The organism is Gemmatimonadota bacterium (genome assembly GCA_022560615.1).
Classification (GTDB): domain Bacteria; phylum Gemmatimonadota; class Gemmatimonadetes; order Longimicrobiales; family Gaopeijiaceae; genus UBA1138.
Genome location: JADFSR010000005.1, coordinates 1 through 57,671, shown reverse-complemented (window position 1 = coordinate 57,671; position 57,671 = coordinate 1). Strand labels below are relative to the sequence as shown.

Sequence of the window (57,671 nt, the reverse complement as noted above, 5' to 3'; positions counted from 1 at the left end):
AGAAGCTGCAGGACTATCAGGAGGGCGACGCGAATCTGCTCGACAAGACAATGGTCATGTACGGCTCCGCGATGGCCGACAGCAATCTTCACAATCACATCCGCTGTCCGCTCTTCCTGGTGGGCGGCGCGAACGGTTTGCTGAAGGGCGGCGAGCACTTGCGCGCGCCCATTGGCACCCCGATGGCCAACGTCTTCCTCGACCTCCTGCACGGGATGGGCCTGGACGACCTGGACTCCTTCGGCAACAGCACGGGCACATTCTCGGTCTGAGCACCGATCCCGAGCGGGAGCGCGATATGTCGGCAGCACGAATGAAGGTCGGTTTCCACATGGGATCGATTGTAGCCTTGAGCCTACTGCTCGTGGCGGGCACACCGGCTGACTCGCCGGTTGCGGACGCCGCCGAGCGCGGCGATCTCGAGGCCGTTCGCACACTCCTGCGTGACGGTGCGGACGCCAACGGTGCGCAGGCGGATGGCACGACAGCGTTGCACTGGGCTGCGATGAACGACGACGTACAGATCGTCGAAGTGCTCCTGTATGCCGGCGCGACCGTGAAGCCGACCACCCGACTCGGTGGCTATACGCCGCTGCACCTGGCCAGCCGGAACGGGCACGGCGACGTTGTACGCGCACTGTTGGAAGGAGGGGCTGACGCCAACGGCTTCACAAACACTGGAGTCAGCCCGCTTCACTTTGCAGCTCAAGCCAACTCGGCCGAGGCCATCCGAGTCCTCGTTGAGCACGGCGCGGAGGTCGACTCGCGCGATTCCCGCTCGAGCCGCACGCCTCTGATGTTCGCCGCCGTTGGAAACTCGACCGCCGCGATGCAGGCGCTCATCGACGCCGGCGCGGATCTGTCCGCGGCGACCGACGTCAAGGACTACGAGGAGATCTCGAACGCCAACAACGAGGACCGCGCCCGGCGCACCCGTGTGCGCGACGCCGAGCTGCCGCCCGATCAGCGTCCTGAGGCCCGAGGTGGGCGTGGTGGACCGCCGCAACGTGCGCAAGCCGCAGCGGCGACGCCCGACCCGGACGAGACGCCTGACCCGGACGAGACAGCCGATCCGGACGAGACAGCCGACCCGGACGAGACAGCCGACCCGGACGAGACAGCCGACCCGGACGAGACAGCCGATCCGGACGAGACAGCCGACCCGGACGAGACAGACGAGCCGCCCATACGCGCGCTCTCGTCCATCGAGCAGATCGGGAAGCAGGGTGGCTTCACCGCGCTGCACTACGCGGCACGCGAGGGCCACGTTAATGCTGCCCAGCTCCTCGTCGCTGCCGGGGCGGACATCGACCAGGTCACCGGCGGTGACGAGTCGAGCCCGCTTCTGGTCGCCGTGATCAACGGACACTACGACTTGGCCGAGGAGTTCGTTGAGCACGGCGCGGATCCGAACTTGGTCAGCGACGATGGAGCGGGTCCGCTTTTCGCGACGCTGAACATCGAGTGGTCGCTGCGCACGTGGTATCCGCAGCCGGGAGCGTTTCGCGGGCAGTCCACGTCGTATCTGGACCTCACTCGAGCTCTGCTCGAGGCCGGCGCCGATCCGAACCAGCGCACCACAACGCATATCTGGTACGCAGCGTACAACGCAGGGCGCATGGGTGTGGACTTCACGGGCGCAACGCCATTTTGGCGCGCAGCCTACGCCACCGACGTGAACGCGATGAAGCTGCTCGTGGCGTACGGTGCCGACCCCGACGTCTGGACGATCAAGCTTCCCGCCCGCCGGCGCTTCAACCGGGATCCTGACATTCCGAACAACCCGGTGAACGACGAGCCGGAGCCTGTCGATCCTTCCGGACTGGCACCGATTCCCGTTGGAGGGCTCGGGATCCATCCGATGCACGCGGCGGCGGGCGTCGGCTTCGGCACGTCCCGCGTTGCGCAGCAGCACCGCAGCGTGCCCGACGGGTGGCTGCCTTCGATGAAGTACTTCATTGAAGAGTTGGGCGTCGATCCCAACCTGCGCGACCAAGACGGTTTCACCGCGCTGCACCACTCTGCGGCGCGCGGTGACAGCGAGACGATTCTCTACCTGGTCAGTCAGGGCGCTGACGTCACGCTGATCAGCCGGCGCGGACAAACCACCGCGGACATGGCGAACAGCCCCGAGCAGCGCGCGCAGCCGCATCCTGCGACCGTCGCGCTGCTCGAGAAGCTCGGTTCGAAAAACAACCACGAGTGCAGGTCGTGCGGAGAGGGTCGCGGGAACTGAGACCCGTACCGCACGCAGTCGGAGCGAACATGAAACGGTACCTGTCCGCGCTCGCCGCGCTGACGGTTCTTACGATCCCCGTGGGCCTGGAAGCTCAGGACACGGAATGGAACCGGTACACCTTGGAGGGCCTCGGCGGTGTATTCGTCCGGGCCGAGGCCGACGGGGCGTGTGAGAGCGCCGGTGTGACGGCCTCCTCGCTCCTGGCCGAGTCCGCGCTGAAGCTCATCGAGGCTAGCGTCGATGTGCTCACCGAGGAGCAAATGCTCGAGAATGCGGGGCTGCCGGAGTTCCGGATCACCGTCGAGTGCGTGACGGGGGCGGGCGAGGGAACCGCGGGGATGCTCGCGTACGGGGTGTCGGTGCGCGTGCAACAGTCCGCGCAGATGATTCGGGACACCCAGGTCACGCTCCCGGAAGCGGTCACCTGGTACGCCACCGAGATCGGTATCGCGAGTTTCGACGACGCGGCCGCCGCGCTCGAGGGCGCGATCGACGGCAAGATCGCGGAATTCGCGGCCGCGTACGTCGCCGCGAATACGGAAGAGACCGGAAACTAGAACTCCGACCCTAGTTCATCGTGCTTGGCCCGGGAGGGTCGTGCCTACGACACGCTTGAGGCGCGTGCCCGCAGGCACTACGACGTCCGGCGCTAGACGATTCAACCTCGCGAGCTCCTCGACGGAGACCGGACCGGGATTCCGGCCGTGGAAGTCTCGAAGCGACATATCCTCGGGCAGCGCCACCACTTCCAGCCTCCACGGCTGCACCTCGAGCGTCCGTCGGTCCGTGAGTCGAGTAAAGCTCGAGAGAGATGTCGCCACCACGCCCGAGTACTGCCGCCAGGTGACTTCGTCTGCGAACCCCAAGAGTTGATATACGCGCCCGTCGAGACCGATGAACGCCGCTTCGCCTCGCAGCGTGCCGTCGCCGGAGTCGGCGGTGAAAGTAGCGCGGCTGACCGAGATCCCGTCGCTGTCATCGTTGCGCACGCCGCGGCCGAAGACGCCGTCTTGGGCGAGAAAGGAGCGCAGCGCGGCGCGCGGATCGGTGGCGTCCTCCGCGAGCCGTAGGATCATCACTGCGTCCTCCGCGGGACTCGACGCCGCCACGTAAGAGCGTTCGTTCACCCCTGCCCAGCCCTCCGGAAACGTCACGTCGAACTCGAGGTCAGGGTGCACGAAACGGTCGCCGATGAAGTACCCCTCCCGCGGGTTCGACCCGTAGACGAGACCGCCGATACGATCCAGGTACTCACCTCGGGCCACCGTGCCCCCGGCCGCACTCCCCGATGCGGCGATCAACTCACGAATGTCGGTCTCGCGGTTCTCGGGGTAGGGGTGCGTGAGCTGCCACTGCGGAATCCGTTCCCCCTCGCCACCGGACACCGTTGCGAGCATCTGGAAGACTCCGATCATCGACTCGGGGTCGTAGGCGGTCCGGGTCATGTAGCGCACGCCCAGTTCATCGGACTCGGACTCGTTCCCCCGTGAGTAACGGAGGTTCATGAGTTGGAGGCCCACGCCCAGGACGTCACCGAAGCGACGGACCCTGGACGAGAAGACCATACCGACACCCAGCCCGATCTGTTGGAGCTGCTGCCGACTCATCTGGGATACCGAGTGTTTCGCGGTAACGTGACCGATCTCGTGCCCGAGTACGCCTGCCAGCTCCGCCTCTGACTCGAAGTTGGCGAGGATGCCGCGCGTCACGAAGATGAATCCGCCGGGCAGCGCGAACGCGTTGACGAGTGGATCGTCTACGACCTTGAAAGACCACGGGAGGTGCGGGCGCTCGGAGACCGCGGCCAGACGGTGCCCGATGTCGGAGACGTAGCTCTGGAGCGCGGGGTCATCGACCAGTCCGAGCGAGGCGGAGATGTCCGCATCCGCCTCTCGTCCCATCTCGATTTCCCGACTCTCGCTGATGAGGGAGAACTCCCGACGACCGGTGGCCGGGTTCACGGCACACCCAGCGAAGATCATGACGAGCGACATGCGCAGGAGAGTGGTCATGTGCTGAGGACCTTGATGGGGTCGATCCTTGTGGCTCGCACCGCGGGCACGAGGTTCGCGAGTACGGCGGCTCCGTTGCCCATGAGCGCCAAGCCGAGCGCCCGGCGCATCACGAGTCCACGGATGGAGCTGCTCTCCGCGCCGAACGCGATACGCACGCCCATCATCGCGAAGCGTGTGAGAAGGGCGGTCGAAGAGCGATCGGTCGCGAATGCGTCGAACACGAGATCCTCCATTGGTTGGAGCAGCGCCACCGCGATCGTCGCGTCGACCTCAGCGATTTCCTTACGGACTGCGCTCGCAACGGTCAGCGGATCGCCCGCGGTACGAACGACCGTAAACATGAAGGCAGATGAGATCTGGTTGAAGGGGACGTACATTGCGTTCCGGTCGCCTGCGCGGAGCCCGAAGTTCTTGATGTCCCGCACCACCCCGACGATCGGACGCCAGACAGCGTTCTCGGGCGAGTTCACGTTGAGGCGCTGGCCGACCGCCTCCGTCGCGCTCCCGAAGTACCGGTTGGCGAGCGTCTCGTTGATGATGATGACCTGCGTTTCGTCGTGCTTGTCGTTGGCGTCGAACGCGCGTCCGGCCACGAGTCGTATCTGCATCGCGTCAAAGCAGCCGACGGTCGCCACGGAGCCAGACGATTTGCTCACCAGGCTCCGGAGGCGCTTCGCCCTCGATGGTGAAGGTGACGTCCCCATCGAAGGATGCGAGCGGAAGGGAGTTCACCGAACCGACGCTCTCGACCCCCGGAATCCTCGCCAGACGAGACTCGGCATCCGCCATGAACGCCCTGCGGGCGACCGCGTCGGGGTAGCGTGCGGGGGACATGAAAATCTGCATGCTGAGCACGTTGTCCGGGTCGAAGCTCAGGTCGACGGCCTTCAGATTCTCGAAGCTGCGAACGAGCAGCCCGGGGTTTCGACGAGTCCTGACAACCGACTGGAGCCGCCTAGATCTGGAGATCGGCGATCAATCTCTCCTCGTTGATTGCGCGGGCGCCCTCGAGGGGGACACGCCGCCGCCGATGAGATTCCGCTCGCGCTTTGCCGCTGCCCGGCGGGGTGATCGCTCGCTTCTTCGGATCGAGGGGCATTGGCAGCTGTCGAGACCGCAGGGCAGACGTGGACCCTTCTCCGGGTGCGGCTCCATCGGAAGGCTGCGGAGGCGTTCTGGGACGGCCTCCGTAGCGGCGCGGCGCGGCTGGAGCCGGTGGGGCTTGCCGACCTGCAGGCCGCTTGGACGACGGGCCTGGACTTCCCGGATCAAGATTTCTCACTCGTCGATCGAACCAGCTTCGCGGTCATGGAACGGCTGGGCGTGCACCGCGTGGCCTCCTTCGACAACGACTTCGCCGTGTACCGGTTCGGTCCACGGCGCTCTAGAGCCTTCGAAGTCCTGCGGTAGGGCTCGAGACACACGGTCCTCGCCGGTATGGGCTTCCTCGCCCGCTGGCTCTCCGCACGGTCGGGGACTCTGGGTTGGCCGGGCTGACGCCGGGCAGCATCGATTGCGTGAATCCGACTATCATCCTGCGCCGGACGCCCTGCGCTCCGTGCCTGGGAGACCTGACTCAAGTACAGCGTGGACGAACATGGTTGACCCACAGTATCACGGAAGTCGGTAAAGCGAACTGAACCAACGTGCCGACGTATCCGTATAGGTAGGTGGATAGTGTGGGGTGGTGAGGTTGAACGATAGATCGTGGGGGATGATGAGAACGACACTTCTGGCGGCAATGGCGCTCGCAATAGCGCTTCCTGCCTCCGCGCAGCAGGTCGGGCCCGCGCTGCTCTTTGCGTCGGACGAAGCGATCCAGCTCACGCTCACCGCGGACTTTTCGCTGCTGAAGGACGACCGGCGCGCATCACCGGAGCGTCCGGCCACCGTCACGGTGACCACCGAAGCCGGCGAAGACGTCACGATCGAGGCACAGCTCCGTACGCGCGGTCGCTTCCGCCTCGAGAAACGGAACTGCACCTTCCCGCCGCTCAGGCTCAACCTCAAGAAGAAGCAGACCGAGGGCACCGAGTTCGAGGGGCAGGACAAGCTCAAAATCGTGAGCCCGTGCCGTCCGAACCGGGACTCGTACGAACAGTTGGTTCTGAACGAGTACCTCGTGTACCGCGCATTCAGCATGGTGACACCGACGTCGTTCGACGTGCGTCTCGCGCGCATCACGTACGTCGACGAGAGCGGTGCCGATGACCCGTTCACGCGCCTCGCTTTCTTCATCGAGGACGACGACGCGCTCGCCGCGCGTGTCGGTATGGGTTCCGAGGTCTTCGACATTCCGGAGGGCAAAAACCTCCCACACGGCATCTTCGAGCCGGTCACCAGCCAGACCATGGCGATCTTCCAGTACATGATCGGGAACACGGACTGGTCCGACGTGGCCGGGCACAACACCGAGGTGCTGGGCATCGGTGGCATCGTGTTGCCCGTACCGTACGACTTCGACTTCTCGGGTATCGTCGACGCGCCGTACGCGACCCCTGATCCGACGCTCGGCATCAAGAGAGTTCAGGATCGCATGTACCGGGGGTGGTGTCGCAGCAACCTCGATCCGGAGCCGATCCTGGAGCGGTTTCGCGCGGCCGAGACCGACATCATGGCCCTTTACCGCGACTTCCCGTACCTGGAAGACGGTGAAAGGAACCGTAGCGTGCGCTACCTGAAGGCCTTCTTCGAGGACATCGCGACAGCGAAACGCGCCGATCGCCAATTCCTGAGGCACTGCCGGCAGGTGCCCGTGTAAGTGTGCCCCTTGCGAGGCGTAGCTCTCCAGGGGGTAGCGGCTCAGCAGAAGTGCGTAGTCGGTAGCGTCGTGAGTTGACGACCCTCCCCCCAACTGCCATGATGTCGAATGCGACGTGCGCTATCCGGTAGACTCGTTTCAGGTACTCTGATCCTCGTCCTTGGGACGTTGAGCACGGGTCTCCCGTCGCATGATCACGGCGCCGCCTTGCGTGATGTCGCCGAGTTCACGGCCCTTGATCACCACGACCACGGGGTGATCCTCACAGAGCAAGCGAGCCGCCTTCCGTCTGCGCTTGCCTATTTGGCTATGCCGGTCCTCAGGGTTGCGCTGCGAAGTGCTCCCATTGTCGCTGTGCCTGAGGCGCGACCGCTGGACCACGCGCTGCCTCACGAGCGACCTCCGCCTTCGACTTCTCCACGAGCTCCGCCGGTCCCCTCCTGATTCTCTGAGCGCTTCTCGGCGTTCGGACCCCAACCCCACATATAGGAACGAAGACGCTAGGAGGCCTGCCGAACCCGGCAGTGCCGGCCCGTCGTCGCATATACAGGAGCCATGACCGTGAATCGCACGACCAGAATCCTCGTGCTAGCTGTCGCCCTCGGGCTTTGGGCCACAGCCTTGGTGGCCCAAAGTCCAAGCCGGCGCGTGACTGTCGATGAGGCGCTTCGCCTCTTCGCAGCCAACAACCTCGACCTCCGCGTCGCGAGGCTCCAGCTGGCGGAATCGCGCGGGGTTGCCCGACAGGCGGGAGCCTTCCCCAACCCGACGGCGAGTGTCACGCACGAGCCACTGTCTGGGGGCACAGTCGACTATTTGGAATCGTATTTCACCCTCAGCCAACGCCTCGAACTTCCAGGCCAGCGGAGCGCCCGGACTGAAGGGGCGGCATGGGCGGTGCGGGCGGCCCAGGCGCGATTACGCGCCGACAGCGCCCGCCTCGCGTTCGATGTGAAGCGGACCTACGTGGAGGCGGTGCTCGCGGAGGAGGTGCTGGCCGTGACCGAGCGGGTCGCCGGAGTTTTTCGCGAGGCTGCCCGGAGCGCGGTGGTCCGGGAGGCTCAAGGGGACATCTCTCGCTACGCCCTCAGGCGAATCGTCGTCGAGCGTGCGCGCTACGAAAATCTATTGGCGGGCGCCGAGATCCGCGGCTCCTCGGCGCGCCGAAGCCTTGCGCTCCTCATTCTGCCGGAATCAGATGTCGTCGAGGTGTCACCGATGGGGCTCGACGGTGACACTCCGCCGGAGCCGATTCTCGAACCAGTCACGGGAGAACTGACTTCTCGCCGGCAGGAGATCGCTTCCGCCCAGGCGGAGCTAGAGGAGGCGGTGGCGGCCGTACGGCTCAGGCGCGCCGAGCGGCTACCCGACGTCACGGCCACAGGGGGCTACAAGCGTCAGTCCGACGGGCTGAGAGGTGCCTTCTTGGGCTTATCGATCCCGATTCCGCTATTCGACCGAAACGCCGGGGCCGTGGAGAGCGCCGAGGCACGCGTCGGCACCTTCCGGACGCGTCTCGGTCTGACCCAGCGGCAGGTGGAAAACGACCTTCGTCGAGCGATGGAATCGTACGAGAGCCTGAAGCGTCGGGCCGACCTGCTGGCAGACGATGGGCTGGATGCGTCTTCCGATCTCCTTCAGATCGCGCAGGTGGCGTACGACCTCGGAGAGATGGGCCTCCTGGACATCTTGGATGCCGCCGAAGCGCTTTGGGGCGCTCGGAACGCTCGCGCCCAACTCAAGGCTGATCTTTGGACGGCCTATTACGACCTGGAGCGTGCGATCGGTGGATTCGATGCCGCTTCGCGACCCGCGACGACTGACCTGGAGACGCGACGATGACGTGCGATCGACTCAACACACAGCTAATGACAGTGCTGAGGACTGCTACCGGTTTGTCGTTGATCCTACCGATCACGGCCTGCGGTGCCATCGAGAACGCCCCAGAGGTGCCGGAGCTCGGCGCGGTCGTCGTGACGCAATGGGTCGACGGTACCGAGCTCTTCCTCGAATACCCGTTTCTCGTTGCTGGGCAACGGACCGGAAACTGGGCGATTCACCTCACGGATCGAGATGACTTTCAGCCGATCCGTGCTGGGACGCTCACGGTGCGCTTCATGATGGACGGAGTCGCCGCGGAAACCTTCACCGTGGATGCCCCGCTCCGCGACGGGATATTTCTGCTGGATCCCGTGATTCAGCGAGCGGGGACCTACGTGGTGGAGCTGATCCTGGCGAGTCATCAGGTAGACGGTCGACATGTCGTTTCAGACGTCGTGGTCCACGTCAGCGAGGAGGAAGCACTCGCTCACGAGGCGGCCGAAGAGCTGTCTGGGATCTCGTTCCTGAAAGAGCAACAGTGGGTGATCCCGTTCGCGGTTCACCCGGCTGCGGAACACGCGGTTCAACGCACTATTCTGGCCCCGGGTGAGATCGTTCCTCCCGATGGCTCACTAGTTCAGTTGAGTGCGCCGGCTGACGGGATCGCCCCGGCGGTGGCCAACCGGGACGCACCGTCTGTAGGAGACCGGGTCAGTCAGGGACAAGTCCTTGCTGTCCTGGTTCCCACCAGCCAGGACGACGGCTTCGCCCGATCACGCGGGCGGGTGGAGCGACTGAGGCGTGAAGTGGAAAGAGATGGGAGACTCTTCGAGGCTGGAGCGATCCCGGGCAGACGCCTCGAGGAGGCTCGCCACGACCTCGAGATCGCGGAAGCTGAGCTGGAGGCGATGGGAGGCGGGACGGACGGTGCCTATGAACTCACTCTCCGCGCTCCGATGTCGGGTGTGATCGCGGAGCGAACCTTCGTGCCCGGTGGACGCGTGGAAGCGGGCGAGTCGCTGTTTACCATAGTCGACCCATCCAGGGCGTGGCTCCGGGTGCAGGTGCCGGCATCGACAGCGAACAACCTGCGTGCAGGTGCGGACGCGCTATTCACTGTGGACGACTCTCAGGATGTTTTCGACGCTCGGCTGCGTTCGGTGGGGAGCGTGATCAGTCCCACGACGCGGACCGTTCCCGTGGTCTTCGAGGTCGCGGCTGGGCAGGGGCGCCTTACGTTCGGGCAGTTCGCCCAGGCTGTCGTACCGACAGGTGGATTGGTAAACGGAATCGCGATCCCCAATGACGCGATTCTGGATGACAACGGCACGCCGGTGGCGTACGTGCAATCCGGAGGCGAAACCTTTGAGCGGCGGGTTCTCACGCTCGGCGTCACCGACGGCAGGCGAACCCACATCGTCACGGGGCTCAGACTAGGGGACATGGTGGTCACGGTTGGTGCGTATCAGGTGCGACTCGCTTCCCTCTCCGGCGGCGACTTCGCCGGCGGCCACGCCCACTAGGAGGGTCCGATGCTAGACCGTGTCATTCGGTGGTCCATCGACAACCGCTTCCTCGTGGCGGTTGCAGCAGGAGTGCTTCTCATTAGCGGAACCATCACGGCTCTTCGCATGCCGGTGGATGTGTTCCCTGACCTCACAGCACCCACCGTGACCGTCTTGACCGAGGCTCATGGGATGGCCCCCGAAGAGGTCGAGGCTCTGGTCACGTTCCGGATCGAGACGGCCGTGAACGGGGCGACGGGCGTACGCCGGGTTCGCTCCTCCACCTCGCAGGGCATCAGTATCGTGTGGGTGGAGTTCGATTGGGGCACGGACATCTTCCGGGCGCGTCAGATCGTGAACGAGAAGCTCCAACTGGTGGCTGCGGGTTTGCCTGGAGGAGTGGGGATGCCGAGCCTCGCTCCCATTTCGTCCATCATGGGCGAGATCATGTTGATCGCGGTTACCGGAAGCGGGTCCGTGACGCCGATGGAGATGCGCACCGTGGCCGACTGGACCCTGCGCAGGCGCCTGCTCGCGATCCCAGGCGTCGCTCAAGTGATTCCACTCGGCGGCGAGGTACGAGAGTATCAGATCCTCGTGGATCCAAATCGGTTGGCGGCGTTCGACGTGACGCTCGAGGAGGTAGTTCGAGCGGCTGAGGGCTCGAATGTGAATGCGTCCGGCGGCGTGTTCATGGACCGCGGACAAGAGTACTTGATCCGGGCCACAGGACGAGTTCAGGCGCTCGAAGACGTCGCTCTCACCGTTGTGGCCGCTCGGAACGGGACACCGATTACCATCGGGGACGTCTCGGAGGTACGTATCGGGGCCGCCACTCGTCTGGGTGAGGGATCGGCGAACGCCGCGAGGGCGGTCATCCTCACCGTCCTGAAGCAGCCCGGCACGAACACGCTCGAGTTGACCGATCGGATCGATCGAGAGATCACGAACATCGAGGCGACCCTGCCCGATGGAATGGAAATCAACCGCGGCATCTTCCGGCAAGCGGACTTCATCCGAACCGCCGTGAACAACGTCTTGGTAGCGCTCCGTGACGGCGCCATCCTCGTGATCGTGATCCTCTTCTTGTTCCTCTGGAGCGTCCGTACCACTTCCATCTCGGTGCTTGCGATTCCCCTTGCGCTCATCACCGCCATCCTCGCGCTGAAGCTCCTGGATATCACGATCAACACCATGACGCTGGGAGGGATGGCGATCGCGATCGGCGCGCTCGTGGACGATGCGGTGATTGTCGTGGAGAACGTCTTTCGGCGCCTTCGCGAGAATCAGCGACGGCCTCAGGACGTACGCAAGCCGGCATCCCACGTTGTATTCGACGCTTCCAAGGAGATCCTTAGGAGCATCGTGATAGCGACGCTGATCATCATCGTGGTGTTCATACCGCTCCTCTTCCTCTCGGGAGTCGAGGGGCGCATGCTCCGGCCTCTGGGGTTCGCCTACATCGTCTCGATCCTGGCCTCGCTGGTCGTCGCGGTGACGGTTACACCGGCGCTATCGGCCTACCTACTGCCGGGCTCAAAGGCGGTGGAGACGGAAAGAGAGAGTTGGGTCGTACGGAATCTCAAACGGGTCTACGGGGCGATGCTTGTACCGGTGCTCAGGCGTCCGTCACGTGTGATGGCGGGTACCGCGGCACTCGTGGTCGCATCACTGGTGACTTTCCCTTTCCTGGGCCGCTCGTTTCTGCCGGAATTCCAAGAGGGGTCGTTAGTGATCAGTGCGCTCACGGTACCGGGTACATCGTTGGACGAGTCGGACGCGCTGGGCCGCCGAATCGAGCAGATCCTTCTGGACCACCCGGCGGTGCTCGAAACGGCCCGCCGTACCGGCAGAGCCGAGCTCGACGAGCACGCTCAGGGAGTCAACGCGGCCGAGATCGACGTGCGCCTCGACATCGACGCCTATGACTACGACGTGGTGCTCGAGGAGTTGCGGGCGAACCTCGCGGCCGTGCCAGGGACGCAGATCACCATCGGGCAGCCTATCGGTCATAGGATCGACCACATGCTTTCCGGAACGCGTGCCAGTATCGCGGTGAAGATCTTTGGGCCCGACCTGTATCAACTGCGCCAGATCGCCAGGGAGATCGAGTCGGTCGCGCAGGGCGTGGCTGGCACAGTGGATGTGGCGATGGAGCAGCAGGCGGACGTGCCCCAGATCCGAATAGACATGAACCGGAGAGCGATGGCTCGCTACGGCGTGACGCCGAAGCACCTAGCCCAGGCCGTTGATGTAGCTCTCGCAGGCGAAGTCGTGTCCCAGATACTGGAGGAACAGAGGGCCATCGATCTCGTGGTCAGATTCTCCGCCGAGCACCGAAAGAGCTTGGAGACGGTGCGCAACGCACGCGTCAACACGCCGGTCGGTTCACAGGTCACGATCGGGATGCTCGCCGACGTGCGATTCGACATGGGCCCGAACTCGATATCGAGGGAGGACGTCCAGAGAAAGATCGTGGTGCAGGCGAACGTGGCGGGCCGTGACGTCGGCAGCGTGGTGGAGGACCTCCGCCAGCAAGTGCAGGAAGTGGTCGATCTGCCCGCAGGCTATTACGTGGAGTACGGAGGCCAGTTCGAGTCTGCTGGGGAGGCTTCGCGCACCATCGGGCTCATGAGCCTACTCTCTCTGGCGGCCGTTTTCCTGCTGCTATTGGTCGAGTTCAGCTCCGTTCGGCAAGCCCTCCTCGTGATGGTCAACCTGCCTCTGGCGCTGGTCGGGGGGGTCTTCGCGGTATGGCTCACCGGGGGAGTGTTGAACATCGCGACGCTCGTGGGATTCATCACGCTGTTCGGGATCGCGATCCGTAACGGCATCCTCATGGTGAGTCATTTCAACCATCTGCGGGCCGAAGGCGTGGAGCTCTACGACGCCGTCGTCAGGGGATCGATGGAGCGGCTGAGCCCGATCATGATGACGGCGCTGACCGCAGGGCTCGCTCTGTTGCCGCTTGCCCTGTCGGGTGGGGAGCCGGGAAACGAAATCCAGAGCCCGATGGCCGTCGTCGTGCTGGGCGGACTCCTCACATCACTGGCGCTGAACATGGTTGTGGTGCCGGTGCTGTACCTCCGTCACGGGGGAGCCCGGTAGCCCGACAACGATGGACGAGCTCCTGGTTCGTGTGGCCGAGCCAGACCGGCGGAAGTATGATCAACGCCGGGTGATCGGCATCGTACGGGATTCCTCGCATGCATGACATCGGCTTCGATCTGCTGATCCTACTGGCCGGCATCTGGCTGGTCGCGGTCACGCTGCGCCCGTTGGGACTGCCCACGATCATGGGCGAACTCATCGTCGGCGTGCTCGTGGGACCGGCTGTCTTCGGCCTCATCGAGCCCAGTGAGGCGATCGCGCTCCTGGCCGACATCGGGATCTTCTTCCTCATGTTCCACGCCGGGGTGGAGACCCAGCCCCGAGAATTCTTCGATGCGCTGAAGCGCTCGCTCGGGGTTGCCTTGGTGGGTGCGATCGTGCCGTTCGCGGTCAGTTTCGGCGTGGCGACGGCGTTCGGATTGGATCCGGTAGCTGCCGTGTTCGTCGGTCTCACCATGACCGCCACCGCGGTGGTGGTCACGTTGAAGACGCTCAAGGATCTGGGGCTGGCGGATACGCGCCTGGCCCGCGTCATCGTCGCGAGCTGCGTGATCGACGACCTGCTGACCCTCGTGGTCTTCGGCCTCGTGGTCGGGGTGCTGTCGGGCGGGTCGTTCGAGCCCATGAACGTCGTCGTCACGCTGGCGAAGGTAGTGGCCTTCTTCGGCCTGGCCGTGCTGCTCGGTCGGTTCGCGTATCCGCGCTTCACGCTGCCCTTCCGAAGCAAAGGAGGCAAAGGCTTCACCTTCGTGCTGCTCGTGGCTATCGCCGCGGGCCTCTTCGCCGAGGCCATCGGGCTTCACATGATCCTGGGGGCCTATCTGGCCGGCTTGTTCTTCGAGGAGAAGGTGGCGCACCCGAATCTGGTCCGGGTCGTGGCGGATCGCTCCTACGGGATCGCCTACTCGTTCCTCGGACCGATCTTCTTCATGTCGCTGGGCTTCTCCATCACCTTCGACATCAGCCCTTCGGGCGTGGCGTTCGTGGTCTTGCTGACCACGGCGGTGATCGTGGGTCAGATCGTGAGCGCGGGGGGCATGGCGCTGCGCATAGGGCTGTCGGCGCGGGAAGCCCTGACCGTGGGTGTGGGCATGTGTGGGCGTGCCGAGTTGGCGTTCATCCTCGCCGCGCTGGCTCTAGCCCAGGGCGCCATCGACTCGTCCATCTTCTCGGTGTTGATCTTCACCGCGTTCGTCCTGAACCTGTTCACGCCGCTCGCGCTGAAGGGGTGCTCCGTGCTACTCGAGGGCAGGGCGGCACGCATCGAAGGGGGCGCCGTCGGCGTCCTGCTTCCGGACAAGTTCGGCACCGCTCCGCTGGTGGAGCGCTTCGAGGGACGGCTGCCCCTCGCGCTACCCAACGTGGACGGTGGTGTGGTGGTCTATGGATACGGCCCGGAGGTGGATTCGCTACTCAGTGAGCTCGAGCGCCGGGACATGGCTTCCGTGGTGATCGAGGAGGACGAAGCGGTCGCGCGCCGCCTCCACGAACGCGGGCAGCAGGTGGTGCTCGCCACCTTGGCGGAGCAGGAGCTGGACCTCCGGCCACTGACCCGTGCCCATGCCCTGGTCCTGAATGGTGGGGACGGTGCCAACGCGCTGCTCGCGCTCAGCGCCCGTGACGTGGGGTACGAAGGTCCCATCATCGCGATGATCGAGGACCCCCGCCGGCGCTCCCCGATGCTGTTGGCCGGGGCGAGCGCGACCTTCGCGCCCACCCACGTGCTTGCCGCCGTTCTGTGCTCCAGGGCCAGCGCCAGGATCAGTCCGCGGGTCACGGGAATCCGGCCCCTGAGTCGGCTCCTCGAGGTGGCAGAGCTACGAGTCCACGACGGCAGCCCACTGGCCAATAGCACGCTTGCCCAAGTCCGGATCCGCTCCCTCACCGGTTGCAACATCGTCGGTCAATGGCGGGATGCGTCGCTGCACTCGCCCCCGGCCGCGGATGAGACCATCCGCCCTGGCACGATCCTGGTCGCCGTGGGCACTCCGGAGAGCATCGAGAAGCTCAGCGAGATGGCCCGGCCCATCACCCAGGAGGGGACGATCGTTGTGATCGGCTTCGGGGCCGTCGGGCAGAAGCTCGCGGAGATTCTCACCGCCGTGGAAGAGGAAGTGTGCGTGGTCGATCCGGTGGAGCGTCCGGGTGTCCATGTCGTCGGTGACATCATCGACCGGGACGTGCTCGAGCGTGTGCCCCTCGCCGGGGCCCGGGTCGTCGTCCTCGCGCTCGAATCGGACAGCGCAACGGTCTTCGCCGCCACAGTTCTCCGCGACTACGCTCCGGACCTCCCGATCATCGCTAGCGTCTCGCTGGTCGAGAATGTGGCGCGTGTCCAGCGTGCCGGCGTGGACTTCGCGATCTCTGTGAGCCAGGTCGCGGGGCAACTCCTCGCCCGCCAGGTCCTGGGGCAGACCGTTTCTCTACAGCCCCATATCAAGCTCGTGCGGGTCGGCGCAGGGAGGCTCGCCGGCAAGAACCCGGTGGCGGAGCGGATTCGGGAGCGCACAGCCTGCACGGTCGTCGCAGTGGAGCGGGACGGCCGCGTTGGCATGGACTTCCCGGCTTCCTTCCGGCTCCTGGCCGACGACGCGCTCTACATCTGCGGGACTACGGACGCGGTCGCGCGCTACCATGAGGAGTTCCCGGAGTGAGCGACTGTGATCAGGGAGCCCATTCACCCTCCAGTGGCGAAATTGAGGGGTAGGTAGATCTACGAATTGTCTACTGCGGGGGCTGGCCCTAGCGTCGACATACATGGATAATTCTGATCCTCTGCGATCGCCAAACATCCTTCGCATTAGACCGACACCAAGAATGGCACTTCCGATTCCACGCGCTCGGCTTCACACGGTGAAACGCGCGCCCATGACCCGGAGCATCGACAGGCGGGCCGATAGGTGAGCCGTCTCGGCGTCGTCCTGCTCGCGTTCGGCGAGCCTGAGGGGTCGGACCCCGAGCTGGTGATCGATTTCCTGGAACGCATCTTCCTCGCGAACCGAGGACTGGAACCCGGTTCCGGCGCCGAGCGCGCACGGCAGCTCGCCGAGGCTCGTGCACCCGGACTCATGGAAGCGTACCAGAAGATCGGCGGGTCCCCCATGAACGCGCACACGCACGCCCACGGTGAGGCTCTCGAGGCGGCGCTGAAGGCGCGCAGCCACTCTGCCCACGTCTTCGTCGGAACGCAGTTCACGACGCCCACGATCTCGGACGCGCTGCAACGCTGCCGCGAGAGCGGAGTCGAGCAACTGGTGGCGCTTCCCCTGTACCCGGTCAGCGGCCCGACCACGACGGTCGCCGCACTGGACACGGTGCGTGAGCAGCTCGACAAGCTCTCCTGGCTCGTGGAGACGGCGTTCGTCGGGGGTTGGCACCGCAATGCGAAGTACGTGGAGCTTCGAGCCGGCGGCATCCGAACGCTGATGACCGAGCGCGGTCTCGACGCTCAGGACCCGGGCGTGTGCCTGTACTTCTCGGCTCATGGCACTCCGATCTCCTATCTGGAGGATGGGAGCCGGTATCAGGAGCACGTGGAGGAGTCGTGCCGACTGATCGCGGACGCCGCCGGCGTGAATCGGTACGAGCTCGGATACCAGAACCACTCGAACCGGGCCATCGAATGGACCGAGCCGTCGAATGAGAAGATGATGCCGACGATTGAAGCCGAACACGTCGTGGTCGTCCCGCTGAGCTTCATCCACGAACAGTCGGAGACGCTGTACGAGATCGACCTCGAGTTGCGGGCGTTCGTAGAGAAGCTGGGCATGGGATTTCACCGCGTCGCGACCCCACACGATCATCCGGACATGGGTGGTGTGCTGGCGGATCTCGTCATCGACGCGCTGGGCGCCAGCGCCGGGGCGCCGTTGGCGCATATGAGCGCCGCATCATGAGCGAGCGGGCACGTTCGCGCCTGGGCGCAGCCGTAGATTCGGCATCCGATGAAATGGAAGGGCTCCAGGGCCTCACGCCGCACCGCGACGACAGTGAGCCGGCGCTCGTCGAACTGTGCGTGGGAACGAGCCTACGGGTCGCGCCCATGGAGTTCCTGGAAGCCGCCGTGACGATCGTGCAGCAGGCGATGGACGGCTCCGAGGTCCACGCGGGCGATGGCGGCATCTGCCTCAGGCCGTCCAACATGGCCGTCGTGAGCACCTGCAATCGGGTGGAGTTCTATCTGGCCGTGGAGGCCGACGCGGTCGAAGAGATGATTGATTCGATCGGTGCGGAAATCTTCCTGAAGGCTGCGGACTCCGTGGACGTGGATCCCGAGGCGTTCGTCTACGTGCATCGCGGCTCCGACGCCGTACGTCATCTGTGCAGAGTCGCCGCCGGACTCGACTCGCTCTTGATCGGGGAGCACGAGATCGCGGGTCAGGTGTCGCGTGGATTCGCGCGGACCGTCGATACGGAAGGGTGGAACGTCGCGTTGATCGCGATGGCCGAGGCGGCTCGACGAGCGAGTGGGCGCGCCAGGACAGAAACCGGAATCGGCCGGGGACGCCTAAGCCTCAGCTCAGTGGCCGTCGAGCTCGCCGAGCGCGAGCTGGAGTCCCTCGAGGGCAAGAGCGTCCTGGTCGTCGGCGCAGGCAAAGTCGGACGACTGGCGTGCGCGTCGATCGAGAAGGCCGGCGGTGCCGTGCTGACGGTTGCGAACCGTAGCGCCGAGCACGCGGGTACGTTGGCCGACGACTTCGGCGGCAGCGCGGCCCCGTTGGGGGAACTCTTCACACTGCTGCCGGACAGCGACGTGGTGCTCGCTACCACGGGCTCGATGGAGCCGATCTTGACCCGTGACCTCGTGGCGCAGGCCATCACAGGACGCGCGCCGGACCGGCCGCTCATCATCGTAGACCTGGCCGTGCCTCGCGACGTCGAGCCGGCGGTGGGCGAGCTCGAAGGCGTGCGACTTTTCGGGCTCGACGACTTGCGGGCCATAAGTGACGCCAACCTCGAGGGCCGGCACCAAGAGGTCGGGCTGGCCGAGGCCATCGTCGAGCAGGAGGTCGCCCAGTACGATCAGGCTCGGGCGATCGGACGCATGCAGCCCGTGCTCGCTGCGTTCTGGCAGCGGGCCGAAGAGCTGCGTGAGAACGAGATCACTCGCCTGTTCGGCGACTTCGAGGGGATCGACCCTGAAACCCGGAGCCGCATCGAGCACTTCAGTGGCGCTCTGGTGCGGAAGCTCCTGCACGAACCGTCGCTGCGGTTGCGATCGGCATCGGCAGACGGTCACTTCCACGAGTATTCCAAGGTTGTGCGACAGCTCTTCGCTCTCGACGAAGAGAGCTAGAAGGCTGTTCTAATCCAACTCAGCATGCCAAAGGTTTTCCGAGGAGAACTCCTGCTCGGAACGCGTTCGTCCGCACTGGCCCGCTGGCAGACCGATCACGTCTCCCAACGGCTGAACGAAGCGTCCCCGAGCCTCCACGCCCGCGCCTTTCCGCTCTCCACGCTCGGAGATCGCGAAGTGGACGCGGTGCTGTCCGATCTGGGCGGCGCCGCGTTCTCGTCCGAGATCGACCGGGCTCTGCTCGAGGGACGGGTCGGGGTCGCCGTCCACTCGCTGAAGGACCTTCCCATCCGGGACAACACCGGCATCGTGACTGCCGCCATCCTGAGCCGGGACGATCCGCGCGACGCACTCGTGTCTGCCCATGAGGGTGGGCTGGCCTCGTTGCCGAGCGGTGCGACGGTCGGGACCTCGAGCCCCCGCCGGCGCGCGCAGATCCTTGCGTTCAGAGACGACCTCGTGATCGAGCCCGTGCGTGGCAACGTGGAGACGCGCGTCTCGAAGGCCGTCGACGGCTCGCTCGATGCGGTCGTGCTCGCGGCCGCCGGCCTGAACCGGTTGGGGCTCACCGAGCACGTGAGGGAGCTCCTGCCCATCGAGACGTTCTTGCCAGCACCCGGACAGGGTGCGCTCGCGGTCCAATGCCGGGAGGACGACCACGAGGTGCGGGCCCTACTCGCGCTGATCGATGAGCCGGCCGTGCGCGCTGAGGTGAACGCGGAGCGGGCCTTCTTATCCGCGCTAGGGGGTGGCTGTTCGCTCCCGGTTGGCGCTCTGGCTCGGCACGTCGAGGGAGCGCCGCTCGAGCTGCACGGCTTCGTCGGAGCGTTGAACAGTGGCGAGAGCATTCGCGTATCGTCCGTCGGCGAGGACCCGCTCGAGTTGGGGCGCGCATTGGCGGAGGAGGCGTTCAGCCTGGGCGCTCAGGAGCTGCTCGCATGAACGCGCTCGAGTCGCGCCGGGTCGTGGTGACCCGACCCGCAGCCCAGTCCGCCGAGATATGCGGGCTTCTGGAGGCGGCGGGCGCGGTGCCCATTCTCGTACCCACGATCGCGATCGCGCCGCCGTCCAGCTTCCGGCCGCTCGACCGTGCTTTGCGCTCAGCCGCGGAGTACGACTGGCTGGTGTTCACCAGCGCAAACGGGGCTCGGGCGGTCCTGGAGCGCACCGCTACGCTGGGGCTGGACCTGGGGCGTGTCGCCAACCTGCGACTTGCTGCCGTGGGGCCGGCGACGCGAGCGGTGTTGAGCGACGCGGGGCTGACCGTGGCTGCGATACCCAGCGACCATCGGGGCGACCAGATCCCGGAGTCTTTGGGCGATATGGACGGAGTCCGGATTCTGCTGCCCCGCTCCGACCTGGCGGACGACACGCTGCCCGGCCTGCTCCGGGACATGGGCGCTGAAGTCGATGCGGTCGCCGCTTATCGCACCAAGGCGCAGGCGGTGACCGCGGCTGGTCTCGAGGCGCTGGACGAAGGCGTCGACGCGATCACCTTCACGAGCCCGTCGACCGTCCGAGGGCTGTTCGAGGCTCTCGGTGTGGCGGGCGCGCGTGTCATCGAGGAGGCTGTCGTCGCGAGCGTCGGTCCCGTCACGAGCGAAGCCGCGCGCGCGCTCGGCGTACGTGTGGACGTCGAGGCGAGGGAGTCGACCTCGCGGGGGCTGGTGGAGGCGCTACGCGCCTACGAAGGTTGGGTCCGTCACCCATCACGGACTGCACCATGAGCCCAGACTCCCCCCGGCACACGAGCCAACGCCCACAGCGCTTGCGGCGCACAGCCGCCCTACGGGCTCTCGTCCGAGAGACCCGCCTGCATGTCGAGGACCTGATCCTGCCGCTCTTCGTCGAGGAGGGCGATGGCGTGACCGAGATCTCCTCGATGCCGGGCGTATTCCGGCGCTCGGTCGCGGAGTCCGCGGCCTACGCTGAACATGCCGCGGAGCTCGGAATCCGGGCTGTGATCCTGTTCGGGATCCCGAACGACAAAGACGCTTCGGGCAGCCAGAGTTGGGCCGAGGACGGCATCGTCCAGCGAGCGGTCCGGGAGATCCATGAGCGGTGTCCGGAGCTGGTCGTCATCGCGGACACGTGCCTGTGCGAGTACACAGATCACGGGCACTGCGGCATTCTGAGGGACGACCACACGATCGATACCGAGCCGACACTCGACGCGCTGGCTCGGATCGCCGTGTCACAAGCACAGAGCGGGGCCGACATCGTGGCGCCCTCAGGCATGATGGACGGCATGGTCGGCGCGATCCGTGCGGCGCTCGATAGCTCGGGTTTCGGCGAGATCCCGATCATGTCGTACGCCGTGAAGTACGCGTCGGCGTTCTACGGACCGTTTCGGGACGCCGCGGACGGCGCGCCCGCGTTCGGGGATCGTCGCTCGCACCAGATGGATCCGGCCAACGCGCGCGAGGCACTGCGCGAGGCGAGGCTGGACGTCGAACAGGGTGCGGACTTCCTCATGGTCAAGCCCGCGCTCGTCTACCTCGACATCGTACGCTCACTCCGGGACTCGTTCCCGTCCCTACCGCTCGTCGCGTACAACGTCAGCGGTGAGTATGCCATGCTCAAGGCGGCGGCCCAGGCGGGTTGGCTCGATGAGAAAGCCGTGGTGATGGAGTCTCTGTTGGGCATGAAGCGGGCAGGGGCCGACCTCGTGATCACCTACCATGCGGAGGAGGTAGCCCAGTGGCTACGGAAGACGACACCGTAAACGACGAGCTCCAGAGCTCACTCAACCATTTCGGTGTCTTCGCGCTCACCGACGAGTACTGGCGCCTGAGTGAGGAGGAGCGCGCGAAGCTGCAGGTCGCGTGGGCCGAGACAACATCCGGTGTGGCGGAAGGCGTCCGGCACTATCGGACTTCCCCCACACGCGTTGGTTCGGACTTCATCATGTGGTGCGCCGTGCGCATGAAGGAGAACTCCGACCCGAAAAACTTCTTCGATGCTTATTCGAGTGCGCTGCGACCGTTCCGGCGCTACGTGAGCATGGTCGACGTCCTGTGGGGCTTCACGCGCGCAACGCAGTACCGCGGCGCTCGGGAAGCCGGGCGGATCGACCCGTTCAGCTCCGAGATCCTGCCGTACCTCATCGCGTATCCGTTTTCCAAGACGGCCGAGTGGTATCTGATCCATCAACCCGGCCGTCAGGCGATGATGAACGAGCACATCAGGATCGGAAGGAACTACTCGGGCATCTCCCAGTTGCTCCTCTACTCCACCGGTCTGCAGGACCACGAGTTCGTGGTGGTCTACGAGTCCGATGATCTGCCCAGGTTCTCGGAGCTCGTGCGCGAGCTTCGCGCGACGGCGGCCCGGCCGTATACGCTCCTGGACGCCCCCGTGCATGTAGCTATGCACGTCCCCCTCGATCAGCCGACCGAGCTCTGGCCGTGAGCGAACCTCGCCTCGTCGCCGCGTGTAGGCGGCGGCCCGTTGACTACACCCCGGCCTGGTTCATGAGGCAGGCGGGGCGCTCCCTGCCCGAGTACCGGGCCGTGCGCGAGAAGCACACGCTGCTCGAGATCTGCGCTGTCCCCGAGTTGACCGCCGAAGTCACGCTCCAGCCGATCCGTCGCTTCGGCATGGACGGCGCCATCATCTTTGCGGATATCCTCCTGCCGCTCGTCCCCATGGGGATCGATCTGACGTTCGTTCCCGATGTGGGCCCGTCGATCGCGAATCCGATACGAACATCAGACGATGTCGCGGCGCTCCGACCCGTCGATCCTCGCGAGGCTCTCGCGCCTACGCTCGCGGCGCTCGGTCTCGTGCGCGCAGAGCTTCCGGCGGACACCGCGTTGATCGGCTTCGCGGGAGCTCCGTTCACGCTGGCCAGCTATCTGATCGAAGGGGGCCCGACGCGGAATTTCATCAAGACGAAGAGCTTCATGTACCACGAGCCGGAGACGTTCCGCGTACTCATGGAGAAGCTCGTCACGGTGACGATCGCATACATGACCGCGCAGGCCGACGCCGGCGCCCAGGTGCTGCAACTCTTCGACAGTTGGGTCGGCTATCTCGGTCCGGAGGACTACCGCCGCTACATCAAGCCGCACAGCGCGGCCATCTTCGAGGCGTTGAGCGACCTCGACCGCCCAACGATCCACTTCGGGGTCGGCACGGGCGAGCTTCTTGAGGATATCAGCGAGGCCGGCGGCGACGTCATCGGGCTCGACTGGCGCGTTCCGCTCGACGAAGGGTGGGCGAGGGTCGGTGAGGGCAAAGGCGTGCAGGGGAATCTCGATCCCGCGGTGCTCTACGCGCCGCACGATGTCATCCGCGAGCGCGTGCAGCAGATATTGAAGCGCGCGAACGGGCGTCCGGGGCATGTCTTCAACCTCGGACACGGCGTGAATCCGACGACTCCGATCGACAGCATATCCGTGGTTCTGGACACTCTGCGTTCCTGGAACGGCGCGGCCGTCGGCTGATCGGCCTGCCAGCGTGTCCCCTTCCGAGGCCCCGCACGCTCCGACCGTAGCGGTGGTCGGCGGCGGCCTCGCGGGCCTCACCGTCGTGCACCGACTGCTGAATCCCGGGGCTCGCCTGCCCGGCGCTCATTTGGAAGCGGAGCCCGTGGATTCCGCTCCGTTCCATGCGCGCGTCGTCCTGCTCGAGCGAGACGAACGGCTTGGGGGAAAGATTCTCACCGAGTCCTTCGACGGCTTCATCGTGGAGGCGGCCGCCGACAGCTTTCTGGCTCGCAAGCCGTGGGCCCGCGCGCTGGCGGAAGAGTTGGGCCTAGCTGATGAGCTCGTGGGAAGCGAGCCGGGCTGGCCGCGCGCCTTCGTGCGCAGGGCAGGGGTCCTGGTGCCGTTTCCCGACGGGCTCACGGGTCTCGTCCCCACTAAGTTCGGCCCGCTGTGGACCTCGGGGATTCTCAGCCCTCTAGGCTGCGCCCGCGTCGCGATGGAGCCTTGGATCCCGAGGCGCACGTCCGACGGCGACGAGACCGTGGCGTCCTTCGTGCGCCGCCGATTCGGCTCCGAGCTCTACGAGAGGTTGATGCAGCCTCTGCTCGGAGGACTGTACGGGAGCAGCCCCGAGGAGTTGAGCATCGAAGCGACGTTCCCCGAACTCGTCGAAGCCGAGCGAAAATCCGGTAGCGTCACGCGAGGCTTGAAGGTTCAGACACGTGAGCGGGCCCAGGCGGAGCGGCCCGAGTCGACGAGCGGCCTTCGCGCCGGCGCCCCGTTTCTGTCGCTGCGTGGCGGGATGGGCCGACTCATCGAGGCGCTCCAGGCGTCGCTCGAGGGAGCCGAGCGGCATGTCGATAGCCACGCGGGAGCCAATTCCGAAGGGCCTGCCGCCGGATGTCTCCAAGTACTCCGTGGCGTGAGCGTAGAGGCGATCCGACGCTCGGTGGACGGCTGGACGCTCGACTTGCAGGGCCGATCCGCGCTCGTCGTCGAAGCGGTCGTCGTCACGACTCCCGCGCCGCTGACCGCGCGCCTCCTGGCCGACGAGGCAGACCTCTCCGCGGCGCTTGCCGAGATTCCCTTCACGTCGACGAGCGTCGTGACGGCGGCGTACGACGCCGGGGACTTCCCTCGCCCCCTGGAGGGACACGGCTACCTGAACCCGCTGTGCGAAGGACGGAAGGTCGCGGGCGTGACGTGGTCTTCCCGAAAGTTCTCCGGACGTGCCCCGGACGGTCGGGTCCTGCTGCGCGGCTTCGTCCGCGAGCCCCACCTGCCACCGGCCGGACCGGAGGGGGAAGAGCGACTGCTCACCATGCTTGCCGACGAGCTGCAAGACGCCGTCGGGCTCGAGGCTTCACCCCAGTGGTGGCGCGTCTACCGCTGGGAGAACAGTATGCCGGGCTACACGGTCGGGCATCTCGCGCGCGTGCGGACGATCCAGGAGCGGATCGCGGCACTTCCGGGCTTGTTCCTGGCGGGCTGTTCGTACTGCGGCGTCGGGATTTCCGACACCATTCGCAGCGGCGAGCAGGCCGCCGTTCGACTCATGGACTACGTGCACTGAGGCGCCGGCGATGGACTCGGAACGTTCTCGAAGACTCTTCGATCGTGCTCTGCAGCGGATTCCCGGGGGTGTAAACTCGCCGGTCCGCGCGTTCCGGGCCGTGGGCGGTGATCCGCGCTTCATCGATCATGGCGAGGGCGCGTACCTGGTGGACGTGGACGGCCATAGGTACGTCGATCACGTCATGTCGTGGGGCGCGCTGATTCTCGGGCACGCGCACGCGAGCGTCGTGGCGGACCTGACCGAGACGCTGCGCGGGGGCACCAGCTTCGGCGCTCCTTGCCCCGCCGAAGTCGAGCTCGCCGAGCGGATCTGCTCCGCCATGCCCGCGGTCGAGAAGGTGCGCATGGTGAACTCGGGCACAGAAGCGGTGATGAGCGCACTGCGTGTGGCCCGCGCTTTCACGGAGCGGACAAAAATCGTGAAGTTCGCTGGTTGCTATCACGGGCACGCCGACATGCTCCTGGTCCAGGCCGGTTCCGGCGTGGCGACGCTCGGCCTGCCCGATTCTCCCGGTGTGCCCGCCGCGACGGTCGCAGACACTCTGGTGGCACGCTACAACGACGCGGACTCGGTCGGCGCGATCCTCGAGGCGTTCCCGGGTGAGGTCGCGGCGGTCATCGTCGAGCCGGTGGCGGGCAACATGGGGCTCGTGCTTCCAAAGGAAGGCTTCCTGGACGCACTGCGCGCGCTGACCTCGGAGCACGGTGCGCTGCTCGTGTTCGACGAGGTGATGACCGGCTTCCGAGTGGGTCCGGGTGGTGCTCAGGGCCGGTTCGGCATCACGCCGGACATGACGACGCTGGGGAAAGTGATCGGAGGGGGACTCCCCGTCGGAGCGTTCGGTGGCCGTGCCGAGATCATGGATCTCGTGGCGCCCGCGGGTCCGGTCTATCAAGCGGGCACGCTGTCCGGGAATCCGCTGGCGATGCAGGCGGGTCTCTCGACGCTCCGAGAGCTCGACGAGCCCGGTGCATGGTCGCAGCTCGAGGCGTCCACGGAAGCGACCGTCGAGGTCCTACGAACCTCGGCGCGCGAAGCCGGTCTCCCCATCTCCGTGTCGAGCGTCGGGGCCATGTTCGGCTACTTCCTCACGGAGGGTCCCGTCACGGACTGGGATTCAGCTACCGGGCTGGACCGGTCGCTGTTCGCGCGCTTCTACCAGGTCATGCTGGAGAACGGGGTCTATCTCGCGCCTTCGCCGTTCGAGGCCGGCTTCGTCTCGACGGTGCACGGAGACGCCGAGCGCGTGACTCTTCGAGAGGCGGCCGACAGGGCGTTTCAGGCGGTCGCCGCGGGGTAGTAGCGGCGAATCGTCAGGGCCCCAAAGCGCCCAGAGCAACGACCGCGGCGCCATCGTCCCGAAGGTGACTGAGTCCTGTACTGACGACCACGGCCAGCGCCTGCGGTCCTCCAGGCCTCGCGGTGTTGACTCGCCCGTCTCGGAACTTGAGGTAGGTTCTGAGCCGCCTCGTCCACGTCCAACTGCGGCACACAGGGTAGGACCGCGAACGGAGCCGTCACCCAGGATGGCGGCGCCCGCGATTCCCGGCGTGCCGGGCCGAGAGCCGGAGCGAGAGATTCTGGATCTCCCGGATGATCTTCTGGGAATGGCTCACCTTCTTGTAGAGGTCTCCGTGGCTCTGTTGCGCCTTGAAACGCAGGCTTCCGTGTTCGGCCCGTGATCCCTTTCCGGTACGGCGCGCGCAACATCGAGGAGATCTCCGAGATATCGTTCGGCTCTCCGGCTCTTCCGATACGGGAGATTCCTACCCGAACGGGCTGAGCGTCTAGCTCTCGATCTGACTGTCCGGGTTGTTGCCGTACTCGGCCCACGAGCCGTCGTAGTTGCGCACGCTCGGATAGCCCAGGAGCTCGCTCAGGACGAACCACGTGTGAGCGCCCCGAAGGCCACTCTGACAGTATGTGATGACCTGCTTGTCGGGCGTGAAGCCTGCTCCGCCGTACAAGGCCGCCAGTTCCTCGAAGGACTTGAAGGTCCCGTCCGAATCGACCGCCGCCGTCCACTCCACGTTGACCGACCCGGGGATGTGGCCTCCCCGCGCCGCTCGGACGTCTCGGCCCAGGTGTTCGTCCGGGCTCCGAGCATCACAGAAGAGCGTCGACGAATCGTCGGTATGGTCCATCACGTACTGCCAGGTCGTGCGCATCTTCGGGTCCGCTGGACCCGCTTGATAGCTGGACGGCGCGTGCCCCGCCATCTCCATGCTCAGTGTCCGCCCCTCCTCGTTCCACTTGCGCGTCCCACCGTTGTAGATGCGGACATCGGCGTGCTGATAGTACTTCAGCACCCAGTAGGCCCTGGCTGCGAACAGATTATTCCGGCGGTCGTACAGGACGACGGTCTGGTCCCGTCCGACGCCGACGCCGGCGAGGGCCGTGGACAGTTGGTCCTCCGTCGCGATCTGGCCGCGGATGGGATGGTCGGGGTTCGACAACCGCCCCATGGACAGAAAGGACGCGCCCGGAAGATGCCCCTCCGCGAAGGTCTCAGCGTTCGCCCCGACCTCCAACAGGCGCACCGCCGCGTCTTCCATGTGGGCTTCGATCCACTCCGCATCGACCAGGACATCTCTGGCATAGCCCCGCTCGACAGCCTCACCGCCGTCGCTCGAGCACGAGGCCGATACGGCGCTCACAAGCGTGATCCAGAGGAGCTTTGTCGGTGCCGTTCGTTGGTAGGTCATGATCCCTCCACCACTTCAGTGCGTGTAAGCATGATGCGCCACTCGGACGCACCGGTCTCTTCGATGTCGGTCTGGAAGCCCAAGCGGGCGGCCTGGGTCGGAATCGTCTCCAAAGCCGGTGCGTGGTCCGTGAACACCTCCAACGCCCTCTCGTCCGTCGAGAGCTTCTTCAGGGCACTGACCGTCCGCATCATCGGGTAGGGACAGATCTCACCTCTCACGTCCAACGTCCTCACCATCGTTTTCGGCGTCCTAGCCATCGTTCCTCCGTTATTCGAGCCGCTGGATCATGTGAGTGCCGATCCACGCGCCGAGCGCGAGGAACGCCCCGAACACCCATCCGTTCACCGCCAGCGAGGGGATCGCGGAGAAAAGGGCACCGATCGTGCATCCCATAGCGATCCCGGAGCCGTACCCCATGAGCACCCCGCCACCGAGTGATTGCGCGTATCGCACGGGGCGCTTCGGAACTCGAAGCTTGAATTCTCCGGCCCCGACCGCGGCGGCGAAAGAGCCAAAGCACATCCCGCACACCAGGAAGAACATATGGTTGAAGAAGAGTCCGTCTGAGGGGACCAGGACGCAACCGGGTAGCTCCTCCACGCCGGCGAGGGGGCCGGGTGCGGCGTTGACGAGCGAGGCCATGCCGATGGACCAGCGCGACACCTCCCCCGTAAAGCCCCAAGGCTCTTGGGCCGTGAAGAGCAGAACATTGAGGCCGCCCAGCACCGCCCCCGCGGGGAGCACGGGCCATCCTTGGACGAACAGGATTCGCGCCACCGATCTGAGATCGTCGGAGACGCTCTCAGGTTGTGGCTGGTCTCTCGACGACCTAGGGACGACCATGCCGGCGCGGTGTTCCACCGACAGGACCCACAGGTAGACGCAAGCCAGAGCGAGCAGCGTGACGAGCAATGCACTCGGGTGCCCGATCCAATGGGGGAGCCACAAGCGCGGCGCAGCGGCGATGTGGGCTTCCCACCACCAATTCCACGTGTACGCGGACAGCAGCAGGCCACCCATCACTCCGGCGAACGCCACCCAGGAGGCGATATATCCCTCTCCCATTCGGTAGATGCTTCCGGATACACACCCACCCGCCAGCACCATCCCCACCCCGAAGAGGAGTCCGCCGAGTCCCGTGTGGATTCCGAGGGGTAGCACGTTGGCCGAGGGTGGATAGACACCGAGAGAGGTCATGGGTACCTGACGACTCATGACGAGCCCGAACCCGACGGACGCCACGGCGAGGCCCAGGAGGAGCCCCTTCATGTTGCGGGAGTGGCCCAGCAGGAAGATGTCTCGGAACGCCGACGCGAAGCAGAAACGCGCTCGCTGAAGAACGAATCCAAACGCGAGACCGAACACCCAGAACATCGAAAACTCGGTGTCCACGGCGTGAGCGGCCACGTAGACGACGGCCGCCGTTGCCCAAACCGTCAGCCCAAGCGCGGGATTCCTATCCGCCGCCGTCCGCACCGGAATCTCTATCCGTCATCCCCTTCATACGATCGGGCTTCCCGCTCATGCTCCACTCCTGCCAAGAACCGTCGTACAACCGTACTCGCGGGAAACCGGCGTGCTTTAACACCACGTACGTGTGCGCTGCCCGCATCCCCGATCTACAGTAGGCAACGATCTTGTCAGACGGATGGACTCCGAGCGCCGCCAGCTCTGCCCGAAGCACTTCACGGTCCCGGGAGCAGTCCCAGGATCCCTCGGGGATCGCGTTGAACCAATCCCAGCATGTCGCTCCGGGCAAGTGCCCCTGATCGAATTCGGCCTGGGTGCGCGTGTCCAGCAAGACGACGTCACCGCGAGCCACGCCGCCGGAGATCCATTCGTAGTCGGCGTACACGTCGGAGTTCGGACTCGCCTCGAAGCGGCCCGTTCTCTTTGGTGAGGGCTCGTCCGTCATGGGCCGTCCCTCCTCCTGCCATCGGTCCCAACCGCCGTTCAACACAACGGACGCCGGATGCCCATAGTAGTGTAGGGCCCAGACGAGCCGGGCCGCCGGCAAACCCCAGTGGTCATCGTATGCCACGACGGTGTCTCGGTTGGAGATCCCGAGTCGGGCCATGACGCGCTCGAAATCGGCGGCGGGCAACACCACGTTGTCGCACCCGCCCCGGCTGTCGCCGAGGTCCCCGAGATCCAGCTGCACGGCGCCGGGAATGTGCCCTCCGGCATACGCCTCCTGATCCCGGAGATCCACAGTCCGCACACGCTGATCACCGATGTGGTCCCCCAACCACTCGGGATCGACGAGGAGCCCCGGCAATGCCGGCGTTGCCTCGTGCTCGTCCTGCGTTCCGATGGTTAGGAGCCCGTCATCGCCCAACCGTGACCCTGACCGTCGGGATCACTCCGCTCACGCGGTAGTCGTCACCCAGTTGCAGGCTCACTGTCGCGCCCTCGTCGGCGGATGGGTCCGCTTCCTCGAAGATCACGAGCAGTTGGCGGACCTCGCCCTCGACCGTGGCCACGGCGCTGAGCGATGCCCACCCCTCCGTCACCTGGAGCACACCCATGTCTCCGGCGTCGATCGAGAGACCACTGGCAGTATCCGTCAGCCTGACCCTGCCACGGGCGGCTCTCTCTCCGGCGGCCTGTTCGACCTCGATCGACACTGAGACCCCGCTCGGCGACCCGCCTACTACCTGGAGCTGACCCTCGGCTCGGACACTCCGGGCAACGTCGTGGCTCATCGCGCGGCTCGGAAGCCGGCCGGTCCGCACGAGCGCGCGGCCCGCTGTCTCTCCGGTCGGCGAACCGTCGCGCAGGGCGAAGCGCCCGTTCACCAGGACGTGGCGGATCCCCGTCGAGGGAGCGGTCGGGTTCTCGAACGTCGCATGATCGATCACCGTTTCGGGATCGAAGACGGTGATATCGGCTGCCATCCCGGGCGCGAGGAAGCCCCGATCCGCCATGCCGATCGTCGTGGCGGGTAGGCCCGTCATCTTTCGGATTGCGTCCTCCCACGTGAGGTGCCCCTGCTCCCGGACGTAACGCCCCAGAACGCGCGGGTAGGTTCCGAAGTAGCGCGGATGCGAGGCCCGGCCATCCGTGGCGCCGCAGTCGCAGGCTACGGACGTCGTCGGTCCCTGCAGGATGGCCACGAGGTCGGCCTCGGAGCCGAAGCGCAGGATCGCTCCCTGATTCGCCTCGGCGAGCGTCCGCACGACCGCCTCGCCGGGCGAAACACCGCCCATGTCACGCATCAGCGCGGTGAGCTCGACGTCGAGTCCCGTGACGAACACACCCTCCGGCCCACCGAAGCGGGCATTCATCGCGGCCTCGACCTCCTCTACGATGCGTGTCCGCGAGACAGCATCGGCGAACCGCTGGAGCATCGCCTCGCGGCCGCCTTCTTGGGCCCAGCCTGGGATGAGGAGTGCGCCCAAACCCGACTGGCCCGCGAGATAGGGATACGCGTCGGCCGCTGCCACGCTCCCGGGCTCCGCAGAGCCTGCGATGAGATCGATGAGATCCCCCGCGGTACCCTGCTCATGACCCTGCGCCTTCATGTGCGTGACAATGGGGACGAGCCCCGCTCGCCTGCCTATCTCGAGGGTCTCCGCTACCCCGACCCGTGAGCTGAAGTTGGACTCCGGTGTCAGGCGGTCGTGGTTCGTGAAGTTGGTCCGCCATGCTCCAGCCGCGCTGACGACTTCGACGACCTCGTCGGTCGTGGCGAAGTATGCCGGCTTGTAGTCGAGGCCCGCGGAAACGCCCCACGCGCCCATCGCGAGTCCCTCGACGACGAGGTCGCGCATGCGCTCGATCTCGACCGGTGTGGCACGCCGGTCGGCGCGACCCACCACCTCGGTCCAGATGCGGTTGAAGCCGGTGTTGGCACCGACGTTCAGGGCCAACCCAGATTCCCGCAGACCGGACAGCTGCGCCGCGATGTCGAGCGGCCCTCCGCCGTCCGGGTTGAGAATCTCGGTCGTGACCCCCTGCGTGAGCATGTTCACGGCGAGCTGGAGCCCGCTTCCACGTGCGTGGCTGTGGAGATTGACGAAGCCCGGGGTCACGAAGAGACCGCGCACGTCCACGTCCGCTTCGGCCTCGGACCCGGCGAGGTCCCCCACCCGGGCGATGAAGCCATCGATCACGGCTACGTCGGCGACAAAGCGTGGACCGCCGCTGCCGTCCAGCACCGTGCCGCCTCGAAGGATGACGTCGTACCGGGCTTGCCGCGCGGAGGCGTCAGCCGGGTTGATCCCCGCCGATGTCGTCGCGATGGCAGCCAGCAGGCCGCTCAACGAGAGCAGCCGGGCGCACCGACGCTGCATCACAGCCCCCCCGGGCTCCCGGGCGCTCCCCGGATCGCACGACCCGGGAGCACGCCCTCCACGAGCTCCCCGTTGTCTACGACGACGACGCCGTTCACCAGGACGTACGAAACGCCCACGGACGTCTGCGCCGGCTCCACGTAAGTCGCACGCTCGCTGATGCGCTCCAGGTCGAAGACCACGATGTCCGCGTCGGCGCCCGGGTTGAGCCGTCCCTTGCGCCGCATCGCCGGGGAAGCCTGCTCCAGATGCAGCGCGGCCAGGTAGCTCGTCTTGGTCATCGCCTCGAGGAGCGTGAGGTCACCCCACTCCCTGACGTACTGACGGATGAAGCGCGCGTACGTGCCCGCACCCCGAGGGTGCCCCCGCCCTTGGGCGTTGATGCTTCCGTCGCTCCCCACCATGACGATCGGACTCGTCAGCGCCTTCCTCAGCGTCTCGGCGGGGATGAAGTGCAGGATCACGCCGTCACGGTTCTCGTCCCCTCGGTATCGGTGGAACGTCTCCTCGGTGAGGCGCTCACCGGTACTCACCAGCTCGATGTCCGAGTAGTCGATCGACATCCGCTCGCGGAAGCCCTCGTCGAAGACCGACGACTCGAGTCCGGTAGAGCCCGCCTCCCACGGATAGGCGTCCGCCGAGATGTCGACGCCGTTCGCCGCTGCGCCCTCCAGAAGGTCGAGCACCAGGTCGATATCCTTGGGCGACGTCGAGTTGACGTGCACGACGTGGGCCGATGCGCCGGTCGCCGCGGCGGTCGCGATGACCTCGTGGATCGCTTTGACGCTGTTGACCGGCCGCTGCGCTCCCAGGTAGCGGATATGCAGGTGCGACGGCACGCCGTACCGGGCTGCGAGCTCGAAGAGGCGGAAGACCTCCTCTTCGGAGGTGCTCGGCACGTACTGCAGTCCGAAGCCGATCCCCAGCGCGCCGTCCATGATCCCCCGGCGGGCGAGCTCGACGATCTGCTCGACCTGCTCCGGGCTCGCGGAGATCGCGCGCCCTTCCTCGTCTCCGGACGAGAGGCCGACCGCCCGTCGGAGCGCCCCGTGCCCGACGTTGGTGCCGTAGTTCAGCAGCGCGCCGCGCTGCGCCATCTCGTCATAGAGCGCCGCCACGTCGACTGGCCCTCCGTGGAGCGCGAGCACCGTGGTGACGCCGTCGGTCACCTTGTAGCGCGCGCTCGGCATGGTTGCCGCACCCACAGATGTGAGCGGATCGATAAAGCCCGGGGCAACGACTAGGTTTGTCGCGTCTATGATCCGGTTGCCCAACATCGACTGGGTGCCCACAGCCACGACGCGGTCGTCGCGGATGCCTACGTTCGCTACGGCGTCGAATCCGGTCTCGGGATCGACGACCCTGCCGCCCAGGATGACCACGTCGTACGGCCCGCCCTCCTGGGCCCCCGTGCGGAGGGGGAGAAGGGATGACAGCGCGACGGCGAACGTCAACGCGTAGCGGAAACGGATCGACATGCGACACCTCCAGCGTGAGCGCGCAATTTGGAGTGCCGGAGGCGCGCCATCAAGGCGCGGCTACCGTCCGCGCCGCCTCCGCCGCATGTCGGGCGACGGGATACACTCCTGCGTCGAACACCAGCCGCGACTGGCTTTCCGGCCCTTATCGGCCTGGGCTGCGGCGTCCTGAACCGAACCGGCGCATCGGACCGGCGTCGTCATCCCCGGACACACGCCGCGTCATAGTGGAGCCAGCTCGAGCCGGATATCTTATTCCCGTTCCCGATTTGGCGTTCCGAGCTGCCGGCCCAATCCCGGCGACAAGTTGCCTAGCCTGTAGGGTGGCACAGGCCGGGCGCCGACGGCCAGTGTGGGGAGACCATGGATTCGGATTCTACATAGAGCACTCGGATCCGAGCGAAGGAATTCCTGGAGTTCAACTTCCGATAGGGTGGCGCTGCGGTAGGCAGCACTCATGATCAAGTCGAATCTCGTGTCGCTGGCCACCACGGTCGTCGTGGCACTGGCCCTGACCGCGTGCGTTGAGCGCCAGCCTGACGCCGTCGGCACGCCCCAACTCAGAGCCGCACTCTTCGACACGATTCTCGCACGAACCGAGCGCCGGGAGTCGTTTTCGGCCATCAAGAACGAGCAGCTCGGCTTCGCTCCTCTGGACGATATGGCCGCGCTCCGCGCGACCGTCGTATCGGCGGACACCGAGAGTGAGCTCTACTATGCGCTCGCGCGGGTCAGCCATGCCCGCCGCGACCGTCACTTGGACCTCTACCTACTCCCTGGGGGGCTGCGGCCGGACGACGACGCCGGCTTGGATGTCTGGGACGGGGAGGCCACCCCGACACCGCAAGCACCCGTGCGCGTCTTCCCGGACTACTCGGAGGGCGCGGGCTACTTCGTGGGCGACATCGCAGAGGACGCGCGGTGGCCCGAGCTACCGGAGGTCGGAGACCGCGTAGTGTCCGTCAACGGACGGCCGGTGGGGGAGTGGCACGAGGTCGCGACTCCGTTCATGCGTCATTCGACGAAGATCGGCCTTCGCTGGAAACTCGCCGAGGCGATGACCCAGGCGACCGCTGCGTTTCCGCCTGAGCTCAGGGAGGATGCCCTTCGGCTGACAGTCGAGTCCGCGGACGGCAGCGAGTCGAGCTTCACGCTCCCCTTTGCCTCTGCTGGCGACCTCACCTGGACCGGGTCTGGAGATCCCCGATACCCTGGCCTATCGCTGGAACGAAGGACGCCTACGTACGATCTGCTGCTTCCCGACGACGGCTCCCGCTTCGTCGTTCTCGTCTGGCGCGGCTTCCGTGAGACTATGGTTGCCGACGTTGATGCGTTGATCGAGCTCGCCGAACGGGACGGTCTGCTGGACCACGCCATGATCGTCGACGTAACCCGGAGCGGAGGGGGGTCGCGCGGCGCGTACGCGATCCAGCGTCTGCAAAGCCGTCCCTTCAAGACTACGTTCGGCAACCTCCGCCTGAGCGACGTGATCGAGCCCTTCGTGGAAGACAAGCGCGCGGACTTCGCCACCCGGAATCTCAACGACGGTGGCGTGCCCGAGACGATGGACGACGGCACCTGGCTCATGGAATGGCTCGAACAGGACGTCTTGCCGGCGCTTGCGCGCGGCGACGAGTATTCGAACGACGTGCCTTTCAAGCTCGCCCATGCCCCGAAGGACTCGGATGGTGTGCTCGAGCCCGCTCCGGTCCACTTCCGCGGTCCGTTCGGAGTCATCTCTGGGCCGAACGGTGGATCGCACCTCGACCAGTTCGTTTCAATCGTCGTCGACAACGGTCTCGGGCCGGTCGTCGGCATGCCACCGGGCGGCTACTCGAACACTTGGGAGTGGGAGGAAATCCTCACGTTCCCGGGCACCGACCAGCCCGTGGTCGGCTTCATGTACTCCATCGGGCACACCATCCGTCCGAACGGCGAAGTGCAGGAGGGCAACCCTGCCGCCCTGGACGAATGGGTCCCGCTCACCGCGAAGAACGTGAAGACATACTACCCGATCCTGCTCGAGCGCGTGCGCGCACGCATGGGAGCGGCAAGCATGGAGACGGCGGGCCGCTAGTGCGTTCGAAGCCGAGTCGATGACCGAGGACTCGATACCCGGCCCGTCCTCGGAACGCCGCTCCGGCATGGGCCTGGGGACGCGGATCTTCATCGGGATGGTGCTCGGATCGGTGTTGGGCGCGGCTCTCGGCGAGCGCGTCACAGTGGTCCAGCCCATCGGCGACCTCTTCATCCGGCTGCTCGTGCTCGCCGCGATTCCGCTCGTGTTCTTCAACTTGCTCGCGGGGCTCACCGCGCTGTCGGACGTACGCACGTTCGGGCGACTCGCGACGAAGATCATGAGCTACTACGTGGTGACGGACCTCGTGGCGCTCTCGCTCGGTTTTGCGGCGGCAGCTCTGCTCCGGCCGGGCGTGGGCATGCAGCTCACTGAGCAGGTGGAGGGGACGGTCGGCGCCGTGCCCTCGATCGGCGACGTGCTCCTGGGGATGGTTCCGACCAACGTCTTCCGGGCCTTCGCGGAAGGAAACGTCGTGCAGCTCGTGGTCGTGGCAGTGCTTCTGGGCATCGCGACGCTCATGCTGACCGGGACCGCACGCGATCGCTTAGGCGCTGCCTACTCGGATTTGGCCGCGCTCTTTCGGCGGCTGGTCGATCTGATCCTCATCGTCGCGCCCCTCGGTATCGCGGCTCTGATGGCGGTGACCGTCGGACGGTACGGCGCGTCGGTGATCGGCCCGATGACGAAGTTCCTCCTTGGGGTGTACGCCGCCCAGCTCATCATTTTCGTGGGCTACATGTTCCTGCTCCGCACGTTCACGGACCGGAGGCCGGGTCGGTTCCTCCGCGACACCGGCCCGCTGTGGGCGACGACGGTCGCGACCACGTCGAGTCTGGCTTCCCTCTCCGTCGCTCTCGAGATCGCCGAGAAGATTCGGCTCCCCAGGTCGCTCTACTCCTTCACGCTTCCGCTCGGGGCTCAACTGAACAAGGACGGCACGTCTGTCATGCTCGGGGCGGTGCTCCTCTTCACGGCTCAGGCCGCGGGCGTCGACTTCGGTGCCGCGTCGTTCCTGACCCTTCTCTTCGTCGGGCTCCTCCTCTCCGAGGGATCCGGTGGGATCCCGGGCGGCGGATTCGTGATCGCGCTGATCTACGTACAGGCCTTCAACCTCCCCATCGAGGTCGCGGCCATCGTCGGCGGTATCTATAGGCTCGTCGATATGGGGAACACGACGATCAACGTGATGGGTGACGTGGTGGGCACATCGCTCCTGGCACATTCCGAGGCCAGGCGTGCGGCACAGGAGTGAGGCAATGGAGGCCACGTGAATGACGAGGTGAGAGCGCTCTTCCCCGGGACCCGCGATCAGGTCTACCTGGACGTGGCTGCCCGGGGTCTGGTGCCGGAGACGGTGAGGCAGGCGGCCACCGAGTACCTCGACGCCTGTGTGCTCGGCACCAGCGACAAGGATGCTCTCCGTGTGAGGGTCGAAGAGACCCGTGCGGCCCTGGCGGCGCTGATAGGCGCAGACGCGGACGAGGTCGCCATCACCAAAAACGTCTCCGAGGGCCTGAACCTCTTCGCCGCGAGTCTCCCGTGGCTTGAGGGCGACAACGTAGTTCTGTGTCCCGAGCTCGAGCACCCGAACAACATCTATCTCTGGTACAACCTCGAGCGGCTGCGGGGCATCGAGGTCCGCGCCATTCCGCCGGAAGGTGGGCGCATGCCCGTAGCCGCGATGGTGGAGGCGATGGACGAGCGAACCCGGGTGGTCACCTTCCCGAGCGTCTCCTTCGCGCCGGGATTCATCACGGATGTTCAGGCTCTCGTCGCGGGGGCTCGGGGCGTGGGTGCGCTCACGTTGGTCGACGCGGCCCAGTCGATTGGTGCGCTCCGGACGGACGTGCGGGCTCTGGGAGTCGATGCGCTCACCGTCGCGACTCAGAAGTGCCTGCTGGCGCTGTACGGATTCGGCTTCCTGTACGTGCGTCGTGCGGTGGCCGAGCAGCTCATCCCGATCCATGTCGCGCGGTACGGCATCTACCTCGGAGGGGCGCACGAGACCGCGTACGCGGAAGGGGAACTCACCTACCAGCCTGGGGCCCGTCGCTTCGACCTCGGGAACTACAACTACCTGGGTGCGACCGCCGCGCAGGCGGCGCTCGCGTTGATTGCCGAGATCGGGATGGAGCACATCGAGCACCACGTGCGCCGGCTCGGCGAGAGGCTGGCGTCCGGCCTCCTGGAGCTCGGACTTCCGGTCGTGGGCGGAGAGCCAGGCGCGGACCTCGCGCACATCGTCTCGGTCGGCGAGAGCGGGGGTGGCCGCCACTACACGGCGGACGACCCGGCGATGAACGAGCTGTACGGACACCTCACGGAACACGGTGTCCGCCTATCGATTCGAAGTGGCGTGCTGCGCTTTTCGATCGGGGTTTATAACGATGATGCGGACGTGCAGCGGGTGATTGAGCTGGCGCGGGGTGTGTGACTCAACCCACGCCCTCCACGATGCGAGAAGCGCAACTGTCGTCCACTCAGGCCGCGAGGGCTGCGAAGTCGGCGCGGATCTCCTTCTCGAGGGCGACTCGGTACGCGCAAGGTGGAGCGCCGACGCCGAATGAGCTACGACCCGCGCTGGGTGCTGACGATCCATGCTTCCAACTGAGACCGGTCGCGGCGCGTGGTGATGAACGTCAGCACATCTCCGGGCTCCACCCGTGTGAAACCCCTCGGTACCACGACCCGCTCGCCGCGCCGCAGGAGCGCGACGAGAGCCTGGTCGGGCACGCTGATCTCACGAATGCGGTGGAAGCATATGTCCGTGTGGGCTGCGGTTACGGTGAGCTCCACGTGAACCGAATCGCCCGCGTCGTCCAGCGGTAGGGCATCCGTGCGCTTCAGCAGTCGCTGGTGCTCATCCGCCAGTTCCTTGAACGCCCAGATCATCTCCGACCGCTTCAACACGCCTACCACGCGGCTCCGGTCCTCCGGATCCACGACGGGCATCTGGTAGGCCCCGAGGGCACTGAATCGTTCGAATGCCTTGCGAAGTGTCTCGGCGGGAAAAGTCGTCTCCACCGCCGTGGTCATGACCTCGGCGACGGTTCGCTCGTGTGCGCCGGCTACGATGGACCGCTCCAGATCCGCCATCGCCACCATGCCTACCAGCCGCTCGTCTTCGTCCAGGACCACCCAACTCCGTGTGCCCTCCGCTTGCGCCAGCTCCGCCAGTTGGTCGAGGTCCATGGACTCGCGCACGCTCCCTATTTCCTCTCCCATCGCGTCCGCCACGATGAGAATGTCGAGCGTTCCCATCTCACCGGCGGACGGGCGGAAGCCGCCGAGCCTCCGCAGCTTGATGGAGTAGATGGAGTCCGGGCGGAGGCGGGAGGCGATGAGCTGCGCCAGCACTACGGCCAACATGAGTGGGAGGACGATCCGGTAGTTATCGGTCATCTCGAAGAGGATGACGATCGCCGTCATGGGCGCGTGGGCCGCCGCGCCGAACAGAGCGGCAGCACCCACCAGCGCATATGCTCCAGGGGACGCCGTCACGGTGGGGAACAGCTCACCGACCACGGTGCCGAAGACGCCCCCCGTCATCGCCCCGATGAACAGAGCCGGGGCGAACACGCCGCCGGAACCTCCGGCACCGAGCGTGATGGAGGTAGCGAGCATCTTCAGGATTACGAGCGCGGCCATCATTCCGACACCGAGAGCCCCGGCGAGCGCCAGCTCGACGCCTTCATGTCCGACGCCGAAGATGTGGGGGCTCCCGAAGGCCCCGATCACTCCCACGGCCAGCCCTCCCAGGAGTGCCTTGGCCCAGGCCGGGAACGACCACCGTTCGAACCGCTCCTCCGCCTGATACACCATCCAGACATAGACCAGGGCCACGATGCCCGTGATCACGCCGAGACCCAGGTACAGCCCGAACTCCCAGTTGCTCACCAGAGTGAATTGCTCGACGAGGCTGAAAGAGGGTTCCGTACCCAGAGCCGACTGCACCACCGCGGTGGCCGCCACGGACGAGACCACCACCAATCCGAAGGAACGCGAGGCGAAGCCATCCAGGATCACCTCCATGGCGAAGAGCACACCAGCGATTGGCGCGTTGAACGTGCTGCCAATCGCCGCGCCCGCGCCCGCCGCCACCAGGATCCGAATCTCACTGGCCCCCATCCCCGCGATTTGGCCCACCGTGCTGCCGATGGACGAACCGATCTGGACGATGGGGCCCTCACGCCCCACGGACCCCCCCGACCCGATGGAGAGCGCGGACGCAAACGCCTTGACGATGGCCACACGAGGACGGATGCGTCCCCCGCGCTGTCGCACGGCGAACTGGACTTCCGGGATTCCATGCCCCTGCGCCTCCGGAGCCCACCTACGGACGATCCAGGACACCACGACCATGCCGATGGCCGGCGCGAGCACGAGCGGCACCCACCACGGCAGTGGAGCCAAGACGTCGGAAAGGCGGCCGCCCTGATCGAAGAACAGCCACTGCACTGCGGAAATCATCCACCGGAGCCCGATGGCGCCCAACCCGGTGAGCAGGCCGACCGCGGTGGCCAGGGCCAGCGGTCCGGCCGTGGTGGAACGGCGCAACTCGCGGCGTAGGCGATGAAGGATTTCGCCGTTCATGAGGGAGGATACAATAAACCGGCTGTCCACTAAACCAGCGGCGGTGCACGCGCGTCACTCGAATGCGACCGTACCATCGTCACGAGCATCTCGCTCGGGCTCGGTGTGGGGGTTGCGACGACGACGTTCTCGATCGGGCACCCGCCGATGCGCCGCCTGCCGTGGCGTGGTTCGAGATCGTCGGCCCACGCTACTTCGAGCTGTTCGGCACCGGCACGGCGCGCGGCCGGTATCCCGCAGACGACGGTGCCGCCGCGGATCGAGAGGTGCTGCTGTCGCACGACTTGTGGACCCGCCGCGGCGCCGATCCCGCTCCGTCCAGTTCGGCCAATCCGAGCCGCTCACCGATGCGCAGGCGGTCGGGATCGTCGGGGCGCTCGTCGGCCCTGTAGCGGCCGTGCTGGTGGGATCCGTCGTGAGGGGTCTGCCGCGCGGGCTCCCCGCCTACGATCCGGTCACGCTCCTGTCAGTGGCCGCCATCCTGGTCGTCACCGCGGTGGCCGCGACCTGGACGCCGGCCCGCAAGGCGCTGCAACTTGGACCCGCAGAGCTTCTGCGAGAGGAGTGACGGCCGCTGACGGTGGAGTACCGCCGCTACTCGGCCCTGAGCGAGACCATCGGGTCGACGCGGGTCGCGCGTACCCCAGGGACTACGCTCGCTGCAGTGCTGACGGCGATGAGCACAAACGCCACAGCGGCGAACGTTGCGGGGTCCCGTGGCGACACCTGGAAGAGCAGGTCCGTGGCGAATGGCGCAGCAAGGTATGCCGTACCTAAGCCAATGACCACGCCGAGCACGGCGAGCCGGCCGCCGTGGAAGAGCACACTCGTGAGCAACCGCCATTTTTCCGCGCCGAGGGCGGTACGGATGCCGAGCTCACGGGTCCGCTGCGCCACATCGAACGCGAGCACGCTATAGAGCCCGATCGCCGCGAGTACGAGGGCAAGCAGGCCGAACACCGTGAACATCGACGCGCCGAGAGTCCACGACCGCGCCTGCGGATCGAGCATCTCCTCGAGGCTCTGGACGGTGGCATAACGCACCTCCGGCGAGAAGCTGCGAAGGAGGGACGCGACGTCCGACGCCGCGGTACGTGCCTCGGGGGAGGTCCGAACATAGAGCCCGCGCGGAGCCTGAACCCGCTGCGAGATCGGCAGGTAGTAGGCCATGACGGCCTCGTCCTGGAAGCCCCTCTGTGCGGCGTTCTCGACGACACCAATCACCGTCGTGCATTCCCCCGAATCCCGCCCGATCAAGATGCACTGCCCGAGCGGATCGGCGTTGGGCCACAAGGTGATGGCCATGGTTGCGCTGACGACCGTGACCTTCTGGTCGTCCGGACCGTCGCTTGCGCCTATGGCGCGTCCACCCGTGATACGTAGCCCGACGGTTTCGAAGTAGCCCGGCGTCACCGGATAGTAGTACGGCCCGCCCCCGGGAAGCCGCGGGATCGAGTCGAGATGGGGCACGCTCAGGGGGCTTGAGAACACCCACTGAAACGGCACCGATGTGGCGGCTGCCGACTCCACGCTCGGGAGCCCCGTCACTGCCTGCGCAGCCTCCTCGTAGAGTCGCGTTTGCTCTGCCTCCTCCAGGTTCGGATTGCGGAACTCGATCTGAGCGAGCAGCACACGGTCGACGTCCAGGCCGAGGTCGAGGTCCCGGAGCTCGCCCAGACTCCGCGCGAAGAGTCCGGCGCCCACGAGGAGGACGACCGAGAGCGCCGCCTGTGTCACGGTGAGAAAGCCGCGGAGCCGGGACCGCGCCCCGGAGCTTCCGCGGGCCGCGTCACCCAGGTTGCTCGTTACGTCCGCTCGGCTTTCCTGAAGGGCTGGCCCGAGCCCGGCCATGAGGCCGGCGATGATCGACGCCACAAGCGCAAATCCGAGCACCCGTGCGTTCACGGCCGAGTCAGGGAAGAAGACCCCGGGAAGGAGCACCCTGCGCACGAACTCGCCGCCCCATCGGGCGAGCAACAGCGCCACGCCTCCTCCGACGAGCGAGAGCAGCACAGCCTCCATCACCATCTGGCCGACGAGCCGGCCACGCGTGACGCCGAGAGCGAGCCGCACCGCGACCTCGCGGCGCTGTCGGGTACCCCGCGCCAGGAACAGATTCGCGACATTCGCGCACGCGATGAGCAGCACCACGACGGAGACACCCGCGAGCCATCGCACGACCCGCGCCTCGTCCGACTGGTTGGGACCATCCGCCGCGATGACGGAAACGAGGAGGATGCGGGCGTCCTCGGACCAGCGCCCTTCGTCGATCATCTCACGGCGGGCGTTGATGTGGAGACGCGTCGCCTCTGCTTCAGCGACCTCGGTAGTGATACCCTCGCCGAGACGGGCCACCGCACTCATCCACCAGCATCCCCGACTCTCGAGGCAGTTCCAGTCCACTCCATTGCTGGCCACGTGCGTGGCCTCGAGAGGCAGCCAGACGTCCACCGCTGTGAGGTGCACACCGGTGAACCCGGCGGGCGCGACACCGATGATCTCGTGCGTCCTGCCGCCGAGCTCGATCGTCCGACCCAGGACCCCAGGATCCGAGCCGTAGGCCCGCTCCCAGTATTCATCGGCGAGCACCGCAGTGAGCTGCGCACCGACTGCACTCTCGTCGGGCCCATAGAAGCGGCCGAACGTCGGCTGCACGCCGAGCAGCGGGAAGAATTCGGACGACGCATATGCGATACGTGCGCGCGTTGCAGTCTCTCCGCTGCCGACGGTCTCCTCCCTGGTGCTCGTAAACGCCGCTACCGAGAGTCCGTCGTGGGCCTTGAGGTCGGCGTAGTCCGGATAGGTGAGCCCGGGCTGCGTGATCGTCTCGCCGGTGATCGAGCTCGGCCGCTCCTGGAAAATGAGCCGCACGTCGTCGGCGTTGACGATGTGTGCAGGGGGCTGGAGGAGGAGCCGGTCGACGATCCCGTACATCGTTGCGTTGGCGCCGATCCCGAGCGCCAGTGTGAACACGACGGCCATCGCGAAGCCCGGGTAGCGGCGGGCCGTCCGGTACACGCCCAATACGCCCCCCTGCACGAAGTCCCACCACTCCGTCCGCCGTTCCATCGCCGCCCTCCCTTTCTCCATCCGCTTCATCGATGGTCCGTATCGGCGCCGGTCTCCGAACTGCCGCTCGGCCTCCGCACGCGCCGGTTCGTCGTCCCATCCCTCGGCAACCAGTCGGTCGACCACTTCCGACAGGTGATGCTCGATTTCCCACGCGACCGAGTCCTCGGGACGCGGCCGTCGGAAGCCGAGATGGTGCAGCCAGCGAACAGGACCCCGTGGTCGCACCATCCCCTTATTCCTCGACCCCTCGCTAGGCCCGCTGGCGCGCGAGCTTCGCGACCGCCTCAACGTACCGCTCCCAGCGCGACTCTTCTTCCGCGAGGGACTTGCTGCCCAAGGGGGTGAGACGGTAGTAGCGGGCCCGGCGTCCCTTCTCCGACACACCCCAGTTACTCTCGAGCCAGCCCCGTTTCTCCATCCGGCGCAAGGCGGGGTAGAGCGCACCGTCCTCTACGACGAGCGCGTCATCGGTCGTCTCACGGATCCAGTCGAGGATCGCGAACCCGTGCATGGGAGCCTGCGCAGCCAGTGTCTGGAGCACCAACAGATCGAGCGTTCCCGGCACGACACCGAGGGAGCTTCTCATGGCAGGTCTCCGTTGTACTAAATATCTTAGTCTAAGCTATTAGACCAAACTGATTAGGTCAATTAGATTCCGCACTCCCGCACTCCACTTGGTCCGGTGGTACGAGTGGACGGGAGGCCCTTACTTACGCAGTCGGGACGGCCGGATGCGAAGCATCGACCCACTCAGAGTCATTCCAGGCATCGGCGAGGCCCTTGCCGGTGACTTGAGGGCGCTGGGTATCGAGCGCGTGGAGCAGCTCGTCGGAGGGGATCCGAACGTGCTGTACGACCGGCTGTGCGTACATCAGGGCACCAAACTCGACCGCTGCGTCCTTTACGTGTTCCGCTGCGCGATCTATTTCGCGGAAGGCGGCGAGGACCCCGAGCTTCTCAAGTGGTGGAACTGGAAGGACGGCGCCGACCCGCCTCTGGACCGGCTGACCAACTCCAATCCGTAGTCAGGACTAGCCTGCGTCAGATCACCGCAGCGTGACCTCGGTGCCTTCGCCGTCTGCCGTCACGATCGTCTGCTCGCTGCGCGCGGCCGCGTCCACGCTCCACACCTTCAGCGTATACTCGCCGGCGGGAACCCGTGAGAGCTGGAACGCGCCATCCTGTTCGGCAAAGACCGCATACGGAGCTGACGTCACGAAAATGAACGCGGTCATGCCCGGGTGCACATCACACTTGACGTCGTAACCACCCTCTTCGTCGAAGACGAAGCTCGCACTCTGGCCGAGCATCGTATCCTCGTTGAACACCGTGGAGTCGCCGGACATGGAGCTGACATGGACGTTGTGGGCGATTGACTCACTGTTCTGGAAGCGGACCGGCTCGCCCACTCGCACGAAGAGGCGCAGCGGCGAAAACTGCAGTCCGAGTTGATCCATGAGGAATTCGGGGGCCTCACTTCTGTCGAGCGGCGCTTGGGTCTCCAGCGTGATCACGGAAGGGATCCCCCCCAGCGCCGCAGGCGCCTGACCGAACACGCCCTCGGACGGCGTCAGCTCCGACGGAGGTGCGTCGGGCTCGGCATCGGCGCAGCTACAGAGGAGGACGGCCACCCCGACGCCGACGGCGACGTGGGCGCGGCGGCCAACCCCTGTCTTCTCACGCTTCATTCCCCGTCGGGCAGCGCGAACGCCACGATCTCGGCTGGTTCCCCGCCGCCGCCAACGGCGAGCAACACGTACTGCTTGCCCTCGTGCATATACGACATCGGTAGACCGCCCTGGGCATTGGGCAGCTCGAGCTCGGCTATGATCTCACCGGTGGCTTTGTCGTGTGCCCGCAGGATCGGGTCCCCGGACAGGCCTTCTCCCGCAAAGAGGAGCGTTTTGGTCACCATGAGCCCCGCGCGGGACGCCTTCCCCGTCCTTGGCAGGTCCGCGAGATCCAGCCCGAGGGCTTCTGCCACGTTGGGCCGCGTGTCTCCGTTGGCGATCATCCAAGCGTGCTCGCCCGTGGTCAGGTCGATCGCGGTGATGCGTCCCCATGGAGGCTTGACGATCGATACGCCCCGCGCGATCTGAGCGCGCCCGCCGCCGGCGATGTAGTCCATGTCGGAGCGGTCTCCCCCCTCGACCAGCGCCAGCACCGACGGGTTGGTCATCGAGCCTATGTAGAGGAATCCCGTCTCCGGGTCTAGGACCCCGCCCTCCCAGTTCGACCCGCCGATCGAGCTCGGCAGCGAGAGCTGACCGCGCGTGCCGTCCTCGTGCTCCTGCAGTGACGGGGGCGAATAGATCGGGCCCATGCGGTACGCGCTGGCGATCTCCATCGCCCGTGCCTTGATCTCGGGCGTGAAGTCGATGAGGTCGTCCTCGCTGAAGCCCTGCCGATCGAACGGTGCGGGCTTAGTCGGGAAGGGCTGCGTCGGTGACGTCCACTCGCCTGGCGTATCACTCTGGGGGACGGCGCGCTCCTCGATCGGCCAGATCGGTTCACCGGTCAGGCGGTCGAAGACGAATACGAAGCTCTGCTTGGTGATTAGTGCCACGATCTTCCGCTCGACCCCGTCGATCACGAGGTCGGCGAGGATCGGAGGGGACGGGTTGTCCCAGTCCCAGATGTCGTGATGGATCGTCTGGAAGTGCCACACGCGCTCGCCTGTCCTGGAATCCAAGGCGACGAGACTCGTCGAAAAGAGATTGATGCCGTGCCTGTGACCACCGTACAGGTCGCCGGTGGCGGCCTCGGTGGGCACGTAGACGATTCCGGTCTCGGTATCGTACGAGATGCCTGCCCACGCCCCAGCGTTGCCGGTATACGTCCAGGACTCATCCTCCCACGTATCGACCCCGAGCTCTCCGGCTTCGGGGATCGTCTTGAACGTCCAGATCAGCTCGCCGGTTGCGGCGTCGAAGCCTCGGATGTCGCCGGGCGTGTTCACCATGGAAGGCGGCCGCATCCCGACGTGGTGCGCCGATCCGACCACGATCACGTCGCCCACGACGGATGCCGGAGAACTGGCCCCGATGGAGCTGGCCATGTCGATGCCGTCTCGTGTCCGGTGGCCTTCCGTGAGGTCGACGATGCCGTGCTTGCCGAAGCCCTCCACCGGAATGCCCGTCTTGGCGTCGAGCGCCGCCATGTGGTAACCCGGGGTCACGACCACAATGCGCCCCTTGCCGGACGCATCCTCCCAGTACGACACGCCACGACCGGAATTCGCCCGGGGCGCGCCCCGGAGGCGATCACTCTCGTCCATGCGCCAGGTCCAGAGGGTCTCCCCGGTGCCCGGGTCGATCGCAACGACGGTGCGCGTGATGCCGGCGGTCGCGTAAAGGACCCCGTCGACCATCAGCGGTGTCGTCTCCGTCCGGGTGAACGGGTTCGGACCGAAGTTGCGTCCGCTCCAGCGCCACACGATCTCGAGGTCCCGGACGTTCGACGCGTCGATCTGATCGAGCGGGGTGTAGTGCGTGTAGGCGCCGTCGCTTCCGTATGCGCGCCACTCGCCGTCGTTTTGGGCGGTTGCGGCGAGGGGGAGGAGAAGCAGGGCGAGCAGTGCTGAGGCTGAGCGATATGCCATTCGTCCGGATCCGATCCGCGGGAAGTGAGTCGAGACAACCTGCTTGTGTCGCACGGGCCCCGCCAGAGCAGTCGATCAGCCCGTCGGGCCTTACGGAGCCGTTTCGCCGCTGCCATATTGCTGTCGCCATGCCCCGAATTCTCCCCCTTTTCGCACTGTTTGCAGGTGTGCTCTCGCTCCTGGCTCTCGGTTGCTTTGCCGTACCGGGGGGAGCGCAGTTGCGCCCACTCGACCCCATGGGCTGGTCGACCTTCGAGCGTCCGGGCGGCACGGTCGTGGTGGGTGGGGGCTTCTACACGGGTCAGCGAGTTTCGCTCGCCGGTGTCGAGGGCCGCCTAGCCGAGGTCGCCGCGTTCCAGGCCACATGGGCGTACGAGCGCGTGGCTGTACGCTTGGCAGGCACGCTCCTTCGTCTCTTCGTCGACCAGCATGTCTTCGCGGAGCCCCTCGAGGATACGCGACCTCCCGACGGCTCGAGTCGACGCGATGCGGGGGATATCCGGGTGTCGACGATCATCCGCCTGACCGGGAACGATGCCAAGGTCGGCGCGGCGCTTCGCTTCGGCACGCGGCTTCCCACCACCGACAATCGGGAGGGTTTGGGCCGGGACCAGGCGGACTTCTTCGCCACGCTCGGCCTGCGCTTCCACCGAGGTCCGCTCGCTGTTTCGATCGAAGGGGGCGCGGGGGTCAACGGCACGCGCGACCCACGTCACGAGCAGATCGAGCCCATCCTGTTCGCGGCATCATTCATGTACGAGGGAGGGCTCGTGAGCCCCCTCCTGGAGCTGACCGGGCAGCACGATCCGAGGTCGAGCCGCGATCGACGCGGCAACGAGAACCTCGGGGAAGTGAGGGTGGGGGCGGTGATCGGCGGCGATCGATGGATCAAGGTCACCGGCGCACGCGGCTGGACGCCGTTCAGCCCGGAGTTTGGACTCACCGTGCTTTTCGGGACGCGCTTCTAGTCTCAGCGGATCTTGAACGTACGCCTCAGCGCGGCTCGGGCCGCGTGGTATCCACACATCCCGTGCACGCCACCGCCTGGTGGCGTCGATGCCGAGCAGACGTAGAGGTCGCTGACGGGCGTGGTCCACGGGCTGAGCTTCCACCGACTCGGTCCGAAGGTCTGATACATCGTGAGCGCGCCACCATTGATGTCCCCACCGACGAGGTTGGCGTTCCATGCCTGCAGCGCGGCGGGACCGTGTATCCGACGCGCGATCACCCTCGCGCCGAAGCCCGGTGCGAAGCGTTCCACCTGCGCTTCGATCGCGGCGGTTGCGTCACCCTCCCAGCCGTTCGGCACGTGGCAATACGCCCAGGCCGTGTGTTTGCCCTCGGGCGCACGGGTCGCGTCGAATCGAGACGGCTGCGCCAACAGCACGAAGGGCTCGTCGGACACCCGGCCCTCCCAGGGAGCCCGCTCGGCGGCCGCGATCTCCTCGAGCGAGCCACCGAGGTGCAGTGTACCGGCAAGCTCGCACTCGGATGCTTGCCACGGGATCGGGCCGTCGAGCGCCCAGTCGACCTTGAAGGCGCCCGGGCCGTACCGCCACGCCTCGAGCCGAGCTCGGTGGCCGTCGGGGAAATGCTCGCCGGCGACCGCTGCCACCTGACCCCGCGTGAGCGCGAGCAGCGTCGCCTTCCGGGGCGGTAGCTGCTCGAGCGATGCGACGGGGGCATCGGTCTCGATCACGCCTCCCAACGACTCGAAGAGTGAGGCCAACGCCCCCGTGAGCGCGCCGGCACCGCCCTTCGGAACGGGCCACCCCACCGCGTGGCCGGCGACCATGAGCACCATCCCGATCGCAGCCGAAGGAGCGACCTCCAGTCGGACGGCGGAGTGCCCGGCGCACCCGGCGAGGAGGGCTCTCGCCTCCTCGGTCTTGAACCTCGAGGCCAGCGCCGTCGTCGACTGGATCGCACGCAGGGCGAAACGACCCATCAGCACCGGGTCGCGCGGCGGACGCACGGGCGTCGTCATCACGTGATCCACGAAGGTCGGCCACTTGCGCACGAACGGCTGGACCAGCCGGCGGTACGCTGCCCCGTCCTTGCCCAGCACGGTCACGGTATGCCCGACCGAGCGATGGAACACGACGGCGCGCCCGCCGTCGAGCGGGTGGGCGAACGGAACCGGTGGGTGAACCCACTGCAAGCCGTGTTCTTCGAGCGGGAGCGAGTTGAAGAACGGCGAGCCGATGCCCATCGGGTAGACCGCCGACCCGACGTCGTGAAGAAAGCCCGGCTCGGTCAGCTCCTCGGTGCGGGCCGCGCCCCCGACCGTGGAGGTCGCCTCACGCAGCAGAACGGAGAGCCCGTTCCGTGCGAGCTCGATCGCGGCCGAGAGGCCGTTCGGTCCGGCTCCGACGACGACGGCGTCATACGACATGGCTCTCTCAGCGCCCCTCGAACGGCTCCCCGAAACGGAGCAGGACCGTGCTCACGGTGCCGCCGACGATCGTAACGATGTAGAAGCGATCGTATTCCATCGCCTCGATCGCAGTGCCGGGATCCCCACCCAGCGCCTCGACGAGCTGTGGTGTGGTATTGCTGTGACCCAGGACGAGATGCCTGCCCGGCATCGTCCTGAGCCGGGCCGCGAAGCCCGGCAGGTCGCGTGGATCGTATGACTCGATCTCGAGCCCCTCGGCCTCAGCCGTCGGCTCGCCGGTCGAACGCGTGCGCAAGTAGTCCGTGGAATGCACCTGGGTCACACCGGCATCGTCGAGCATCTCCGCGATGAGTCGTGCACGTGCCCAGCCGGACTCGGAAATCGGCGGATCGCTGGTATCCCCCGTGAACCCCGAATTGGGGCCGTCGTCGGCGCGCTCGGCGTGGCGAACGACGTAGATGACGATCGGCTCCGCCTGCGCCTCGACTGCGATGGGCGCGATGAGAAGCAGCGAAGCGACGACGAGAAGAGCACGACGATGCATGGGTTCTCTCCATGGGGTACCTCAGATGGAAGGAAGCTAGCCGCAGCCTGTGCCGGACCGCTACACGCCTTGGGCGGCACCCAGCACGTCGGTGATCAGCCACCAAAGCGCGGCCGCCATCACAGCGGTCGGTACCACCCACCGGAGCCAGTGGATGAGAGCGCGGTCGGCCGCCGAAGGCGTGTCCCCGGCGATCTGCTCGAGGAGCGTGGCGCGGTTCATCACCCAGCCAACGGTCACGACTGCGACGAGCGCTCCAAACGTCTGGCCGCCCGAGCCGAACGTGAGGTCCCAGGGCACGAAGATCTCGAGGTTGATCATCGGTGGGATCGCGAGGACGATCGAGACCGCGTACACGGTCCAGGTGGCGCGGCGGCGCGACCATGCGAAGCTGTCGGTGAAGCCGGCGACGATGACTTCGAACGCCGCGATCCCGGATAGAAGCGCGGCCCCGGACAAGCCGCCGAAGAAGAGTGTGCCGAAGACCCACCCGGCCGGTAGCTGCGCGAAGATCTGCGGCAGTGTCGCGAACAGCAGCCCGGGGCCCGAACCCGGCTCCATGCCGAAAGCGAAGACCGCCGGGAAGATCGCAAGACCCGCCAGGAGCCCCGCGCCGGTATCACCGACGACCGTCCAAATCGCGTCGGATCGAATGTTGGCGTCACTGCCGAGGTACGATCCGTACACGAGCATCAGCGTGCCGCCGAGTCCGACCGAAAAGACGACCTGGCCCAAAGCGGCGATCGCGACTGTCGGGGTGATGCTCGAGGCGTCGAACGCCAGCAGCCAGCGGATGCCCTCGCCCGCTCCGGGCAACGTGACCGATCGCACGATTACGATGAGCAGCACAACGAAGAGGACGGGCGTGATGATCTTGGACGCTGTCTCGATGCCGGCTCGCACACCCCGCAGGATGATCGCAGCCTCAGCCAGCAGGACCAGCGCCGTGAATCCGAGCTGCAGCCCGAACGCAACGCCCGAGAATCCGGTCTCGGGCGGGAGGATCCGCGACGCGTCGATCGGCCGGCCGAACGGGGTGAGCACCTCCGCCAGCGTGTGGTACACCACCCAACCGATCGCGTTGGTATAGTAGGCGACCGCGAACCACACGATTCCGATGAGCAGCCAGCCGACTCCGCGGCCGCCCGGCACGCCCACTCGCTCGTACGCCCCGAGCGTGCCACGCCGTGTGTGCCGCCCGAGCGACCATTCGCCCATGAGCGCCGGCACGCCGATCAGCCCGGCGATCGCCACGTAGAGAAGGATGAACGCTGCGCCGCCGAACTGCCCGACCATGTATGGGAACCGCCACACATTGCCGAGGCCGACCGCCAGGCCGATCATCGTTGCGAGTAGCCCCAGCCGTGTGCCGAAGGTCTCGCGCTGACTCACGCCGACTCCATCACCTCCCTCAGCGCGTCCAGCGCCTGATCCACATCGTCCGTCGTGTTATAGAAATGCGGCGCGATGCGGATCGCGGGCCCGCGTGCCGATGCGATGATGCCGCGCTCGCGTAGCCTTGCTTCAACCGCGTGGCTGTCCGCACACGCGATCGCGGTCGTGGGCGCTCGGGGCTCATGGAGCTCGTCGGTCGGCCCCATGACTTCCATACCACGAGCGAGTGCGCCCTGCACGGTGTGGAGCCCGAGATGCGCGTCCCAGTCGGCGATCGCGGCCATGCCGAGCTCGCGCATCCAGGCCATGCCCGCGCGCGCGACATATGCCTCCACGACGGGCGGCGTGCCCGTGTCGAGGCGCCTCGCACCCTCACCCCAATCAAGCTGCTGCGCATCGAACGCGAACGGGTCCTCGCGCCCGAACCACCCGGTGATCGAGGGCTGGAGCTGCTCGGCAACCCCCGGCCTGACCCAAAGAAAAGCGATGCCGGGCATGCCCATCAGGAACTTGAGATTGCCCGAGGCGACGAAGTCCGCGCCGCTCGAAGGCGCGTCGAACACTTCGGTGCCCAGCGTCTGATACGCGTCCACGTAGAGCAGAGCACCCTCGGCGTGGGCCATTTCCGCGATGGCGCCGACGTCCTGCTTGAAGCCGGTCTGGTAGTAGCCCCGGCACGCGGATACCACCAGCGTCTGCTCTCCGATCAAGGACGCGTAGTCGTCGAGGTGAATCATGCCGTCGCGCACCGGGACCCAGCTCACTTCGGCACCGAAGCGTTCCTGCGCGAGCCACACGTGCCCCACGGTCGGGAATTCCCCGCCGCTCGCGACCACGCCGTACCGTTTGCCGGTGAAGTCGAGCCCGCTCGCGATACTTGCGGTGGCCTGGGAGACCGACGTCGCGATGGCCACATCGGTCGCCTGCGCGCCGACGAATGCGGCGAACTCGGCACGCGCGGCTTCGACCTCGCCGATCCACGCATCCCAGTCCATGCCCGCCTCGTTCCAGGAATCCAGATACGTGTCCGCGGCGGCGCGCGTGGCCGAGCACTGGGGCGCCTGCGAGCAGTTGTTCATCGGGATGTGCGTGCGCAGGATCGGGATCTGGCTCCGCACCGCGTCGAGGTCGTACTCGGGCGAGTTCATGGCGGGGGAGGATACGGGTGGGGTAGGGGGGAAGCGAGGTTGGGGGAGCGGAGAGGAATACGTATACTATATCAATCCCACGTATACGTATCAGATGAAAAAGAAACTCACGATTACTGTCGACTCCGAGCTCCTTCCCCGTGCGAAGCGGTATGCGCGGGGCCGCGGCGTGTCGCTGTCCTCGCTCGTCGAAGACTCGCTTCGAGAGATGGCGGGCGACGAGTCGCCGTCGTTCTCCGCACGCTGGAGAGGTCGCTTCGAGGCCGCCGATGGGAACGACCCACTCTACCGGGCGCTCGCGAAGAAGTACCTGTGATTCTGCTCGATACCGACGTGCTGCTCGATGTAGCGCTCGATCGGACGCCGCACGCCGACGCTGCGGCGGAGCTGCTCGACCACCTGGAGCGCGCCCCACGTAGCGCGTTCGTGGCCTGGCACACGATCTCGAACTTCTACTACCTCGTCAGGCCCACGCGAGGCGGCGCGGCCGCGAAGGACTTCATCGAAGGCCTAACGCATTTCGTGACCGTCGCCCCCACGGATACCGAAGCGCTGCGCTACGCGACCTCGCTCCCCATGCGGGACTTCGAGGACGCGATGCAGGTTGCGGCCGCTCGCGCGTGCGGGGCGGAGTTCATCGTCACTCGGAATACGAAGGACTTCCGGCGGTCTCCAGTAGCTGCCATGACGCCCGCCGACGCTCTCCGCGCGCTTACCTGACGCAGCGCCAAGCATTAGCATTCCTCCGAGCGTGCGAGTGAGGATCGCCGGTGGTTTCGGCCGCCGGAGGAAAGTCCGAGCTCCACAGGGCAAGGTGCCGGGTAACGCCCGGGCGTCGTGAGGCGACGGAAAGTGCAGCAGAGAGTAGACCGCCGATGGCCGCTTAGCGGCACAGGCAAGGGTGAAAGGGTGCGGTAAGAGCGCACCGGGCTCCTGGTAACAGCGAGTCGCTGGCAAACCCCACCTGAAGCAAGGCCAAATAGGGAACGAGGAGTGGCCCGCTCCGCCTGAGTTCCGGGTAGGCCGCACGAGGCTGTCGGTAACGGCGGCCCCAGATGAATGATCCTCCCCCGCGAGGGGACAGAACTCGGCTTATTCCGCGCGCTCACCTGACGGCGCCCGCCCGCGAAAGCGGCGGGCGCCGGCCGTGTGGGCTTATTCGTACCCCTAATCACCGCTTCGAGCCGAACTGCCGTATCCCATCCGGCGACCCGCGTCATCACTTCCGGGGCGCCGTAGCCGGCAGCCACCCCCAGGAAGCCGGCGAGTGTGCAGAGGAAAAGCGCCTCAACCAGAAACTGCTATAGGATGGCGCGCTTGGGTCGCGCCCATCGCTGGACTCCCTATTCACCGTGCCCAAGCACACCGCAGGCCGCAAGGTGAGTGGTAGTGGCAGGCTCCACGATTCGCCGAGGCGCCGCCCCAAGGAGACTTCCTCCCGGATCAGACTCCGGCCTTTGAACCGAGGCCGAGACTCATCCCAGAGTCCGTGTTCGACCAGTCGTATGCCTCACTTGCGATGTATGGGCCCGTTGAAGTTCCTATGCCTTGTGGCGTAGGCACTCGCCATGTATCGAGAGTGGTCTGCCAGCCAGACACGAGAATCAGGAACACGGCAAGGTGAGTCACTAACCCGACGGCCAGCAGCGCCATAAACGGGTGCCCCACTACAGCACCGACCGCGATGACGAAGATGCGAAGATCTCGGCGCTTGAGTTTGTTTAGGAGACCATTGGGATAGGGACGCCGAAAACGAATCTGGAACTCCTTGGTAACATAGCTCGCCATGAGGAAGCTCGCCGTTGCAGCGAAGCCGGCTGGCCAAACCCAGAGCGCGTCGTACAGTTGTGAAGCCCCGAATGTCACGGCAAGCCCGATCATCAGATCGGAATACCGATCCAACACCGTATCTAGCCAGGCGCCTTGGGGACTGTGAAGCAACTTGATCCGCGCGATCTCACCGTCGCACCCATCCACGATAGAGGCGATCTGAATGAGCATCCCTGCGGCGATCCAAATCCACGGGTCTGTAGTGGCCAAGCCGACGGCGCCGAGCAGCGCCATGAAGAAGGATATCAGCGTGATGTGATTGGGTGTCAGGGGCGTTCTCGACAGAGCCACCGAAAGGCGACGGGAGGCCGGACGGTTCATGAACTGGGAGATGAAGCCATCTTCTCCCCCCTTCTCCATGGCCGCGTCGATCCAGCGCGTCGCTTCCTGAAAGGCTTCCGGCGTGTCCACATCGAGCCAAAGCTTACCGGTCACGTCGATCGCACGAACCCCTCCTTGGGCAGCGCATTCTCGGATCCCGTCCGTCAAGGAGAACTTCCCCTGCCTGTGCGCTCTTGCCAGCCCTTCGAATAGCCTTGAGGAACAGTAGAACAGCCCCGTATCGCCTGCGTTCCAAGTCGCGAGGTCGTTCCCAATCGCTTCAATGCGCCCTCCGGACACCTCCACTCTTGTGAGATCGGCAAGATCGAACACGTCTTCAGTAGCGTGATCGACGGCGAGCGCGACTTCGTCCAGTGCCGGTGGGTCAGCCAGCACATGCCGGATCATCTCCGTGGATAGCAGGTGATCGACCATGGTCAGGAGAAACGGTCCGTCGCCGACCAAGGGAGCGGCAGCGACCGCGGAACAGCCGTTCCCTTTTTCCCAGTTCTCAGCCTCGACAAAAGAGATATGGCAGCGACGTCGTCTCGCGACGCGCTCGAATTCGTGCCGGACAAGCGCCGCGTCACAGCCGAGAACGACGACAAATCGCTCCACACCAGCCGTGAGCAGTTGTGCTATCGATCTCTCAGCGATCGAAAGGCCTCGCAAGCGGACAAGCGGTTTGGGCACGGCCGAACGAACTTTCCGCAGGCGGCTCCCCTCGCCGGCCGCGAGGATCACGGCAAGGGGAGTGGCTGTTTCCGCGGGTGGAATCCTATCCAGCGAGGGCATTGATAATCTCCTCCGAAAGTTCTTTCGTGGATGCGGCGACGAGTGTCGTGCGATCCTGCAGCGATTGAAATGGACCGAGCGCCCCGCCGTCCACACGGCAGATGTGGCCACCGGCCTCGGTGACGAGTAACGAGGCCGCGAGAAAACTCTCGGGCGTCAATCGGTTCCTGACGTCGACATGGGCATCCAGCGCCCCCTCTGCCAACAGGCGAAGAGCATGTGAGGCGCAGCCGTAGACACGCACACCGGAGCACGTCCCTAGCACCTTGGCCAGAGAGGCGCCCGGCGCCCAATGGTTCAACTCACAGGAAACGAAAGCGTCGCGAAGACGGCGCGTCTCCGATGTGCGCAAGCTCCGGCCGTCGGAGTAGGCTCCATCTCCGCGTGCCGCGACGGCGGCGGCGGGGCCCGATGCGTCACCCACCAACGCGTAGATGACTTGGTCAGTGGAGACCCGGGTCTGTCGCGGAAGGATAGCCAGCGAGATGGCGGACAACGGCAGGCCACGCGCGAAGTTGTCGGAACCATCGACCGGGTCGACGATGAAACGGTAGCCTTGCTTGCCGTTCCCAAACTCGAACGCGCCCGTCCGCTCCTCAGACTCCACGACACCGCTTTCGAATTGCTCTGAAAGCCACTGTCGGATCCATTCGTCAGCAGCGACATCGAAGCGCTTCTGGTCGTCGCCCTTGGCGTTCACACCGACGGTCTCCCTCTGGTCCAGTCCAGGTCGAATCTGGTCGAGACCCTGTGGGGACTCCGCGTGAAGCCGCCGGAGCAACACCAGCATCTCCTGAGCGTCCGGCGGTGCGTTGTAGATCCGGGTGACGCTCATCCCGCTCCTTCATGCGAAGTCTGGCTGGAACTCTCACGCTCTTGCTGTGGAGGCGTGGCAGTAATGGCCAAGAGACGCTCTCGGTCTGCCACGGGAACTCCTGCGAGATCCGCTACTTCGTCGAATCTGGGGGTATCGATGTGCCCCCGATGGAGTGCGCTGGCCGCGAGCTCCGCCAGTCGAGAACAGAGGGAGTCCATCTCATGGGGTGCCGCCTGCAGCGCAAGTTCCTCGTCGACCGGCGCACGCTTTTCGCTTTGCAACATCGTCTGGAGTTGATCGAGTTCACGGTCCGTCAATAGTCGGAGGTTTCTCAAACGATGTGCTGCCACGCTGGGACTCGTGCCGTAGTAGTGAGCCGTGCGCAGGACGTCCGACAAGGTCATCGGATGACGACCCCTACGCTGGCGACCATCCACACGACGGCTCTCGCCCGTCTTGTCACGACCGTCGCCCTCCGAATACACCGAGAGTACCGTGGGACCAACGCGTCCCAGCGTCTCTTTGCCGAGGGTCTCCACGTATCGACGAAGGCCGTGCTGGGGAATCAGAAAGGCGCTGGCGAAAGCGTCTGCCCTCACCTCCGCCAAGTCAGGCGCTCCGCCAGCACCGCATACGCGCCACGGCCCTTCGGTATCGAACAGGAGATGGGCAAGTCCGTGTGCGTATCTGAAGCGGCGGTGTGCGAGGCCAAGGTTCTTGTCGACCACAACAAGAAGCCCGTGATCCGGTTGAGCGATCGAAATCGAGAGGACTCCGGTCGGCAGAGTCGCCTTGGCCGAACGCACGCCGGACGTAATCAGCAGCTCGTCAAGAAAGCGGATGGGCCCCTCTCCAAGTGCTAGGCGCCGCCGCTCATCCTCTGCAATGCGATATCCTTGCCGCGCCGCTTGCCACGCCGTAGTTACGCGCTCAACTCGGTACAAAGGAAGCGAGTATGCAGTGGCGTCGATCTCGAGTCTTGCTTCCAGATCGGTGAGAGTTCTCGCGATCGCGCACACACCGGCGAGGGAACTCGGCCCCTGATCTTCGGCGAGATCAGGATGGGAGCGGAACAGCTCGGCAACGCCATCCGTTCCCTGGTCGTCGGAAGCCGGGGGAAGGAGCTCGCTGAGGCTACAGCCATAAAAGGCAGCTAGCCGGCGCAGATCTTCGGCCTTCAAGGATCGCCGTCCTGTCTCGATTTGGGCGACGGTGGCTCGTGATACACCGAGCTGAGGTGCGATGTCAGCCTGGGTGAGGCCGCGTGACGTCCGCGCTTCCTGGAGCTTACTACCGATATTCTTCAGATTCTTGGCCATACTTTTGTTGTTGAGCCCGCTCCCTCTCGGGGAAGGATATGTAACACATCGGTGGAGTCATGCCAAGAATGTTAGATATTATTACACCCACCAAGCCCACCCTCATGTCACGTTCCGGGCGTGATCATGAGGAGGGAGGGGGACGGTTCACAGTGCGTCGGTTGTGCGCCCGGACAGGTCCGGGATGATGTCCAGGCGGGGGTGCGTCCCCATGTTGGTCTTCTTGAACGGGGCGCGCGCCGCCTATTCCACGAGTATCGCCGCAAATGGGCCACCGAGCGGTGACCCTCAAGACCGCCTACCAGCAGGCCGACCCCGAGACTATCTTAAGCGTCGTCTGGGGCCCGGCAGTTGAGAGAAGTGCAGTGAATTCGGCCCCAACTCGCCCACCGTGCGCGCACCCCCCTTTGGGGCGATGGTTGGGGCAGGCGAAAACCCCGCGCTATTGCTGGAAGAAGTACACTTTTGCGCCCGTAGCTCAGTTGGATAGAGCGCATGCCTCCGGAGCATGAGGTCACAGGTT

At 65.9% G+C, this 57,671-nt stretch carries 49 protein-coding genes and 1 other RNA gene (1 of these 50 running past the window's edge); 28 read left to right on the top strand and 22 right to left on the bottom strand.

Translation table 11 applies throughout. From position 1 onward, the window contains the following. The 3 genes in view from IIB36_04750 to IIB36_04740 are tightly spaced (at most 29 nt apart) and all read left to right on the top strand, a layout consistent with a single transcriptional unit that may run on beyond the window. Nucleotides 1–272 carry the 3' end of a DUF1552 domain-containing protein gene (locus tag IIB36_04750; GenBank protein MCH7531058.1) on the top strand. 1,117 nt of this gene lie to the left of the window's left edge, so the window shows 272 of its 1,389 coding nt (coding positions 1,118–1,389); its start codon lies off the left edge, out of view; its stop codon occupies nucleotides 270–272. Between the two features lie 26 nt (nucleotides 273–298). Beyond that, nucleotides 299–2,236 (top strand): ankyrin repeat domain-containing protein, encoded by a 1,938-nt coding sequence (locus IIB36_04745; protein ID MCH7531057.1) that lies wholly within the window; start codon nucleotides 299–301, stop codon nucleotides 2,234–2,236. Nucleotides 2,237–2,265: 29 nt separating this feature from the next. Continuing rightward, a complete protein-coding gene (locus IIB36_04740; protein ID MCH7531056.1) occupies nucleotides 2,266–2,796 on the top strand; it encodes a hypothetical protein in 531 nt (176 codons plus the stop codon). A 15-nt stretch (nucleotides 2,797–2,811) separates the two neighbouring features. On the opposite strand, the gene IIB36_04735 is transcribed toward IIB36_04740, so the two are convergent. Genes IIB36_04735 through IIB36_04725 form a run of 3 tightly spaced genes read right to left on the bottom strand, consistent with a single transcriptional unit; the run spans nucleotide 2,812 to nucleotide 5,088 of the window. After that, nucleotides 2,812–4,251, bottom strand: a complete 1,440-nt coding sequence (locus IIB36_04735) for a M48 family metalloprotease (GenBank protein ID MCH7531055.1) — start codon at nucleotides 4,249–4,251, stop codon at nucleotides 2,812–2,814. Then, on the bottom strand, nucleotides 4,248–4,910 hold the full coding sequence (locus tag IIB36_04730; GenBank protein ID MCH7531054.1) for an ABC transporter permease: 663 nt from the start codon (nucleotides 4,908–4,910) through the stop codon (nucleotides 4,248–4,250). The genes IIB36_04735 and IIB36_04730 overlap by 4 nt, the downstream gene beginning before the upstream one ends. Then, entirely contained in the window at nucleotides 4,867–5,088 is a 222-nt protein-coding gene (locus IIB36_04725) for a hypothetical protein (protein ID MCH7531053.1), read from the bottom strand. The genes IIB36_04730 and IIB36_04725 overlap by 44 nt, the downstream gene beginning before the upstream one ends. A 264-nt stretch (nucleotides 5,089–5,352) precedes the next feature. Between IIB36_04725 and IIB36_04720 the strand changes: the two genes are divergently transcribed. Both IIB36_04720 and IIB36_04715 read left to right on the top strand, forming a co-directional pair. After that, on the top strand, nucleotides 5,353–5,664 hold the full coding sequence (locus IIB36_04720; protein ID MCH7531052.1) for a hypothetical protein: 312 nt from the start codon (nucleotides 5,353–5,355) through the stop codon (nucleotides 5,662–5,664). Nucleotides 5,665–5,968: 304 nt separating this feature from the next. Further along, nucleotides 5,969–7,015: a hypothetical protein gene (locus IIB36_04715; protein ID MCH7531051.1), complete on the top strand. Its 1,047-nt coding sequence runs from the start codon at nucleotides 5,969–5,971 to the stop codon at nucleotides 7,013–7,015. A gap of 138 nt (nucleotides 7,016–7,153) precedes the next feature. On the opposite strand, the gene IIB36_04710 is transcribed toward IIB36_04715, so the two are convergent. Next, a complete protein-coding gene (locus IIB36_04710; protein ID MCH7531050.1) occupies nucleotides 7,154–7,408 on the bottom strand; it encodes a hypothetical protein in 255 nt (84 codons plus the stop codon). 168 nt (nucleotides 7,409–7,576) lie between these two features. Here IIB36_04710 and IIB36_04705 point away from each other — a divergent pair, with 168 nt between their 5' ends. The 13 genes from IIB36_04705 (at nucleotide 7,577) to hemL (ending at nucleotide 26,054) form a co-directional block, all read left to right on the top strand. Continuing rightward, nucleotides 7,577–8,857: a TolC family protein gene (locus IIB36_04705; protein MCH7531049.1), complete on the top strand. Its 1,281-nt coding sequence runs from the start codon at nucleotides 7,577–7,579 to the stop codon at nucleotides 8,855–8,857. Then, nucleotides 8,854–10,359 (top strand): efflux RND transporter periplasmic adaptor subunit, encoded by a 1,506-nt coding sequence (locus tag IIB36_04700; protein ID MCH7531048.1) that lies wholly within the window; start codon nucleotides 8,854–8,856, stop codon nucleotides 10,357–10,359. Before IIB36_04705 ends, IIB36_04700 begins: the two co-directional genes overlap by 4 nt. 9 nt (nucleotides 10,360–10,368) lie before the next feature. Beyond that, nucleotides 10,369–13,449 (top strand): efflux RND transporter permease subunit, encoded by a 3,081-nt coding sequence (locus IIB36_04695; GenBank protein ID MCH7531047.1) that lies wholly within the window; start codon nucleotides 10,369–10,371, stop codon nucleotides 13,447–13,449. A 98-nt stretch (nucleotides 13,450–13,547) separates the two neighbouring features. Then, complete coding sequence (locus IIB36_04690) at nucleotides 13,548–16,106, top strand: cation:proton antiporter (protein ID MCH7531046.1); 2,559 nt, start codon at nucleotides 13,548–13,550, stop codon at nucleotides 16,104–16,106. Nucleotides 16,107–16,352: 246 nt separating this feature from the next. Further along, complete coding sequence (gene hemH / locus IIB36_04685; protein ID MCH7531045.1) at nucleotides 16,353–17,348, top strand: ferrochelatase; 996 nt, start codon at nucleotides 16,353–16,355, stop codon at nucleotides 17,346–17,348. Continuing rightward, on the top strand, nucleotides 17,345–18,748 hold the full coding sequence (locus IIB36_04680) for a glutamyl-tRNA reductase (GenBank protein MCH7531044.1): 1,404 nt from the start codon (nucleotides 17,345–17,347) through the stop codon (nucleotides 18,746–18,748). The genes hemH and IIB36_04680 overlap by 4 nt, the downstream gene beginning before the upstream one ends. Nucleotides 18,749–18,772: 24 nt before the next feature. Beyond that, nucleotides 18,773–19,690, top strand: a complete 918-nt coding sequence (hemC, locus tag IIB36_04675) for a hydroxymethylbilane synthase (protein MCH7531043.1) — start codon at nucleotides 18,773–18,775, stop codon at nucleotides 19,688–19,690. Then, complete coding sequence (locus IIB36_04670; protein MCH7531042.1) at nucleotides 19,687–20,475, top strand: uroporphyrinogen-III synthase; 789 nt, start codon at nucleotides 19,687–19,689, stop codon at nucleotides 20,473–20,475. Before hemC ends, IIB36_04670 begins: the two co-directional genes overlap by 4 nt. Continuing rightward, entirely contained in the window at nucleotides 20,472–21,473 is a 1,002-nt protein-coding gene (gene hemB / locus IIB36_04665; protein MCH7531041.1) for a porphobilinogen synthase, read from the top strand. The genes IIB36_04670 and hemB overlap by 4 nt, the downstream gene beginning before the upstream one ends. Then, the gene (locus tag IIB36_04660) at nucleotides 21,449–22,159 is read left to right on the top strand and encodes a chlorite dismutase family protein (protein ID MCH7531040.1); all 711 of its coding nucleotides are present in this window, start codon (nucleotides 21,449–21,451) and stop codon (nucleotides 22,157–22,159) included. Before hemB ends, IIB36_04660 begins: the two co-directional genes overlap by 25 nt. Beyond that, nucleotides 22,156–23,196: a uroporphyrinogen decarboxylase gene (hemE, locus tag IIB36_04655; protein MCH7531039.1), complete on the top strand. Its 1,041-nt coding sequence runs from the start codon at nucleotides 22,156–22,158 to the stop codon at nucleotides 23,194–23,196. The genes IIB36_04660 and hemE overlap by 4 nt, the downstream gene beginning before the upstream one ends. A 13-nt stretch (nucleotides 23,197–23,209) precedes the next feature. Continuing rightward, nucleotides 23,210–24,751, top strand: a complete 1,542-nt coding sequence (hemG, locus tag IIB36_04650) for a protoporphyrinogen oxidase (protein ID MCH7531038.1) — start codon at nucleotides 23,210–23,212, stop codon at nucleotides 24,749–24,751. Nucleotides 24,752–24,761: 10 nt separating this feature from the next. Then, the gene (gene hemL, locus IIB36_04645) at nucleotides 24,762–26,054 is read left to right on the top strand and encodes a glutamate-1-semialdehyde 2,1-aminomutase (GenBank protein MCH7531037.1); all 1,293 of its coding nucleotides are present in this window, start codon (nucleotides 24,762–24,764) and stop codon (nucleotides 26,052–26,054) included. Nucleotides 26,055–26,541: 487 nt separating this feature from the next. Here the strand turns inward: hemL and IIB36_04640 are convergent, their stop codons facing one another. The 6 genes from IIB36_04640 to IIB36_04615 form a co-directional block, all read right to left on the bottom strand. Then, nucleotides 26,542–27,459 carry a sulfurtransferase gene (locus IIB36_04640; protein MCH7531036.1) on the bottom strand — a complete coding sequence of 306 codons (918 nt, stop codon included), beginning with the start codon at nucleotides 27,457–27,459 and terminating at the stop codon, nucleotides 26,542–26,544. Further along, nucleotides 27,456–27,719, bottom strand: coding sequence for a sulfurtransferase TusA family protein (locus IIB36_04635; protein MCH7531035.1), 264 nt, complete (start codon nucleotides 27,717–27,719; stop codon nucleotides 27,456–27,458). The genes IIB36_04640 and IIB36_04635 overlap by 4 nt, the downstream gene beginning before the upstream one ends. A gap of 10 nt (nucleotides 27,720–27,729) precedes the next feature. Next, nucleotides 27,730–28,938, bottom strand: coding sequence for a YeeE/YedE family protein (locus IIB36_04630; protein ID MCH7531034.1), 1,209 nt, complete (start codon nucleotides 28,936–28,938; stop codon nucleotides 27,730–27,732). After that, nucleotides 28,919–29,800: a sulfurtransferase gene (locus tag IIB36_04625; GenBank protein MCH7531033.1), complete on the bottom strand. Its 882-nt coding sequence runs from the start codon at nucleotides 29,798–29,800 to the stop codon at nucleotides 28,919–28,921. The genes IIB36_04630 and IIB36_04625 overlap by 20 nt, the downstream gene beginning before the upstream one ends. Further along, nucleotides 29,790–31,430, bottom strand: a complete 1,641-nt coding sequence (locus tag IIB36_04620) for an amidohydrolase family protein (GenBank protein MCH7531032.1) — start codon at nucleotides 31,428–31,430, stop codon at nucleotides 29,790–29,792. Before IIB36_04620 ends, IIB36_04625 begins: the two co-directional genes overlap by 11 nt. 326 nt (nucleotides 31,431–31,756) lie before the next feature. After that, complete coding sequence (locus IIB36_04615) at nucleotides 31,757–33,235, bottom strand: amidohydrolase family protein (GenBank protein MCH7531031.1); 1,479 nt, start codon at nucleotides 33,233–33,235, stop codon at nucleotides 31,757–31,759. 457 nt (nucleotides 33,236–33,692) lie between these two features. On the opposite strand from IIB36_04615, the gene IIB36_04610 reads away from it, so the two are divergent. From IIB36_04610 to IIB36_04600, 3 genes are read left to right on the top strand one after another with little or no spacing between them, the layout of a single operon-like run. Next, nucleotides 33,693–35,312: a hypothetical protein gene (locus tag IIB36_04610; GenBank protein MCH7531030.1), complete on the top strand. Its 1,620-nt coding sequence runs from the start codon at nucleotides 33,693–33,695 to the stop codon at nucleotides 35,310–35,312. Nucleotides 35,313–35,331: 19 nt separating this feature from the next. Beyond that, nucleotides 35,332–36,567, top strand: a complete 1,236-nt coding sequence (locus IIB36_04605; GenBank protein ID MCH7531029.1) for a dicarboxylate/amino acid:cation symporter — start codon at nucleotides 35,332–35,334, stop codon at nucleotides 36,565–36,567. Between the two features lie 15 nt (nucleotides 36,568–36,582). Next, a complete protein-coding gene (locus tag IIB36_04600; protein ID MCH7531028.1) occupies nucleotides 36,583–37,749 on the top strand; it encodes an aminotransferase class V-fold PLP-dependent enzyme in 1,167 nt (388 codons plus the stop codon). 134 nt (nucleotides 37,750–37,883) lie between these two features. On the opposite strand, the gene IIB36_04595 is transcribed toward IIB36_04600, so the two are convergent. Next, complete coding sequence (locus tag IIB36_04595; protein MCH7531027.1) at nucleotides 37,884–39,908, bottom strand: chloride channel protein; 2,025 nt, start codon at nucleotides 39,906–39,908, stop codon at nucleotides 37,884–37,886. Nucleotides 39,909–39,970: 62 nt separating this feature from the next. On the opposite strand from IIB36_04595, the gene IIB36_04590 reads away from it, so the two are divergent. Both IIB36_04590 and IIB36_04585 read left to right on the top strand, forming a co-directional pair. Then, nucleotides 39,971–40,300, top strand: a complete 330-nt coding sequence (locus IIB36_04590) for a hypothetical protein (GenBank protein ID MCH7531026.1) — start codon at nucleotides 39,971–39,973, stop codon at nucleotides 40,298–40,300. 5 nt (nucleotides 40,301–40,305) lie between these two features. Continuing rightward, nucleotides 40,306–40,476 (top strand): hypothetical protein, encoded by a 171-nt coding sequence (locus IIB36_04585; protein ID MCH7531025.1) that lies wholly within the window; start codon nucleotides 40,306–40,308, stop codon nucleotides 40,474–40,476. Between the two features lie 26 nt (nucleotides 40,477–40,502). Here IIB36_04585 and IIB36_04580 read toward each other — a convergent pair whose 3' ends face one another. Next, nucleotides 40,503–43,208, bottom strand: coding sequence for an ABC transporter permease (locus IIB36_04580; protein ID MCH7531024.1), 2,706 nt, complete (start codon nucleotides 43,206–43,208; stop codon nucleotides 40,503–40,505). A 22-nt stretch (nucleotides 43,209–43,230) separates the two neighbouring features. Further along, nucleotides 43,231–43,566, bottom strand: coding sequence for a PadR family transcriptional regulator (locus tag IIB36_04575; GenBank protein ID MCH7531023.1), 336 nt, complete (start codon nucleotides 43,564–43,566; stop codon nucleotides 43,231–43,233). A 145-nt stretch (nucleotides 43,567–43,711) separates the two neighbouring features. On the opposite strand from IIB36_04575, the gene IIB36_04570 reads away from it, so the two are divergent. Beyond that, a complete protein-coding gene (locus IIB36_04570) occupies nucleotides 43,712–44,005 on the top strand; it encodes a helix-hairpin-helix domain-containing protein (protein MCH7531022.1) in 294 nt (97 codons plus the stop codon). A 21-nt stretch (nucleotides 44,006–44,026) separates the two neighbouring features. On the opposite strand, the gene IIB36_04565 is transcribed toward IIB36_04570, so the two are convergent. Both IIB36_04565 and IIB36_04560 read right to left on the bottom strand, forming a co-directional pair. After that, nucleotides 44,027–44,668: a hypothetical protein gene (locus tag IIB36_04565; GenBank protein ID MCH7531021.1), complete on the bottom strand. Its 642-nt coding sequence runs from the start codon at nucleotides 44,666–44,668 to the stop codon at nucleotides 44,027–44,029. After that, a complete protein-coding gene (locus IIB36_04560; protein ID MCH7531020.1) occupies nucleotides 44,665–46,581 on the bottom strand; it encodes a PQQ-binding-like beta-propeller repeat protein in 1,917 nt (638 codons plus the stop codon). The genes IIB36_04565 and IIB36_04560 overlap by 4 nt, the downstream gene beginning before the upstream one ends. A 218-nt stretch (nucleotides 46,582–46,799) precedes the next feature. On the opposite strand from IIB36_04560, the gene IIB36_04555 reads away from it, so the two are divergent. Then, nucleotides 46,800–47,549 carry a hypothetical protein gene (locus IIB36_04555; GenBank protein ID MCH7531019.1) on the top strand — a complete coding sequence of 250 codons (750 nt, stop codon included), beginning with the start codon at nucleotides 46,800–46,802 and terminating at the stop codon, nucleotides 47,547–47,549. A 2-nt stretch (nucleotides 47,550–47,551) separates the two neighbouring features. Here IIB36_04555 and IIB36_04550 read toward each other — a convergent pair whose 3' ends face one another. Genes IIB36_04550 through IIB36_04535 form a run of 4 tightly spaced genes read right to left on the bottom strand, consistent with a single transcriptional unit; the run spans nucleotide 47,552 to nucleotide 52,066 of the window. Next, nucleotides 47,552–48,976: an NAD(P)/FAD-dependent oxidoreductase gene (locus IIB36_04550; protein ID MCH7531018.1), complete on the bottom strand. Its 1,425-nt coding sequence runs from the start codon at nucleotides 48,974–48,976 to the stop codon at nucleotides 47,552–47,554. A 7-nt stretch (nucleotides 48,977–48,983) separates the two neighbouring features. After that, on the bottom strand, nucleotides 48,984–49,523 hold the full coding sequence (locus IIB36_04545) for a histidine phosphatase family protein (protein MCH7531017.1): 540 nt from the start codon (nucleotides 49,521–49,523) through the stop codon (nucleotides 48,984–48,986). Nucleotides 49,524–49,583: 60 nt separating this feature from the next. Next, nucleotides 49,584–50,915 (bottom strand): sodium-dependent transporter, encoded by a 1,332-nt coding sequence (locus IIB36_04540; protein MCH7531016.1) that lies wholly within the window; start codon nucleotides 50,913–50,915, stop codon nucleotides 49,584–49,586. After that, a complete protein-coding gene (locus IIB36_04535; GenBank protein MCH7531015.1) occupies nucleotides 50,912–52,066 on the bottom strand; it encodes an aminotransferase class V-fold PLP-dependent enzyme in 1,155 nt (384 codons plus the stop codon). Before IIB36_04535 ends, IIB36_04540 begins: the two co-directional genes overlap by 4 nt. 94 nt (nucleotides 52,067–52,160) lie before the next feature. Here IIB36_04535 and IIB36_04530 point away from each other — a divergent pair, with 94 nt between their 5' ends. From IIB36_04530 to rnpB, 3 genes are all read left to right on the top strand, one after another. Next, nucleotides 52,161–52,382 (top strand): hypothetical protein, encoded by a 222-nt coding sequence (locus IIB36_04530; GenBank protein ID MCH7531014.1) that lies wholly within the window; start codon nucleotides 52,161–52,163, stop codon nucleotides 52,380–52,382. Then, on the top strand, nucleotides 52,379–52,786 hold the full coding sequence (locus IIB36_04525) for a PIN domain-containing protein (GenBank protein ID MCH7531013.1): 408 nt from the start codon (nucleotides 52,379–52,381) through the stop codon (nucleotides 52,784–52,786). The genes IIB36_04530 and IIB36_04525 overlap by 4 nt, the downstream gene beginning before the upstream one ends. Before the next feature lie 27 nt (nucleotides 52,787–52,813). Then, nucleotides 52,814–53,177: RNase P RNA component class A (rnpB, locus tag IIB36_04520), an RNA gene on the top strand. A gap of 332 nt (nucleotides 53,178–53,509) precedes the next feature. Here the strand turns inward: rnpB and IIB36_04515 are convergent. From IIB36_04515 to IIB36_04505, 3 genes are read right to left on the bottom strand one after another with little or no spacing between them, the layout of a single operon-like run. After that, the gene (locus IIB36_04515; GenBank protein MCH7531012.1) at nucleotides 53,510–55,012 is read right to left on the bottom strand and encodes an NTP transferase domain-containing protein; all 1,503 of its coding nucleotides are present in this window, start codon (nucleotides 55,010–55,012) and stop codon (nucleotides 53,510–53,512) included. Beyond that, a complete protein-coding gene (locus IIB36_04510) occupies nucleotides 54,996–55,847 on the bottom strand; it encodes a hypothetical protein (protein ID MCH7531011.1) in 852 nt (283 codons plus the stop codon). Before IIB36_04510 ends, IIB36_04515 begins: the two co-directional genes overlap by 17 nt. Then, nucleotides 55,844–57,148, bottom strand: a complete 1,305-nt coding sequence (locus IIB36_04505; GenBank protein MCH7531010.1) for an ImmA/IrrE family metallo-endopeptidase — start codon at nucleotides 57,146–57,148, stop codon at nucleotides 55,844–55,846. Before IIB36_04505 ends, IIB36_04510 begins: the two co-directional genes overlap by 4 nt. Nucleotides 57,149–57,671 lie beyond the last annotated feature (523 nt).

What these genes read in the sequence shown, in the direction of transcription:
- IIB36_04700 (MCH7531048.1), top strand. Translation starts at nt 8,854, where the DNA reads ATGACGTGCGATCGACTCAACACACAGCTAATGACAGTGCTGAGGACT.
- IIB36_04745 (MCH7531057.1), top strand. Translation starts at nt 299, where the DNA reads ATGTCGGCAGCACGAATGAAGGTCGGTTTCCACATGGGATCGATTGTA.
- IIB36_04565 (MCH7531021.1), bottom strand. Translation starts at nt 44,668, where the DNA reads ATGAAGCGTGAGAAGACAGGGGTTGGCCGCCGCGCCCACGTCGCCGTC.
- IIB36_04605 (MCH7531029.1), top strand. Translation starts at nt 35,332, where the DNA reads ATGACCGAGGACTCGATACCCGGCCCGTCCTCGGAACGCCGCTCCGGC.
- IIB36_04580 (MCH7531024.1), bottom strand. Translation starts at nt 43,208, where the DNA reads ATGGTGCGACCACGGGGTCCTGTTCGCTGGCTGCACCATCTCGGCTTC.
- IIB36_04615 (MCH7531031.1), bottom strand. Translation starts at nt 33,235, where the DNA reads ATGTCGATCCGTTTCCGCTACGCGTTGACGTTCGCCGTCGCGCTGTCA.
- IIB36_04575 (MCH7531023.1), bottom strand. Translation starts at nt 43,566, where the DNA reads ATGAGAAGCTCCCTCGGTGTCGTGCCGGGAACGCTCGATCTGTTGGTG.
- IIB36_04515 (MCH7531012.1), bottom strand. Translation starts at nt 55,012, where the DNA reads ATGCCCTCGCTGGATAGGATTCCACCCGCGGAAACAGCCACTCCCCTT.
- IIB36_04635 (MCH7531035.1), bottom strand. Translation starts at nt 27,719, where the DNA reads ATGGCTAGGACGCCGAAAACGATGGTGAGGACGTTGGACGTGAGAGGT.
- hemC (MCH7531043.1), top strand. Translation starts at nt 18,773, where the DNA reads ATGCCAAAGGTTTTCCGAGGAGAACTCCTGCTCGGAACGCGTTCGTCC.
- IIB36_04690 (MCH7531046.1), top strand. Translation starts at nt 13,548, where the DNA reads ATGCATGACATCGGCTTCGATCTGCTGATCCTACTGGCCGGCATCTGG.
- IIB36_04715 (MCH7531051.1), top strand. Translation starts at nt 5,969, where the DNA reads ATGATGAGAACGACACTTCTGGCGGCAATGGCGCTCGCAATAGCGCTT.
- IIB36_04725 (MCH7531053.1), bottom strand. Translation starts at nt 5,088, where the DNA reads ATGTCCCCCGCACGCTACCCCGACGCGGTCGCCCGCAGGGCGTTCATG.
- IIB36_04545 (MCH7531017.1), bottom strand. Translation starts at nt 49,523, where the DNA reads ATGCATCGTCGTGCTCTTCTCGTCGTCGCTTCGCTGCTTCTCATCGCG.
- IIB36_04620 (MCH7531032.1), bottom strand. Translation starts at nt 31,430, where the DNA reads ATGCTCACGCAGGGGGTCACGACCGAGATTCTCAACCCGGACGGCGGA.
- IIB36_04735 (MCH7531055.1), bottom strand. Translation starts at nt 4,251, where the DNA reads ATGACCACTCTCCTGCGCATGTCGCTCGTCATGATCTTCGCTGGGTGT.
- IIB36_04535 (MCH7531015.1), bottom strand. Translation starts at nt 52,066, where the DNA reads ATGAACTCGCCCGAGTACGACCTCGACGCGGTGCGGAGCCAGATCCCG.
- IIB36_04610 (MCH7531030.1), top strand. Translation starts at nt 33,693, where the DNA reads ATGATCAAGTCGAATCTCGTGTCGCTGGCCACCACGGTCGTCGTGGCA.
- IIB36_04680 (MCH7531044.1), top strand. Translation starts at nt 17,345, where the DNA reads ATGAGCGAGCGGGCACGTTCGCGCCTGGGCGCAGCCGTAGATTCGGCA.
- IIB36_04550 (MCH7531018.1), bottom strand. Translation starts at nt 48,976, where the DNA reads ATGTCGTATGACGCCGTCGTCGTCGGAGCCGGACCGAACGGCCTCTCG.
- IIB36_04570 (MCH7531022.1), top strand. Translation starts at nt 43,712, where the DNA reads ATGCGAAGCATCGACCCACTCAGAGTCATTCCAGGCATCGGCGAGGCC.
- IIB36_04530 (MCH7531014.1), top strand. Translation starts at nt 52,161, where the DNA reads ATGAAAAAGAAACTCACGATTACTGTCGACTCCGAGCTCCTTCCCCGT.
- hemL (MCH7531037.1), top strand. Translation starts at nt 24,762, where the DNA reads ATGGACTCGGAACGTTCTCGAAGACTCTTCGATCGTGCTCTGCAGCGG.
- IIB36_04595 (MCH7531027.1), bottom strand. Translation starts at nt 39,908, where the DNA reads ATGAACGGCGAAATCCTTCATCGCCTACGCCGCGAGTTGCGCCGTTCC.
- IIB36_04740 (MCH7531056.1), top strand. Translation starts at nt 2,266, where the DNA reads ATGAAACGGTACCTGTCCGCGCTCGCCGCGCTGACGGTTCTTACGATC.
- IIB36_04505 (MCH7531010.1), bottom strand. Translation starts at nt 57,148, where the DNA reads ATGGCCAAGAATCTGAAGAATATCGGTAGTAAGCTCCAGGAAGCGCGG.
- hemB (MCH7531041.1), top strand. Translation starts at nt 20,472, where the DNA reads ATGAGCCCAGACTCCCCCCGGCACACGAGCCAACGCCCACAGCGCTTG.
- IIB36_04560 (MCH7531020.1), bottom strand. Translation starts at nt 46,581, where the DNA reads ATGGCATATCGCTCAGCCTCAGCACTGCTCGCCCTGCTTCTCCTCCCC.
- IIB36_04695 (MCH7531047.1), top strand. Translation starts at nt 10,369, where the DNA reads ATGCTAGACCGTGTCATTCGGTGGTCCATCGACAACCGCTTCCTCGTG.
- IIB36_04590 (MCH7531026.1), top strand. Translation starts at nt 39,971, where the DNA reads ATGCGACCGTACCATCGTCACGAGCATCTCGCTCGGGCTCGGTGTGGG.
- IIB36_04670 (MCH7531042.1), top strand. Translation starts at nt 19,687, where the DNA reads ATGAACGCGCTCGAGTCGCGCCGGGTCGTGGTGACCCGACCCGCAGCC.
- IIB36_04510 (MCH7531011.1), bottom strand. Translation starts at nt 55,847, where the DNA reads ATGAGCGTCACCCGGATCTACAACGCACCGCCGGACGCTCAGGAGATG.
- IIB36_04640 (MCH7531036.1), bottom strand. Translation starts at nt 27,459, where the DNA reads ATGACCTACCAACGAACGGCACCGACAAAGCTCCTCTGGATCACGCTT.